Source organism: Vibrio sp. Sgm 5, from assembly GCF_026241575.1.
Taxonomy (GTDB): domain Bacteria; phylum Pseudomonadota; class Gammaproteobacteria; order Enterobacterales; family Vibrionaceae; genus Vibrio; species Vibrio jasicida.
Genome location: NZ_JAPHPY010000010.1, coordinates 57672 through 115342, shown reverse-complemented (window position 1 = coordinate 115342; position 57671 = coordinate 57672). Strand labels below are relative to the sequence as shown.

45 protein-coding genes and 1 pseudogene (2 of these 46 cut by a window edge) are annotated in these 57671 nt (G+C 43.9%); 21 read left to right on the top strand and 25 right to left on the bottom strand.

What is annotated here, in order from left to right:
• The 10 genes from OQJ86_RS08200 to OQJ86_RS08155 form a co-directional block, all read left to right on the top strand.
• On the top strand, positions 1 to 415 hold the 3' end of the coding sequence (locus tag OQJ86_RS08200) for a putative capsular polysaccharide synthesis family protein (protein WP_038867197.1). The gene continues 416 nt to the left of window position 1, outside the view; 415 of the gene's 831 nt are visible here — the last part of the coding sequence; its start codon lies off the left edge, out of view; its stop codon occupies positions 413 to 415.
• Positions 415 to 1446 carry a glycosyltransferase gene (locus OQJ86_RS08195; protein ID WP_038867196.1) on the top strand — a complete coding sequence of 344 codons (1032 nt, stop codon included), beginning with the start codon at positions 415 to 417 and terminating at the stop codon, positions 1444 to 1446. Before OQJ86_RS08200 ends, OQJ86_RS08195 begins: the two co-directional genes overlap by 1 nt.
• Before the next feature lie 8 nt (positions 1447 to 1454).
• Positions 1455 to 2762 carry an oligosaccharide flippase family protein gene (locus OQJ86_RS08190; RefSeq protein WP_038867194.1) on the top strand — a complete coding sequence of 436 codons (1308 nt, stop codon included), beginning with the start codon at positions 1455 to 1457 and terminating at the stop codon, positions 2760 to 2762.
• 2 nt (positions 2763 to 2764) lie between these two features.
• Positions 2765 to 3154: a VanZ family protein gene (locus OQJ86_RS08185; RefSeq protein WP_038867193.1), complete on the top strand. Its 390-nt coding sequence runs from the start codon at positions 2765 to 2767 to the stop codon at positions 3152 to 3154.
• A gap of 98 nt (positions 3155 to 3252) precedes the next feature.
• Complete coding sequence (locus tag OQJ86_RS08180) at positions 3253 to 4653, top strand: serine hydrolase domain-containing protein (protein WP_265987444.1); 1401 nt, start codon at positions 3253 to 3255, stop codon at positions 4651 to 4653.
• Between the two features lie 98 nt (positions 4654 to 4751).
• Positions 4752 to 5072, top strand: coding sequence for a N(4)-acetylcytidine aminohydrolase (yqfB, locus tag OQJ86_RS08175; protein WP_038867188.1), 321 nt, complete (start codon positions 4752 to 4754; stop codon positions 5070 to 5072).
• A 50-nt stretch (positions 5073 to 5122) separates the two neighbouring features.
• Complete coding sequence (locus OQJ86_RS08170; RefSeq protein WP_038867186.1) at positions 5123 to 5710, top strand: TetR/AcrR family transcriptional regulator; 588 nt, start codon at positions 5123 to 5125, stop codon at positions 5708 to 5710.
• Between the two features lie 102 nt (positions 5711 to 5812).
• Entirely contained in the window at positions 5813 to 6844 is a 1032-nt protein-coding gene (locus OQJ86_RS08165; protein ID WP_038867184.1) for an NADP-dependent oxidoreductase, read from the top strand.
• A 14-nt stretch (positions 6845 to 6858) separates the two neighbouring features.
• Positions 6859 to 7476, top strand: coding sequence for a glutathione S-transferase family protein (locus OQJ86_RS08160; protein WP_038867181.1), 618 nt, complete (start codon positions 6859 to 6861; stop codon positions 7474 to 7476).
• A 294-nt stretch (positions 7477 to 7770) separates the two neighbouring features.
• Positions 7771 to 9207, top strand: coding sequence for a catalase (locus OQJ86_RS08155; protein WP_038870422.1), 1437 nt, complete (start codon positions 7771 to 7773; stop codon positions 9205 to 9207).
• 195 nt (positions 9208 to 9402) lie between these two features.
• Here OQJ86_RS08155 and OQJ86_RS08150 read toward each other — a convergent pair whose 3' ends face one another.
• Both OQJ86_RS08150 and OQJ86_RS08145 read right to left on the bottom strand, forming a co-directional pair.
• Entirely contained in the window at positions 9403 to 10281 is an 879-nt protein-coding gene (locus tag OQJ86_RS08150; protein ID WP_038870421.1) for an NAD(P)-dependent oxidoreductase, read from the bottom strand.
• A gap of 117 nt (positions 10282 to 10398) precedes the next feature.
• Positions 10399 to 10767: a DoxX family protein gene (locus OQJ86_RS08145; RefSeq protein WP_038870419.1), complete on the bottom strand. Its 369-nt coding sequence runs from the start codon at positions 10765 to 10767 to the stop codon at positions 10399 to 10401.
• A gap of 101 nt (positions 10768 to 10868) precedes the next feature.
• Here OQJ86_RS08145 and OQJ86_RS08140 point away from each other — a divergent pair, with 101 nt between their 5' ends.
• Positions 10869 to 11756 carry a LysR family transcriptional regulator gene (locus OQJ86_RS08140; protein ID WP_038870417.1) on the top strand — a complete coding sequence of 296 codons (888 nt, stop codon included), beginning with the start codon at positions 10869 to 10871 and terminating at the stop codon, positions 11754 to 11756.
• Between the two features lie 325 nt (positions 11757 to 12081).
• On the opposite strand, the gene OQJ86_RS08135 is transcribed toward OQJ86_RS08140, so the two are convergent.
• Positions 12082 to 13953 carry a fructose-specific PTS transporter subunit EIIC gene (locus OQJ86_RS08135; RefSeq protein WP_265987443.1) on the bottom strand — a complete coding sequence of 624 codons (1872 nt, stop codon included), beginning with the start codon at positions 13951 to 13953 and terminating at the stop codon, positions 12082 to 12084.
• Between the two features lie 233 nt (positions 13954 to 14186).
• Between OQJ86_RS08135 and OQJ86_RS08130 the strand changes: the two genes are divergently transcribed.
• Positions 14187 to 14486 carry a PTS fructose transporter subunit IIB gene (locus OQJ86_RS08130; protein WP_005441202.1) on the top strand — a complete coding sequence of 100 codons (300 nt, stop codon included), beginning with the start codon at positions 14187 to 14189 and terminating at the stop codon, positions 14484 to 14486.
• Positions 14487 to 14498: 12 nt separating this feature from the next.
• The gene (locus OQJ86_RS08125) at positions 14499 to 15275 is read left to right on the top strand and encodes a PTS sugar transporter subunit IIA (RefSeq protein WP_017819357.1); all 777 of its coding nucleotides are present in this window, start codon (positions 14499 to 14501) and stop codon (positions 15273 to 15275) included.
• A gap of 8 nt (positions 15276 to 15283) precedes the next feature.
• Here the strand turns inward: OQJ86_RS08125 and OQJ86_RS08120 are convergent, their stop codons facing one another.
• On the bottom strand, positions 15284 to 16126 hold the full coding sequence (locus OQJ86_RS08120; RefSeq protein ID WP_005451367.1) for a helix-turn-helix transcriptional regulator: 843 nt from the start codon (positions 16124 to 16126) through the stop codon (positions 15284 to 15286).
• A gap of 382 nt (positions 16127 to 16508) precedes the next feature.
• Here OQJ86_RS08120 and OQJ86_RS08115 point away from each other — a divergent pair, with 382 nt between their 5' ends.
• From OQJ86_RS08115 to OQJ86_RS08105, 3 genes are all read left to right on the top strand, one after another.
• The gene (locus OQJ86_RS08115; protein WP_265987441.1) at positions 16509 to 18416 is read left to right on the top strand and encodes a PTS fructose transporter subunit IIABC; all 1908 of its coding nucleotides are present in this window, start codon (positions 16509 to 16511) and stop codon (positions 18414 to 18416) included.
• A 77-nt stretch (positions 18417 to 18493) separates the two neighbouring features.
• The gene (gene manA / locus OQJ86_RS08110; protein WP_265987440.1) at positions 18494 to 19726 is read left to right on the top strand and encodes a mannose-6-phosphate isomerase, class I; all 1233 of its coding nucleotides are present in this window, start codon (positions 18494 to 18496) and stop codon (positions 19724 to 19726) included.
• Positions 19727 to 19912: 186 nt separating this feature from the next.
• The gene (locus tag OQJ86_RS08105) at positions 19913 to 20848 is read left to right on the top strand and encodes an ADP-ribosylglycohydrolase family protein (RefSeq protein WP_265987439.1); all 936 of its coding nucleotides are present in this window, start codon (positions 19913 to 19915) and stop codon (positions 20846 to 20848) included.
• 62 nt (positions 20849 to 20910) lie between these two features.
• Here OQJ86_RS08105 and OQJ86_RS08100 read toward each other — a convergent pair whose 3' ends face one another.
• The gene (locus OQJ86_RS08100) at positions 20911 to 21822 is read right to left on the bottom strand and encodes a DMT family transporter (protein WP_038870406.1); all 912 of its coding nucleotides are present in this window, start codon (positions 21820 to 21822) and stop codon (positions 20911 to 20913) included.
• A gap of 548 nt (positions 21823 to 22370) precedes the next feature.
• Positions 22371 to 23027 carry a hypothetical protein gene (locus OQJ86_RS08095; RefSeq protein ID WP_045404753.1) on the bottom strand — a complete coding sequence of 219 codons (657 nt, stop codon included), beginning with the start codon at positions 23025 to 23027 and terminating at the stop codon, positions 22371 to 22373.
• A 286-nt stretch (positions 23028 to 23313) separates the two neighbouring features.
• On the opposite strand from OQJ86_RS08095, the gene OQJ86_RS08090 reads away from it, so the two are divergent.
• Complete coding sequence (locus tag OQJ86_RS08090; protein ID WP_038870402.1) at positions 23314 to 24219, top strand: LysR family transcriptional regulator; 906 nt, start codon at positions 23314 to 23316, stop codon at positions 24217 to 24219.
• 65 nt (positions 24220 to 24284) lie between these two features.
• On the opposite strand, the gene OQJ86_RS08085 is transcribed toward OQJ86_RS08090, so the two are convergent.
• From OQJ86_RS08085 to norV, 5 genes are all read right to left on the bottom strand, one after another.
• Positions 24285 to 25280 (bottom strand): HlyD family secretion protein, encoded by a 996-nt coding sequence (locus OQJ86_RS08085; protein ID WP_045462251.1) that lies wholly within the window; start codon positions 25278 to 25280, stop codon positions 24285 to 24287.
• On the bottom strand, positions 25280 to 25603 hold the full coding sequence (locus OQJ86_RS08080; RefSeq protein ID WP_005441217.1) for a DUF3302 domain-containing protein: 324 nt from the start codon (positions 25601 to 25603) through the stop codon (positions 25280 to 25282). Before OQJ86_RS08080 ends, OQJ86_RS08085 begins: the two co-directional genes overlap by 1 nt.
• A 662-nt stretch (positions 25604 to 26265) precedes the next feature.
• Entirely contained in the window at positions 26266 to 26604 is a 339-nt protein-coding gene (locus OQJ86_RS08075; RefSeq protein WP_038870398.1) for a DUF1971 domain-containing protein, read from the bottom strand.
• A gap of 42 nt (positions 26605 to 26646) precedes the next feature.
• Positions 26647 to 27795: an NADH:flavorubredoxin reductase NorW gene (norW, locus tag OQJ86_RS08070; RefSeq protein ID WP_045462254.1), complete on the bottom strand. Its 1149-nt coding sequence runs from the start codon at positions 27793 to 27795 to the stop codon at positions 26647 to 26649.
• A gap of 10 nt (positions 27796 to 27805) precedes the next feature.
• A complete protein-coding gene (gene norV, locus OQJ86_RS08065; protein WP_265987437.1) occupies positions 27806 to 29308 on the bottom strand; it encodes an anaerobic nitric oxide reductase flavorubredoxin in 1503 nt (500 codons plus the stop codon).
• A 190-nt stretch (positions 29309 to 29498) separates the two neighbouring features.
• Here norV and norR point away from each other — a divergent pair, with 190 nt between their 5' ends.
• The 3 genes from norR to OQJ86_RS08050 all read left to right on the top strand — a co-directional run bounded on the left by norR (position 29499) and on the right by OQJ86_RS08050 (position 32466).
• A complete protein-coding gene (norR, locus tag OQJ86_RS08060; protein ID WP_265987436.1) occupies positions 29499 to 31031 on the top strand; it encodes a nitric oxide reductase transcriptional regulator NorR in 1533 nt (510 codons plus the stop codon).
• Positions 31032 to 31128: 97 nt separating this feature from the next.
• On the top strand, positions 31129 to 31776 hold the full coding sequence (locus OQJ86_RS08055) for an HAD family hydrolase (RefSeq protein ID WP_265987435.1): 648 nt from the start codon (positions 31129 to 31131) through the stop codon (positions 31774 to 31776).
• A 156-nt stretch (positions 31777 to 31932) separates the two neighbouring features.
• Positions 31933 to 32466, top strand: a complete 534-nt coding sequence (locus OQJ86_RS08050; protein ID WP_038870389.1) for a cytochrome b — start codon at positions 31933 to 31935, stop codon at positions 32464 to 32466.
• A 51-nt stretch (positions 32467 to 32517) separates the two neighbouring features.
• On the opposite strand, the gene OQJ86_RS08045 is transcribed toward OQJ86_RS08050, so the two are convergent.
• The 12 genes from OQJ86_RS08045 to OQJ86_RS07990 form a co-directional block, all read right to left on the bottom strand.
• Positions 32518 to 33825 (bottom strand): dicarboxylate/amino acid:cation symporter, encoded by a 1308-nt coding sequence (locus OQJ86_RS08045; protein WP_265987434.1) that lies wholly within the window; start codon positions 33823 to 33825, stop codon positions 32518 to 32520.
• An 83-nt stretch (positions 33826 to 33908) separates the two neighbouring features.
• Positions 33909 to 35138 carry an NAD(P)/FAD-dependent oxidoreductase gene (locus OQJ86_RS08040; RefSeq protein ID WP_265987433.1) on the bottom strand — a complete coding sequence of 410 codons (1230 nt, stop codon included), beginning with the start codon at positions 35136 to 35138 and terminating at the stop codon, positions 33909 to 33911.
• A 218-nt stretch (positions 35139 to 35356) separates the two neighbouring features.
• Entirely contained in the window at positions 35357 to 37069 is a 1713-nt protein-coding gene (locus OQJ86_RS08035; RefSeq protein WP_265987432.1) for a GMC oxidoreductase, read from the bottom strand.
• A gap of 198 nt (positions 37070 to 37267) precedes the next feature.
• Positions 37268 to 38218 (bottom strand): hypothetical protein, encoded by a 951-nt coding sequence (locus OQJ86_RS08030; RefSeq protein ID WP_265987431.1) that lies wholly within the window; start codon positions 38216 to 38218, stop codon positions 37268 to 37270.
• Positions 38219 to 38463: 245 nt separating this feature from the next.
• Positions 38464 to 39171, bottom strand: a complete 708-nt coding sequence (locus OQJ86_RS08025) for a LysM peptidoglycan-binding domain-containing protein (RefSeq protein ID WP_265987430.1) — start codon at positions 39169 to 39171, stop codon at positions 38464 to 38466.
• A 10-nt stretch (positions 39172 to 39181) separates the two neighbouring features.
• Positions 39182 to 40216 carry a hypothetical protein gene (locus OQJ86_RS08020; protein WP_265987429.1) on the bottom strand — a complete coding sequence of 345 codons (1035 nt, stop codon included), beginning with the start codon at positions 40214 to 40216 and terminating at the stop codon, positions 39182 to 39184.
• Positions 40197 to 40889 carry a pilus assembly protein gene (locus tag OQJ86_RS08015; RefSeq protein WP_265987428.1) on the bottom strand — a complete coding sequence of 231 codons (693 nt, stop codon included), beginning with the start codon at positions 40887 to 40889 and terminating at the stop codon, positions 40197 to 40199. Before OQJ86_RS08015 ends, OQJ86_RS08020 begins: the two co-directional genes overlap by 20 nt.
• 5 nt (positions 40890 to 40894) lie before the next feature.
• Complete coding sequence (locus OQJ86_RS08010) at positions 40895 to 43597, bottom strand: TcfC E-set like domain-containing protein (RefSeq protein ID WP_265987427.1); 2703 nt, start codon at positions 43595 to 43597, stop codon at positions 40895 to 40897.
• A gap of 75 nt (positions 43598 to 43672) precedes the next feature.
• Positions 43673 to 44182, bottom strand: coding sequence for a hypothetical protein (locus OQJ86_RS08005; RefSeq protein WP_042606146.1), 510 nt, complete (start codon positions 44180 to 44182; stop codon positions 43673 to 43675).
• 44 nt (positions 44183 to 44226) lie between these two features.
• Complete coding sequence (locus OQJ86_RS08000) at positions 44227 to 44826, bottom strand: hypothetical protein (RefSeq protein ID WP_265987426.1); 600 nt, start codon at positions 44824 to 44826, stop codon at positions 44227 to 44229.
• Between the two features lie 469 nt (positions 44827 to 45295).
• Positions 45296 to 48637: an Ig-like domain-containing protein gene (locus tag OQJ86_RS07995; protein WP_265987425.1), complete on the bottom strand. Its 3342-nt coding sequence runs from the start codon at positions 48635 to 48637 to the stop codon at positions 45296 to 45298.
• A 345-nt stretch (positions 48638 to 48982) separates the two neighbouring features.
• On the bottom strand, positions 48983 to 52606 hold the full coding sequence (locus tag OQJ86_RS07990; RefSeq protein ID WP_265987424.1) for an Ig-like domain-containing protein: 3624 nt from the start codon (positions 52604 to 52606) through the stop codon (positions 48983 to 48985).
• 612 nt (positions 52607 to 53218) lie between these two features.
• On the opposite strand from OQJ86_RS07990, the gene azu reads away from it, so the two are divergent.
• Entirely contained in the window at positions 53219 to 53671 is a 453-nt protein-coding gene (gene azu, locus OQJ86_RS07985) for an azurin (RefSeq protein WP_005441233.1), read from the top strand.
• Positions 53672 to 53740: 69 nt separating this feature from the next.
• On the opposite strand, the pseudogene OQJ86_RS07980 reads toward azu, so the two are convergent.
• Together OQJ86_RS07980 and OQJ86_RS07975 are read right to left on the bottom strand one after the other, a co-directional pair.
• Positions 53741 to 55806, bottom strand: a pseudogene (locus OQJ86_RS07980) (EAL domain-containing protein).
• A gap of 387 nt (positions 55807 to 56193) precedes the next feature.
• Positions 56194 to 57671 carry the 3' portion of an EAL domain-containing protein gene (locus tag OQJ86_RS07975; RefSeq protein WP_265987423.1) on the bottom strand. Its footprint extends 565 nt past the window's final position, so 1478 of the gene's 2043 nt are visible here — the last part of the coding sequence; its start codon lies beyond the right edge, outside the window — the gene reads right to left on this strand; the stop codon is at positions 56194 to 56196.

Sequence of the window (57671 nt, the reverse complement as noted above, 5' to 3'; positions counted from 1 at the left end):
CATCGAACATTGTTTCGATAACTACATCAATCTTAACTACTTTGCTAACTGGTTTGATAACGAACTGAAGCGCAATTTCAATATTGATGTTTTACGTCAAGATATTGATAACACGAAACCGTTCTATACATTCGACAATGAGAAAGCGAGTGTCATTCTGATCAAATGTGAGCAACTTAGCTCTCTAGACCAAGAAATCGGTGAGTTTCTTCAGCTTGACAAATTCGTGCTTAAAAACAGCAACGAAGCAAAAAACAAATGGTACTCCAATATCCACCAATACTTTAAAGAACGTTACGATTTCTCAAAGCTTTTCTATATGTATGACCTCCCTTTATACCGCCACGTTTACTCTGAGCAAGAGCGCGAAGCATTCAAAAATAAATGGAAGCAAACACCAGGGACAAAGTCATAATGAAAAAAGTACTACATATTACCGAAGCGTTCGGTGGTGGTGTTCAAACAGCGCTATACAGTTATGTACATTCCTCCCGCGCCGAGCCTTACGAACACTCCTTACTTGCTCGTGCACGCTCAAACGACATGACTAATGAATCCAGTAATCACGTATTCAAGCAAACAAAGTGGGTTGAAGGTGGCTTATGGCAGTTTATGAAAGACGCCAATGCGCTTATTGCTGAATTAAAGCCAGACATTGTTCATTTGCATTCAAGCAAAGCCGGCTTCCTCGGGCGATTCTTGAAACTTGGTCGTTCTCGTCTCGTCTACACGCCACATTGCTATGCATTTGAACGTGAAGATATTTCAAATTTTTCCCGCAACCTCTACAAAACGTTAGAAAAAATATCACTCAATAAGATCGATGTTGTAGCAGGTTGCAGTCAAAGAGAATGCGACCTCGCAGTAAGTATCGGAGCTAAACGTGCGGAACTACTGAATAACTACGTCACTTATAACAGTGAAACACGCGCTAGAAGCCCACAAAAAGACAAGCTAAAACTTGTTGTGCTCGGTCGTGTTGCACCTCAAAAAGACCCTCAGTTTTTGATTGAAACTCTCGCCTCCCTAGAACCAAACCACCTAAACCGAGAGTTCGACATCACTTGGATTGGTGGTGGTGATATTGAGCTCGAAGATCAACTACGTGAGATAGGGATAACGGTCACTGGAATGATTCCACGAAATGAAGTGGTCAACTTGCTAAAAAGTTCAGATATGTATCTGCATACCGCTGCTTGGGAAGGCATGCCTTTGACCATTTTGGAAGCGGCAAAATTACACCTACCTATGGTCATTCGATCAATCGGTGCTACTAAAGATCTTAATTATCCATTCTTAGCACAAACCCCTCAAGACATGGCGAAGCAGCTGACACACTGCATTAATCATTACCATGACATTGACTTCAACCAGTACACGGTCGGTTTAAATGAAGCGTTCAGTGAAGAGAAGCAACGCTTAGCGCTAAACAGTATCTACAGCTAAGGTTTTTTATGCTTCAATCGATTAATCAAAAACTTCAAAACTTGCCAAGTGACAAAAAGCAATTTTTCTCACTTGGTGCTGCAACGGCGATAGTGAAAGCCCTCGCCGCTTTCTTCGCTTTCTTGTTGACCCTCGTGGTTTCAAGATATTCAAACACGACCACATCGGGTCAGTTTTTTTATCTGTTTAACCTTGTCTCATTAGTCGCAATCATTGCTCAGCTCGGTTTTAATATTTCGTTAGTAAAATTCAACGCAATCGCATTTAAAAATCAAAACCGTCACGAGCAGAGTAACAATTACCGAATCGCACTTGCCCGCAGCTTGCTCTTTTGTGTCGCCGTTTGTTCTTTGCTATATCTAGCCTTTACAACATTTCCTGAACAACTCAATACGACTCAAGCCTCGAATTTCTCTTTAGCGCTTGCCATTATTGCGATTCCTCTTCTCGTTATTGGCCAAACCAACAGTCGCGTCCTACAAGCATCAAGAAAAGTCATTACTTCTCTGATTGCATTGCAGCTTGGCGTAAGCTTTCTAATGGTGGCTTTGATTATCTTTGCCAAAGACGTTTATCCAATCAGTACCGACGTGCTAATGGTGTTGTTTTTAGTCGCTACCACCGTAGTCGCTATCCATTCAACATTAAAATGGCTTCGCTCAGGTGAATACCAACACGGAAGTACCAAACATAATCCGGAACTTACCTATTCAGCAAATCAAGTTTGGGTTGGCAGTATTTTCACTAACCTCGTTCAGTGGGGAAGCCTCGTCATTGCGGGCTTTTTTATTTCGACGTCAGATCTCGGTTTACTTGCAGCAGCACAAAGAACCTCATTGTTGATTGGCTTTGTTCTTGTCACCATCAACTTTGTTGTTGCGCCTATGTTTGCCTCACTCTACAAAGAGGGCAAAATGGACCGACTACGCAATCTAAGCCGCCTTGCATGTCGAGCAAACATTGGGGCTGCGATTCTCCCCGTCATCATTTGTGTGTTATTCCCTGAATTCATCATGCAACTGTTTGGTAAAGAGTTTATTGCTGCTGCACCTCTATTATTGGCCTTATCTCTGGGGCAATTGATTAATGTCGCGACGGGTTCCGTTGGTTTCTTACTGTTAATGAGCGGCCATGAAAAGACCATGAAATACATCACCATTGTCTCTGGTGTTATTTCCATTGCGCTACTGATTTTACTTTCAAACGGTTACGGCGTTCTGGGGGCTGCATGGGCTATGGCGATAGGGTTAGCCATTCAAAACTTGGCGGCTCTTTATTTTGTTAAACGTCATCTAGGCTTCTTTCCTGTGGGGTAAATATGACCAATACAATTGCTCGACTAAGTTTCGCTGCGGTACTGTTGTTGACGGTGTCTTTATCACTTTGGAAAAGCTCAGATATAGACCACAGCGTTTATCAAGAACTGGAGAGCTATGTGGGCGGCTCCAGTACATTACACTTTACGTTCAGTCTTTTAATCGGATTTCTCGCCGTATTTAATTTCCCTAAATGGGTAAGCGCAACAAAAGCGGACATGTTTGGCATCCGCCTTCTTATATTATTGCTTTGCATTGTATCGTTAGAAGAGCTCAGCCAGTTGTTTATCGCCACTCGTTCATTCGGTTTTGAAGATCTTAGTACTAACTGGATAGGTATTATCTTGGGCTATTTCTGTGCCAAGTTTATAAAGCTCTTTGCTAATCATTAGCTTTTTAGGCCTATTCATCACTCTAAAATGACAAACTTCACGCCTGTCCTCCACAGGCGTTATACTCTCTCTATCCTTTCTCCATTCTGTACAGCGCCTTGATTTTAAAAAGAACACTTTCTCGAATTGCATTCAAATCCGCTATTGCCTTAGTTGCTGCGCTCTTGTGCCTAACACAAGTACAAGCACAGGAAGACAAACTCACCGTCATCAACAGTTATATCGACGATCTCTTCACATACAACAAAGCCATGGGCAGCTTCACTATTTTGGATAAAGGTAACGTGGTGTTGGACAAACAAACTGGTTACTCAAACCGTAAAGTTGGTTTATTAGCCAGCCGTGGTTATGTTCCTGCAGACAGCTCAAGCCCATACAAAGTGGCATCTATCTCCAAAACCATGACGGCTACCATGGTGATGCAGTTAATTGAAGCAAATAAGCTTAGTTTGAACACCAAACTGAACGACTTCTTTCCTGAGATTAGCAACGCTGAGAACATCAGCATCAGAGATTTGCTCCAACACCGCTCTGGGTTGGTGAACTTTATTGATGAACCCGACTTTCTGAGTTACTACACAAAGCCTCAAACGCAAGCACAAATGATTGCGAGATTGGCAGCGCTACCCTCTAACTTTCCACCAGGCAGTCAATATGAATACTCAAACGCAAATTACCTTTTGCTAGGCTATATCATTGAAAAAGTGACGGGAAAGAGCTTTGACGAGGTACTCCGCGCTCAAATCACGCAACCATTGAACTTAACGCACACTCAGTATTGCCTTGATCTCAAGGCGTGCGATATTCACATTACGTCTTTCTATTACTGGAACAACGCATGGGTGGCAATAACACCGCACTGGTCGCCAACCGTAACAGGTGCAGCGGCGAGCGTTACGTCAACAACACTCGATGTTTCTCGGTTTATTCGGGCACTGTTCCAAGGTGAGTTGCTCCCGAAAGAAGCAGTGCAAATGATGTTGAAGGAGTATTTTGGTATTTACAGCCCTGAATACTCGCAACTGGAACGCTATGGGCACAATGGCCTCTTGGAAGGTTATCGCTCGTCAATGCTGTACTTCCCCAAACAAGATGTTGCGATAGTCATCTCAATCAACGGACTTCATGAAACTTATGACGACATTGTGAGAAATATTATCGGTTTATACTTTGACGAGAAGGTTGAACAGCCAGATTATGACCGCCCAAACATGACAATGAATGAAGGGCAACTTAAGGCCTTCACTGGAACATACAAAGCCTTGGATTACAAAAAGGTAGTAGAGGTGTTCATTGATGATGGAGCATTAAAAGCTCAGATGGTAGGTCAACCTTCATTTACTTTTATTCCAATGACGGAAAACGAGTTCGAGAACAAAGCTTTCGGCATCATTTTAACCTTCAGCCCTGTCAAAAATGAACAGGGAAAGACCAATAACGTTAAAGCGAAAATTGGCAATCATACTGAGACCTACTACCGGTTGCGCTCCTCGAAATAGAGACTCATCGCAGGTTTCCTCGGTTAGCACTTTTTTGGATATTTTTCTTAGAGGGCGAGATATACTCTCGCCCTATTACATTAATATGAGCATCGGTTATGCCTTCACATCCAACTAAAATCACCTTCTTTGAATTCCTAACACCACTTATCACTGCGGGTAAAAAGACAATCACGATTCGTGATGAATCAGAAAGCCACTACGTGCCAAACACTGAAGTGGAAGTGTTCACCCTAGAAACAGACCGCAAGGTGTGTGACATCAAAATCCTATCAGTGGCACCACTGAAGTTTGATGACATCAACGAGTTCCACGCAGAACAAGAAGCGATTGAACTGCCAAAACTGAAAGAGCTTATTCGCGAGATCTATCCGAATATCGATGAGCTGTATGTGATTGAATACGAACTGATCAAGTAAGAACCACAATTTACTAGACGACTGGTCTAATCGCTTTTATAGTATTGCTCATGAACGCAAAAACGAACGATACACGCCAACACATTCTCGATGTCGGCTACCAATTGGTAGTGACCAAAGGTTTTACGAGCGTTGGGCTCTCAGAACTTTTAAAGGCAGCGGATGTGCCGAAAGGCTCTTTCTACCATTACTTTAAGTCGAAAGAGCAATTTGGTGAGGCATTGATTGAAGATTACTTCTCTCGCTACCTTAAGATGATCACAGCCCACTTTACTGAAAGTGAAGGCTCTGGTTGCGACCGCCTTTTGAGCTATTTCGAACGCTGGATGGCGATTGAAAATGGCCAATGTAACGCCAACAAATGCTTGGTCGTGAAATTGAGTGCTGAAGTCTCTGATCTTTCAGAAGCAATGCGCGTAAAACTGGCTTCGGGTGCGACTCAAGTGGTGAAAGCCATCGAAGATTGTGTCCAAGCGGGCATTGAAGACGGCTCAATCCAAGTTGAGTCAGCAGAACAAACCGCCCTCTTGATTTACCATCAATGGATTGGCGCAAGCTTACTCAACAAACTGTATCAGGATCGTTCCGGTTTAATGCGTAGCTTTGAGAGCACTCAAAGTATGCTAAAAGGCAAATAACGAACCACACTTAATCCGCCTTATCTTTACCCAAAAAGTACGGCGGATTTTTTAGGAATCAAAACTAGACGACTGGTCTAATAATTAATATAGGAACTTACCATGACCCAAACGCTCAACCGTCAAATCGTATTGGCTAACCGTCCAAAAGGTTCACCTGTCCCAGAGAACTTCCGTTTAGAACAAACTGCCATCCCTAGTCCGAGTGAAGGTGAAGTGCTTTTACGTAGCGTGTACCTGTCTCTTGACCCATATATGCGCGGCCGTATGAATGAAGGCAAATCCTACGCTGATCCTGTAGAGCTAAACGATGTGATGGTTGGCGGAACCGTTTGTCAGGTGGTGGAATCGAAGAACTCTGACTTCCACACTGGCGAATGGGTGGTAGCTTACACAGGCTGGCAAGATTACGCGCTATCTAACGGCGAAGGTCTGTTTAAATTAGGCAGCGAGCCGACACATCCGTCTTATGCCCTCGGTGTGCTTGGTATGCCTGGCTTTACCGCTTATGTGGGTTTATTGGAAATTGGTCAGCCTAAAGCTGGCGATACCCTAGTTGTCGCAGCTGCAACTGGTGCGGTTGGTTCTATGGTTGGTCAAATCGGTAAGCTAAAAGGTTGTCGTGTAATCGGTGTCGCAGGCGGCGCAGAGAAGTGTCAGTACGCAAAAGAGACCCTAGGCTTTGATGAATGCCTTGATCACACCGCAGATGACTTTGCAGAGCAACTAGCAGCAACATGCGACAAAGGTATTGATGTCTACTTTGAAAACGTAGGCGGTAAAGTCTTTGATGCCGTGTTACCTCTGCTAAATGTCGGCGCTCGCGTGCCACTTTGTGGTTTGATTTCTCAATACAACGCGACAGCATTACCAGAAGGTCCAGATCGTATGTCGATGCTGATGGGCAACATTCTGGTTAAACGCATCAAGATGCAAGGCTTCATCATTTTTGACCACTACGAGCAAAGCTACACAAACTTTGTCAAAGATGTAAGCCAATGGCTAGCAGAAGGCAAAATCCACTATCGCGAACATCTAGTAGAAGGTTTAGAAAACGCGCCAGAGGCATTCATCGGTCTACTGGAAGGTAAAAACTTCGGCAAGCTTGTTATTCAAACTAATCAACCTATATAAGAAAGGATTCCTCTATGATTAAACTGCATCACCTAAACCAGTCTCGCTCAAAACGCATCATTTGGTTGTTAGAAGAATTGGGTGTGGATTATGAGATCGTGCCTTACCTTCGTGACAGCGTCACCTTCCTTGCACCACCTGAGCTCAAGAGCATTCACCCACTCGGCAAGTCACCTGTATTGGAAGATGGCGACGAGATCGTTACAGAGTCTGGTGCTATCACTGAATACTTAATTGAAAAGTATGCAGATGGACGTTTTGCACCAGAGCGTGGCAGCAAAGCTTACACACAGTACATTCAATGGCTGCATTTTGCAGAGAGCTCAGCCATGGTTCCCCTGCTGCTCAAGATGTTTGTAGCTAAAGATGGCGCACAGACCAATTTCCTTGCGGACTACGCCGATGCGGAAACCATGAAAGTCATGAGCTACGTTGATCAAAGCCTAGAAGGGAAAACCTACTTTGTAGAAGAGCGGCTAACAGGCGCGGATTTCATGATGTCTTTTGTCGTCGATATCCTAAACAAGTTTGGCGTCATTGAGCGCTTCCCAAACATCCAACGTTATGGCGCACAGCTCGCGACTCACCCTGCGTTTACTAAAGCAGAAGAACTTGAAGTGAAATTCGGTTAATCGAGTTGAGGCCTTCTCAAACCGTTGAGAATTTCTGTCTATTTCAAGGATCTTTGAAATAGACAGAAATCATTCACACTAAACATGCCTGAATACCATTTATAATCCACACGACAAATAATGTTAATTGACACAAAGCCATTAATTAACAACCACTTAAAGCATAGGTGACACCTATCACACTGATTGCTAATAACAGTTTTTTTCTTCTCAATTACAGCGTTATTCTCCTCGCATAACTTTCGGATTCATCCAAAAGACAAGATTTATTATCACTATTGCAAGGAAATTCAAATGAGCAAGAAATTGACTACAGCAGCAGGTTGCCCTGTCGCACATAACCAAAACGTTATGACTGCAGGTCCTCGTGGCCCTCAACTATTACAAGACGTTTGGTTCCTTGAAAAATTGGCACACTTTGACCGCGAAGTGATCCCTGAGCGTCGTATGCACGCAAAAGGTTCTGGTGCTTACGGTACGTTCACAGTAACGCACGACATCACAAAATACACTCGCGCTAAAATCTTCTCTGACATCGGCAAAAAAACAGAACTATTCACTCGCTTCACTACTGTAGCTGGTGAGCGCGGTGCAGCAGACGCAGAACGCGATATCCGTGGTTTCGCACTAAAATTCTACACTGAAGAAGGTAACTGGGACTTGGTTGGTAACAACACACCAGTATTCTTCCTACGTGACCCACTAAAATTCCCAGACCTAAACCACGCAGTAAAACGCGACCCTCGCACTAACATGCGTAGCTCTACAAACAACTGGGATTTCTGGACATCACTACCAGAAGCATTCCACCAAGTGACTATCGTAATGAGTGACCGTGGTATCCCAGCTTCTTACCGTCATATGCATGGTTTTGGTAGCCACACATTCAGCTTCATCAACGCAGAAAACGAGCGTTACTGGGTGAAATTCCACTTCAAAACTCAGCAAGGCATCAAAAACCTAACTGACCAAGAAGCAGAAGTAATCGTAGGTAAAGACCGCGAAAGCCATCACCGTGACCTTTACGAAGCGATTGAGCGTCAAGACTTCCCTAAATGGAAGATGTACGTACAGATCATGCCTGAGCTAGAAGCGGATGAAGTCAACTTCAACCCATTCGACCTAACACGTGTATGGTCTCAAAAAGATTACCCGCTGATCCCAGTTGGTGAGTTCGAACTGAACCGTAACCCAGAAAACTTCTACGCAGAAGTTGAGCAATCAGCGTTCAACCCAGCAGCAGTAGTACCTGGTATCGGCTTCTCTCCAGATAAGATGCTACAAGGTCGTTTATTCGCTTACGGCGATGCTCAACGTTACCGTCTAGGTGTGAACCATCATCAAATCCCAGTGAACGCACCTCGTTGCCCTGTTCACAGCTACCACCGCGATGGCGCAATGCGCGTTGATGGCAACTTTGGTTCAACACTAGGTTACGAGCCAAACTACAAACAAGAATGGGCAGAGCAACCAGATTACTCTGAGCCACCTCTACGCATCAACGGCAACGCTGATCACTACGATCACCGTATAGACGAAGACTACTTCAGCCAAGCGGGTGACCTATTCCGTCTGATGAGTGAAGAGCAACGTCAAACTCTGTTCGACAACACAGCTCGCGCAATGGACGGTGTGCCAGAGTTCATCCAACAGCGCCACGTTCAACACGCATACCAAGCGGACGAAGCGTACGGCAAAGGTCTTGAGATTGCGCTAGGCTTAAACAAGTAAGCGAACGCGGTAATCATCACACTGTGTGATTAAAAGACATAAAAAAGGAGGTGCCCAACAGCACCTCCTGATTTCAAATCACTAATCCTTAATCACTAGCCACAACCAATGCTCAAGGAGATTCATTATGATTAACTTAGATTTCTTTAAGCTCTTTGATACCAAAGAACTGTTTATCTATTACTGATTCATCAACTACTGATTTTTAGCTACCGCTTTGATCAGTACTGATGTATCCATGCGACCTAAACCATCACGTTGAAGGTCTGCATACTGCTCATCCACTTTCTTAGTCAGTGGAAGTTCTAGACCCACTCGCTCTGCTTCTTGTAGACAGAAACCCAAGTCTTTGCGCATCCAATCAATAGCGAAGCCAAAATCGAACTTGTCTTCCGCCATGGTATTTGCGCGGTTTTCCATCTGCCAAGAACCTGCAGCGCCATGCTTCAACGTTTCTACAACTTGAGCGATGTCCAAGCCTGATTTTTGTGCCAGCAGCAAAGCTTCACTCAGACCTTGCAAGACACCACCAATACAGATTTGGTTTACCATCTTACAACGTTGACCCTGACCGTTTTCACCCAGTAGCGTCATCTGCTTCGCGTACACATCCATCGCTGGAGACACACGATCAAAAATGTTTTGTTCACCACCACACATGATGGTTAGAACACCATTTTCTGCGCCCGCTTGACCACCAGAAACTGGCGCATCAATGAAGTGATTGCCGTATTTAACACACGCTTCAGCCAGCTCAACCGCTAGGTCTGCAGAAGTCGTCGTGTGGTCCACTAACACTGCATCCGCTTTCAAGCCAACCAGAATGCCTTCTTCACCGTAAACAACGCTACGAACATCATCATCATTACCCACACAGGTAAAAACGATGTCACAGCCTTCTGCCGCTTCTCGTGGTGTTTCACAAGCCACACCTTGGTATTCTTCAGCCCACTTGTCGGCTTTCGCTTTTGTGCGGTTGTATACTTTGGTTTCATAGCCCGCTTTACTTAGGTAACCAGCCATTGGGTATCCCATCACACCCAGACCAATAAATGCTACTCTTAGTTTTTCCATTGCAAGCCTCCTTGAATTCGAAATAAGTGACGTTTTGAAACTATTTACTATTTAAAACAGTTAATATTTGAAACATGTTACTAAAGATTTCAGAACATTACTTGCAATAATTTCGTCTTAAATAAGCGCAACAAACTCAATCAAAGGCGAAGCCACCAAAAGTGATAATAAAAGCGTCACAATAGACGGAATCGCATCTTTCCAAGTATCAAAACGAAAATGGAAAAACATCGCACTAACTGAGGTGAAAACAATAAAACTTGCACCTATCGCACTTAACAAGTTGTTCGCCGATAACAAGCCAATTAACATCAAAATTGCACCCGTCACCTCAACCAGTCCAACCAAAAACATAGCGGCACGGTTCAATCCATATTTATGGAAGAAAGCGAGCTGAGGCTCAAAAATCGGCTTCACCCAACCAATGATTTTGATAGAACTGGCAAACAAGAAAAACGCGATTAACAACCCTTGAATAAACACCATAATTTTAACTCCCAAACAAATGATGGAAGTATTAAAGCATTCCACTTAAAACTTAAGGAGAGTAGTATTTAGCTACTTATCATTCCAAATAGGAATGCGTCATGGATAAATTTGATTGTTTGAAAGTCTTTTCTCGTGTCGCTCAGTTAGGTTCATTTACTGCCGCGGCTAACGAACTCAATACCACTCAGAGTGCGGTGAGCAAGAAGATCGCTTGGCTTGAGAATGAAGTCGGTATCACCTTGTTTCATCGTCATGCTCGCGCTATCAGCTTAACTTCTGGTGGAAAACAATATCTCGAGCTGGCGCAGACACTCACAGAACAAATGGATTCCTTCGAGTCGCAGCTTAGACGAGAGCAAGCGTCGGTCTCTGGCGAGCTCAAGCTTTCAGTGCCGAGTGCGTTTAGCGTTCGCTTGTTATCTGCGCCACTGAATGAGTTTCTCAACCAACATCCGGAGCTCAGTGTTGATGTGTCGGTTTCAGACAAGTTTGTCGATTTAGTTGAAGGCAATGTTGATATCGCGATTCGTGCCGCCTACCTAAAAGACTCGGGTTTAAAAGCGCGTTGGTTGATGGATAACGAATTGGTTTACTTCGCGTCTCCCAGTTACCTCGACAAGAACAAATCTATTCATACCGCTAACGATTTGAGCAAACATCTTTGTTTAACCTACTCACTCTCTAATCCATCTAACTTGTGGCGTTTCAGCGATGGTGATGAAGCAATTAAAGTCAAAGTGAAAGAACAGGTTCGAAGTGATAGTCCTGAGATGTTGGTGCAAATGGCGAAGCTTGGGCAAGGCATCGCTGCAATGCCAAAATGGATGGTAGAACAAGAGCTTAACAATGGTGAGTTAATTCAAGTATTAACGCAATATCAATCAGTTAAGCTACCAATGTACATGGTTTACAAAGATAGTGAGTACCAACCTCAGCGCATTCGCACTTTTATTGATTTCTTGGTTAAGCACTTTTCTCAGGGCTAAAAAAAGCTCCATCAAAAATGATGGAGCTAACTAGCAGATAGCCTTAGTGGGATTATCCCCAAGTGACTTCAATATGCAGTATTCAGAGCTTGGTCACTGACTCGAGTTCGAGGAAAACATCGCAGCGTAATAGTGATCTATTTCCAAGGTGTTTGACAAAGAAATCGCTTCAGTGACAAGCTCCCGAAGGGCGAGTTGATTTGGTTTGCATACTTTGTTAACGATTTTTGATTTAGCACCACTAGAACTTCAAATCGTTGCCTCGTCTGAAAACCAAATCATTCTCGCTGAACCATGCATATCGAGGTTACTTGGGGATATGTACTTAAGGGATTCTTTTCGCCTGCAACAGTGCTGCGGCATTGAGCATCGCGTCTTTAGTGCTGACATCCAGCACCTTCATTTTTCTAAATCGCTCCGGCTCTTTGATGGCTACATCGTGAGCGAAGATAACAAACCTCGCCTTGTCGATATCTTTGTCAGTGATTCGGTTAATGATGCCGTTCGCCCCTTGTGTTTCAACCTTGATCTTAATGCCTAACGCACAGGCGGCTTTCTCTAATGACTTCGCCGCTAAGAAGGTATGCGCCACACCTGATGGACAAGATGTCACGGCAAGAATGTCTGCCTCACCCTCACCTTGCACAGACGTATAAGCTTGAGATTGACCAACCGGACTGTCGTCTTCTGTTACCGTCTTCTTAAGCGCAATGACAATCAATGCTGTGGTAAACGAGCCTGCGATTGTGCCAACTATGTAGCCAATCTTGCCGTCCACAACTGGCAGCACAATCCAGCCGCCCCACGGTGCATGGTTAATGACATGGAACATAAACCCAATCACGTTACCGACGATACCACCAGCAACAATCGCAGGCAGTACGCGAGCTGGGTCACCGGCAGCAAACGGAATCGCCCCTTCACTGATGCCAATCATGCCCATGATGCCCGCGGCTTTACCCGCCTCACGTTCATCACGTTTAAATTTACTTGGCGATAGGAAAGTCGCTAACGCCATGCCCAGAGGCGGAGTACAGATCGCAATACCGACACCACCCATTAGCCACGGCTGAGTATTCACTTGAGTCTGAGCAAACAAAGTCGCCACTTTGTTGATAGGGCCACCCATGTCAAACGCAGTCATTGCGCCTAGTACGGTGCCCAACATCACTTTGCCAGAGCCCGCCATACCTGTGAGCACATCGTTCATGGTCGTCATTGCGCTGGCGATAGGTGAACCAATCACCCACATCACTGCGCCACAGGTGACAAACGTACCAACTAGGGGGTAGATAAAGATCGAGCCAAGCGAACTCATGCTGTCCGGCAACTGAATCTTCTTTAGTAACCAAACCACAAAGCCGGCGAAAAAACCGACCACAATCGCGCCCAAGAAGCCGGTGTTGTAGTGACTAACCGCAATCCATGAGCCAATCATACCCGGAGCCAGACCCGGCTTATCCGCAATCGAATAGGCAATGTAACCACCCAATACCGCGGTAAACAGCGTCAAGCCTGCTATCCCCATCTCAGCGATATCTGCCAGAATCCCCTCTTCCGGAACACCTCCATGACCTGAAATCATCACAGACAGAGACAGCAATACGCCGCCCGCGACAATAAACGGAATCATATGAGAGGTGCCAAACAGTAAGTGTTCTTTCATTCTGCCGAGCTTTTGCGCCCAAGGGCTGAGTGGCTCAGATGCAAACTCTAAAGGATCGATACCAGAGTCATTCGTGTTCGATTGAATATCAGTAAGTAGCTCGCGCGCTTCCTCCACCGACTCCGCCGCTTTTAACTTGTTAACGAAACCATCTTCAATGATTTTGGTGGAAATTTGTGCCAAGACTTCGATGTGGTGATGGTCATCCCCATCCGGAGAAGCCAGCATAAAAAATACGTCAGACAGTTCGCCGTCATCGGCACCGTAATCAATCCCTTTTCGGCTGATGCCCACTGCGACTGCGGGTTTAGCGACCGCATTACTTTTGGCGTGAGGAATGGCAATACCCTCGTCAAAGCCGGTATTGTCAATCTCTTCTCGTTTCCAAATGTCCGCCAAGAACTGACTTTTGCTAGTGAGCTTGCCCGCCGCGTCCAACAATTCGACGAGCTCTTTGAGCGCTTCATCTTTGGTTTGAGCCTGCAAATCCAAGCAAATGGTTTCCGGCTCAATAAGGTTTAATATGTCCATTGTTTGTACCTTGCAATGTTCACGCTCGAGAGTCATGAGTTATTTGTTCCATCTATGACTGTGTACAGAGTAACCAACACTCGTCCTTTCCAATACAGGACAAAAAGTGCATTAACTGGATTAATGTAACATGAGATTTAAACTGTGATAGAGCTCTTGCGATTATCTGCTTTAAATCCATCCTTCCGACGGTCACTATGCTAAAATCCACAAAAAAATAAAGTGGATAGAACATGAAGATCGTAGCGGTGACAGCGTGCCCTACAGGCATCGCTCATACTTATATGGCGGCAGATGCACTAATGAAAGCTGCGCCTAAGCATAACGTACAAATTAAGGTTGAGACGCAAGGCGCGATGGGTATTGAGAATCAGCTCACTCCCCACGATATTGCACAAGCGGATCGTGTCTTAATTGTGTCCGATATTGAGATTGAACAACCAGCTCGCTTTGAAGGCACCAACAAAGTCCAAATCCCTATTGAAGACGTGTTACTTAATGTCGATAAAGTGTTCCTTGTACACTGTCGATGATACGCTGTGCTGATGAACGAATACCAGATCACCTTTTTTGTCGACGATATCAATGCCAGTGCTCACGTAGCGCAGCCCCTTAATCGCGTCGCCAAAAAGTTCAAAAGCACATTACACATCATCAACATAACCCAAAATCGCGTTGCTGAGCTCACTAAATCAATCGCGGTTTTACAAGTTGGCTTGCAGCAAGGCGACTTGTGTCAAATCACGGCTATTGGTATTGATGCCGAGCTTGCCTGTTTCGTTATCAAAGATATGATTGCTGAGAACTTTACCGTTGTGGGTTCTCACATCAACTACGAGTTCTCAAGCCAACTTGCTGAGCGTCTTCCGCAAATCTGCCCGCCTTGTGAAATTAAATGGCATTACGCCAAAGCGCACACTGAACTCACCAAATTTGAGTGCCTGAAAGGGCTAGCGCAACTTATTCATCCGATTCACCCAGACGAACTCATTCTCGCCTTTATCAAACGCGAAGAACGATCCTCAACCGCAGTAACACCGGGCATTGCTCTACCACATGTCATGTTCGAAGGTGTGGACCACATCTCTGTTGCGGTTATCGCTAACGAGATTCCGATGGATTGGGCATCAAAAATGGGTGAAGTGCATCTTGCTATCGCATTAGTAATGCCAGCGAAACCGACTCGCGAACACATCATTGCGGCAACCAACTTAACCCGTAACCTGCTGACCGACCAAATGGCTGAGCGTTTACTGCTAACAAAAAGCAGCGTCGACTTGCAGGCGCTTCTGATGTATGCCATGTCGAGACTGCTTGCTTAGAGTCTGTTCTAGATTGAACCGCGATATTCCGTCGGCGTTCTGCCCGTGCGGTTCTTAAAGACTCGGCAGAAGTAGTTCACATCTTTGAATCCACAGCGCACCGATACCTCATTCAACTTAAAGTTGTATTTCTTGAGCATAAACTTCGCGCGATCTACTCGAACCCACGTAATGTAATCGGCTAACGTCATGTGACCTTGCTGACGGAACAAACGCGACAAATGGTTAGAAGAGATGCTGAACCTCGACGCAATACTGTCGCGCGTGATTGGGCGGTGAAAGTTCTCTTGGATGTAGATACAAATGCCCTGATACAGATCTTGCACTCGGCTGTGCGCCTGCGTCTCAATAGGCGCATCTAACATCGATTTAGCGTATTGCAACAAGGCTTGTAGCAACAGCTCATCCATTGGCTTTTTATTGCACTCACGAGCCAATGAACTCAGCGCTTCCAAGATATTATCAATGGCAAATCCAGAACGAGTTTGAATACTGTGCTTTTGGATATCGTAAAAGCTCGCTTCCCCTTTACGTTTGGATACGAGACTCAAACCCAATTGACGGCGACCGAAGAGAATACTTAATACCGAGCAATCTGTATCCCAGTCAGGTTTATTCCAACAGTTAGGCGGAATAAATATCGCATCACCGGTTTTCGCCACGATATGCGTCACTTTGCGATCATGACTTTCCATTTCATTAATATATTCACCAGACAAGACCAATTCTAATCGAGGGAAGTTAACCTGATAGCTAAATTCAGGTGGTGTATGAAAATCACCAGCAAACCATATATTATGGAATGGTTCTCGCTCGTTTAATACTGATGAAATCAAATCATGAAAAATCATTTTACGTACTCTTAAACACGCATCCATGATGCTATACCTATAGATATACACCCTACTGGATTTTTGTGCTATTGAGCAAAATCACACTTCCACTTTAACGTTACAAAAATCCAGTTAACGCATCAATTATCCAGTCTATAAAATCATCAACAAAGTCTTCAAACCCATATACATGGGAGTAATAACACATTTCACTTATGGTTCATCGACTTCCACATAATGTCACAGATATGCAGTAAGTTTATCCAGTAGACGATCTACATCACACTCTAGTCGGGCGGTTACAATCGTCCAGTAAATGCATTTTTTCTTCACTACTGTCTCCGCTTGGTTAATTTCAAAATACCCCTGAAATAAAAATTATATTTATAGGGGTTCGACAATGATCACCAAACTAATAAATGAAGACTTGATTAAGCTTGATCTTCAAGCGACTTCAAAAGAAGACGTATTTAAAGAACTGGTTGCAGTTCTACACGCCCAAGGTCGTATTTCAGACCAAGAGCAATTTCTTGCAGATATAAAAGCACGTGAAGAATTAGGTAACACCGGATTTGAGGATGGCGTAGCTATTCCACACGCAAAAAGTGCAGCGGTTCTTGAACCAGCGGTTGTGATCGGCGTAAGCAAATCGGGTATCGAGTACGGCGCGGAAGACGGTTTGCCTTCAAAACTGTTCTTCATGATCGCTTCTCCAGACGGTGGCGATAACCACCATATCGAAGTACTGGCAGAGCTATCTTCAAAACTGATTGAAGATGGTTTCATTGATGCATTCTTAGGTGCAGCAAACAGCCAAGATGCACTGGCTCTCCTACTTGCTAAAGAAGAGCCGCAAGCAGTGGCAGACGCACCAGCAAACCAAGGTTTCATCATTGGTGTTACTGGTTGTCCTGCGGGCGTTGCGCACACTTACCTAGCGGCAGAAGCGCTAGAGAAAGGTGCAGCGGCGATGGGTTACGAAATCAAGGTTGAAACGAACGGTTCAATCGGTGTGAAAAACAGCCCAACCGCAGAAGAAATCGAACGTGCAGACGCAATCATCGTGGCATGTGACAAACAAGTCGATATGAACCGCTTTGCGGGTAAACGCGTGGTTAAAACTAACGTAAAAGCCCCTATCCGCGATGCTCAAGGTCTGATTAACGAAGCGTTAAGCGCTCCAGAATACCAAGCAGAAGCAAGCAGCAATGCGCAAACTTCTGTTGCAAACAAAGCCTCTCAGGCTCGCTCGGACCTTTACCGCTACTTGATGAACGGCGTATCACACATGATCCCATTCGTTGTAACGGGTGGTCTGTTGATTGCACTTGCTCTTGCAGTCGGTGGTCAACCAAGTGAAGCGGGCATGGCAATTCCTGAAGGCAGCATGTGGAACCAAATCCTCAACGTAGGTGTGGTTGCCTTTACGCTAATGATCCCAATCCTAGCGGGTTACATTGCTTACGCGATTGCTGACCGTCCTGCTCTGGCTCCTGGCTTGATCGGTGGTTGGATTGCAAACAACGGTTCTTTCTACGGCGCAGACGCTGGTACAGGCTTTATCGGTGCCATCATCGCTGGTCTGCTTGTGGGTTACTTCGTGAAGTGGATTACGTCGATTAACTACCACAAATTCATTCAACCTTTAGTGCCAATCATGATTGCGCCAATCACAGGTTCGTTGTTCATCGCTGGTCTTTTCATCTTCGTTATCGGTGCACCAATCGCAAGCCTAATGGACGGCCTGACTGCGCTACTAACGAGCATGAGTACAGGTAACGTCGTTCTACTGGGTATCGTACTTGGTGGTATGGCTGGCTTCGATATGGGTGGTCCATTCAACAAGGTCGCGTTCCTATTCTCTGTGGGCATGATTGCAAGTGGTCAAACTCAATTTATGGGTGCGATGGCATGTGCAATCCCAGTTGCACCTCTCGGCATGGCACTGGCAACGGCACTTGGTCGTAAGTTCGACCTGTTCGAAGAATCAGAAACCGAAGCGGGTAAAGCGGCAGGTGCAATGGGTCTGGTTGGTATCTCTGAAGGTGCGATTCCGTTCGCAGCGCAAGATCCAATGTCAGTGATTCCAGCAAACGTACTTGGATCAATGGTAGCGGCAGTAATGGCTTTCTCATTCGGCATTACCAACAGTGTTGCTCACGGCGGTCCAGTTGTCGCTCTACTTGGCGCGATGAACCACCCAGTACTTGCTCTGATTTGTATGGCAGCTGGCGCAGTGGTTACCGCAGTAACGTGTGTAACTCTGAAGAAAGTTCGCAAAGCAAAAATGATGCAAGCAGCCGCTTAATCACCCCTACCCCCAAATGGCTCCTATGGCTTGGGCAATGTCGCCCAAGCCATGATTTTCTCTCATGGTGACACTCTATGTCTGATTTAACGATGTCCGATACACAAACGATTCAAACTCAAGCTAAGCATCCGATGTTTTTCCTGATGAACAACGTGATTCAAAACTACGCTTGGGGCAGTACTACTTCTGTTAACCAACTGTTTGGCATTGAAAACCCAACGGGCGAACCACAAGCAGAAGTATGGATGGGCGCGCATCCAAACGGTTGCTCATTGGTGATGGTAAACGGTGAGGAGACCAAGCTCTCTTCACTGATTGCTCAAGACATGAATGCCTTTCTGAGTGAAGAAGTCACAAACCGTTTTGGTGAACTTCCATACCTGTTTAAAGTGCTTGCCGCTGAGAAAGCGCTGTCGATTCAGGTCCACCCAAACAAACAACAAGCAGAGCTAGGTTTTGCACTGGAAGAAAAACAAGGCATCCCCTTAACCGCTGCAAACCGCAACTACAAAGATCCAAACCACAAACCTGAATTGGTTTACGCGCTAACCCAATACCAAGCGATGAATGGCTTCCGCCCAACAAGTGAAATCATCAGCTTCTTCTCTGAACTGGCGATTCCTGAGCTGCAAGGCTTGGTGGATGACCTTATCGCAAACCAGACGCCAACAGGCTTGGCGACCTTCTTCTCGGGTCTACTGTCATTAGAGGGTGAACAGAAAGAGATGGCGTTGACGGTGCTATTGGCTCAAGCTCGCATCACCGACTTACCTCTGTTCAACCTTATTCTTGAGCTAGAGAAGCAATACCCTGGCGATATTGGTTTGTTTGCACCACTGATGCTTAATGTCATTACCCTACAACCGGGCGATGCCATGTTCTTAGATGCAGAAACGCCACACGCTTACTTGAAAGGTACAGGTCTTGAGATCATGGCGAACTCAGACAACGTACTGCGCGCGGGTCTGACACCAAAATACATGGACGTGAAAGAGCTTGTTGCGTGTACACGCTTCAACGAGAAGCCATTCGACAGCCTACTGCTCGCACCAAACGAAATCGACGATATGTTGGAATACCCAATCCCAGTCGACGATTTCAAATTCGCCATCGTTAAACAAGCTCACCAGCGCACTCTTGAAGTACAAACCGCTGAGATCCTTATGCCTCTGGATACCAAACTTGTGCTAACTCACGCAAACGGCGAAACATGCGTAGTTGAAAAAGGACAATCAGTTTTCATTCCGGCTTACGCAAAACAGGTCACATTGGATTGTGAAGGTCGCGTCGCACGCGCTTACAGTTAATCGTTATTGTTAATAGTACGCCACTAAAACCAACGCCTCGCCACTCGCGGGGCGTTTTGCTTTTAACCCCAATAAATCAATGGTTAATTAAGCACTATAGTCTTGATCCAAAACAGAAAAATTCCCCTACAAAACCAAGAAACTGTGTAAGACTTATTGAGTAGCCCTGTTGATAAAGGTGGCAAGATGACTCACAGAAACGCTCACTCTCTTCATGCCATTATCGGCGCACTCGTCGGTGATGCAGCATCTCTCGGATTTCATTGGCTTTACGATCAAGAACTCATCAGGCAGTTTGGTTCTCCGCATCCGGAATTTCACCAACCTAACCGAACTGAATACCATGACAAAGGTTATTTTGCCCACGGTAGCAAGCAAGTCGGTGACCTCACCCACTATGGCGCGCAGCTTGTTGCCATGCTAGACGCTCTGGTTCAAACCGGACACTACGACGAGGCGCGTTACATTCGCTCCTTTCGAGAATGGTTTGATTTTGGTGGTAAATGGCAGGGCTATACAGACAAACCGACAAAGCAAACACTGCTCAACATTCATGAGTTGGCAGCCAAAGAACTGCGTGTGACCTTATGTGGGGCTGACGACACGCAAAACCCTGCACTATCTAAGCTTCCGCCGTTGGTGGCTTTTCATTCCGATGATGACAAACTCGCTAAACTGGTCGATTCCGCCGTGCGGGTTACCAATAACAACGACACCGCAGTTATGTATGCCCAAGCTATCGCAGTGATGATTCAGATGGCGTTGCAAGGCGCTGCGCCCAAAGCGTGTGTGATGGCAGCTCAGACGGTTTCTCCAAAGATTGCTAACGATATTCAACGTGCAGAAGCGATGAGCGGCAGAACCGCCACCAGCGTTGCGGAGTCCGTTGGGATGCATTGCGGTTTAGACGCTTCGTTTGTGGTGATTTGTCATTTGTTGATGAACTCAGAAAGCTACGAAACCACCATGCGTGAGAACATTTACTGTGGCGGCGATTCAAGTGGACGAGCTATTCCGCTTGGTGCCATTCTTGGGGCAAGTTACTACGACACACCAATGTCGATTCCAAATCACTGGATGGATAAAACCGCACTACCTCGCCGTTTACTGCAGTGTTTATAAAAGAAGGGGATGTTGCGGATTCAGGGCAAAAAAAGAGGCCCATGAGAGCCTCTTGCTATGCGTTACTCGGCGGGTACTGCCACTGAGCGGAACTTGAAAAGCTTCTTAGGAGCTTTGGTTAACAAAATGCCAAACATAAGAGGTAGCATTAAAATAATCGACTGCTCTGAAAGCATTTCTCCATTAATAAACGCGGATAGGAATAACGCGACCAAAGGGAAAATCAGAAAACAAATCGAAGCTTGAAACGGTGTCGAAACCTGACCCAGTTTAAAGTAAGCCACAATACCGCCAACACTTGCCACAAAGCCAAGATAAACCACCGCTAGAACTGAGTCGTAAGTAAACGCCAATACATCAATTTGCTCAAAGACTGCTGATAAAGCAAATAGTAGAAGAGAAGCAATAAAACAAGGCAGTGCATTATAAGTCAGCACCTGGATGTCCTTACAGTATTTTTGAACTAGCACATACATCACTGCATGCATTGCCACCGCGAGAGCTAATGACATCGTACCCAGTAAGTAATCTTCCCCACCCAGTTGCATCTCGTTGCCCAAAATCAGACAAAGACTTACCACTGCCGTCAACAAGCCAAACACTTGGTGACGCGCTAAACGCAGCCCTAAAAACAGGCCAGACATTAGCATCACCGCAACCGGCATGTTGGCAAAAATAATCGATGCAAGACCCGATGAGATGTATTGCTCTCCGTAAATCATCAGAGTAAACGGCATCGCAAAGTAGAAAACAGCCACGATAAAAATCCAGTGACGTTTACCCTTTGGGAACATCAAAGGTTGTTTGAATGCTTTTGCCATCACAAACAGCAAAGGCGCAGCAAGGAAAAAACGCATACCTGTGGCAAGAACAGGGGGAATAGAGTGCAATGCGACTTCCATTGCGAACCAAGTGGTTCCCCAGATCAAACACACGGATAGAAAGAGTACAGCAGTAAAAGATTTTGAATTCATGACGACGACTTACTTAAAACATTTAATATTCACTGGCTTGTTTCACCAGATTGACGTGCCACATTTTAAAAACTTCCATCTAGAAATGTTTTACCATTTACAAACACTATTTAAATAGATATGGAAATTTATTCTACAAAAGCCTTAATTAGAGAAAATTTACTCCACAAAAAAGACACATGGCAATGTCATTGTTTTATTTGTGGTTTTAGAAAGCTATAAAGTGTGCGATCCAAGTTGAGCGCAGTAAATCGTTCTAAATGGAGTTTATCCTTCATAAATCACATGTACTAACCACTCCATCACCTTAACGGCGTAGTAGTGTGATGGCTGGCAACATATATAAAACAAATGGCATATATAATTCTTTAGCAATCCTTAACGCTCTGACTGAGCTTCGCCCTAGCCTGAGCCAATGCAGGCTAGGATATTTTTTTAGGGTTCGCACAGACAAGTAAAGCTGTCAGAGCGTCTCAGCAAAGTTAAAAATGCACCAGTCATTAACTGGTGCATAAAGCGAAAGGTTGAATACTGACTAATCTAAAAGACTATAGAGATTCAAAGCCAACACTAGCTTCCGTATAGCCTTTTCTTTCTGAGTTGTAGTCGATAGCAACATTCAAGTGACCTGATAGTTCACCTTCTGCGGCATAAACTGGGCAAGTTGCAACATGCGAAAGGTACGTTGCCTCTGTCGGCTTCATAAAGTAGTAAATTTGCTGCAACTCACACTCACCTACGCTCTTACCAGATGACTGAAGACTTCCTCTTTGCTGATGAAAGTTAGGAGCAGCATCTAAAAGGTAGCTTGGTGTTAGCGTGTAGATATGAGTCTGATAGATATCGGTAAACTCGTGGCCCGCTTTGTACATTTGGCTGCCCATATCGTAAACGACGTTTAAGTGCCAATAAGCAATTTCGGATTCATCCGTAACTTGCGCACCAGGTTTTGAGTACATACAAGTAATCTGGCTATGTGGGGTTTCCATATCTTGATCAGCCATGTGGCCTCTCTTGATAGACTGGATACCACAACGATGCAGCGTAAAACCAGAAGACGCCATACGATCATGGACTTGATGAGCAGATTCAAACTTTGTATGTACTCCCTCAGGCGTGCTACTGGTGATATCAACTGAGTTGTTGGCATGAGCTTGTAGGCTAATACCAGCGATGAAGACGACTGCAACTTTTATATTTTTCATAGTAATGTTCTATTCTCCTCATTAGATTCGAGAGGGAAACTAACTTACCAAACAAATATGAAACAACTTTAATATAAAAATTTGTGATATTAGATCCATATATCAGGACTAAAATTACCACAAAATCATATAAAACCCTTTTTATTCATATAATTAACAGCAAATCAACTCAGTAAAAGCCTGTTTTATTCTCCCTTCTAGAACGAACGCTTGCCAAATGTGCTTAAACTTTATTTTACTTTCATAGTCTGCTTACAATGAAAGATAACCAACTGAGAGAGCATGTATGGACCTTAACTTGTTAAAAACGTTTGATGCAGTCATGAAGTCAAAAAGCGTCAACGATGCCGCTACCGCGTTAAATATCACTGCGCCCGCCGTGAGTCACGCACTCAACAAGTTAAGAGATCAATACCAAGATCCCCTCTTTGTTCGTCAAGGCAGAGGTATCGTGCCGACGAATTTCGCGATTGAGTTACACGCAGAAATTAAAGAGCCTTTAAGCCTATTGATCAACGGTTCGAAATCTCGTCAAGAATTCACGCCAGAAACCAGCCAACGCACGTTTCGAATCTCTAGCCATAAAGATATCGATTTAATGCTCGTGCCAGCCTTGGCGAAATACAAATCTCAGCATGCGCCATTGGTATCTATTGAAGCGGATGTGGAACACTTAAACGAACAAGACCGTCAAGACGACTTAAGACGTCGACGCGTGGATGTGATCCTTGCTACCGTGCCTTTGACGGATCATGGTTATCACAATGAATTGCTGTTTGAACAGGAACTTATGGTGACTGTAAGCCAAGATCATCCTCGTATTCAAAACACGCTAACGTACGACGACTTCATGCGTGAGTCTCATGTAACTTGGCGAACGCAGCGGCTCAACACCAACGCTTTAGACTCTTTGATCATCGAAGATACGCTTCCCCCGAGACAAGTGGCTTATTCCACCGGCTCGACCATGACAGCGCTACAGTTAGTGTCTCAAACCGATTGGATATGCGTTACCTCGCGTTGGTTCTCTGACAACTTGGCAAGCAAGCTCGGATTGAACGCTTTCCCTTTGCCCTTTGAAGCCAATAAGGTACCTATTTACATGACGTGGCACCAATCACAAAAGAACGACAAAGGGCATGAATGGCTAAGGAATGCTATTAAACAAGCGGTCACTCAATCCATCGAGTAACAGACGAGCAATAGCAGTACACCCATAGAAAAAGGGCAAAACCTGCAGCTTTGCCTTTGATATCATTAGCCTTCGAATAACCAGTTTTGCCAACTCTGCATTCTCAGAATCACTTTACGTACGATGCTGAACATTTCCCATTTAGGTGAGTACACCGCGACGTGTGCATCAGTGCCAGATGGCAATGGCATGTCTTTGACTAAGTCTGGATTATCCAATTCCACTTTCACTAAGATTCGGCCACCAGCAGGAATTTGCTCTGGGTACTTCATGTTACCTGATGGTGATATCGCGCCCTGAGCAAAAATGTCATTTACTTGTGTCACATGCGCCTTGTAAGCATGACCAGGAATAGTATTGAAGGTCACTTCCGCCGGATAACCGACTTTCACATATCGTGCTGGCGCTTGTTTAAATGCAGCAAACAACTGTTTTTCTTCTTTGTGGACGAAGGTCAGGTTGCCTTGAAACGGCACAATACGACTCTTCATACCCGGACGCAGCGCCACTTGCGTGACATACCCATCCGTTGGTGCGGTAACGGTGGTTTTGCTCAGATTAAACTGTGCAACTTCGAGCTCGGATTGGTATTTGCTTTGATTGGCTTTTTGCTCCAGTAATTGGTTCTCAATGTTGTCGATTTTCTCTTGAGAAGAGTAACCTTTGCTGCCCAGCTTTTTGTATCTCGCTAATTCAGATTGGTAAAAATCAATCGCTGATTCCGTGCGTTTGATGTCACTTTGAATACGGTTCACTTTGTCTTTAAATGGCGTGTCGTCAATTTGGTAAAGTGGGTCACCCGCTTTCACTTGCTGGTTTCCTTGCACATACACTTGGGTAACCATGCCTTCTACCTGAGAAGTGATTGGCGTCGTCACGCTATACAAACGCGCCATACGAGAAACCGGTTGATACATCGCCATGTAGAGAAAAATCCAACCAACGATGAACATGCCAATGACCGACGCCGTGGTGAGTGTCCACTTGGTTTTAGGCACACGAAATACTCGAAACACGATAACGCACAGCGCTACGTAACTTAGGATGATGAGTGTTTCCATTATTCTTCCCCTTTCGCTTGCTCAAGTTGATTGATGCGGGCTAACAGCTGCTCGTAATCTTGTTGAGATATCGAAGGCTTAGCACCTAACCAGTTTTTCTTCTCTCCGTCGTACATGGTTGCCCAGATCCAAAGGAACGGCCAAATCACATGAAGGAAGAACAAGCTCACCCATCCCGCAACATGAATCGCATCGGCATGAGGGTGGTTACGTTTTTTCGCAATTTCGTAGGGAATATCGTGTAGGGCAATCAATCCAAAAATCAGAATCAACAGCACCACAAATAAGATCGCCAGAGAGGCGTAGTCCAGGGTTAAATTCATTGTGGAAGCTCCTAGTTTAAGACGTTCTAGACGTTTAAGACGCACTAAACACTGCTAAAACGTAACTGAGTGATGACTTTCCTTAAGCTTGTCGCTCCGTCGCAATGAAGAAATAGTAGGATGAGGCTTACATCAGGACTATTGATTCCTGTTTAAATGACAGTTTAGTGATATTTAATTGTCCATAAAATCATCAAGTTAGACCTCTATACCCATTCAAGTTCTGAATGGTTTCAGAATAAGCAGAACAGGATCGAATCTCGCTTTCTACAAGCAGAAAAAAAGCGATACCAATATTGATATCGCTTTGGATAAGGTTGCAAGGCCAGTAAATATTCCGAAAAAATCGATTGGACCCCTCCATCTCTCTAAACGGGTATTAATAACCCGGCACAAGCAACAAACCTAAAATCACTTTTATTCTTTGACTGTTCAAAATGGAATTGAAATTATGTTATAACATAACACTTATTCAATTGGCTGACAGTTATTGCTTAGTGATAAGAGTCACAGAACAAACCCGTGAAGAATTTAAAGTGCCCCAAAGCATACATAAAAAAGAGCAGAGACGAATCTCTGCCCTTTTACCTACGCTTAATGATTAAGCTTGATAGAAAACGCTTCTTCCCGACAAATTAGCGCTGTATTAACTTCTGTATGCGTTATTTCTTCGCGTGGAACATCGCTTGCCCACTCTTGTCTTTATTCGACCAGAAATTGATGTTGAACTGAGCATCATCGCTCATCTCAATACGGTGCCAGTACTGCGGTGGGCTGGTAGCAAACTGGCCTGCATTAATCACCACCACTACTTCTGCTTCTGTTGCGTGTTCATCAGCAAAGCCGTAGTAGGTCACTTGCCCTTCCATGACGCACAGCTGTCCAAACACTCCCTCAGCGGTATTGTGATGAGTCAGTAGCGCTGGTGGCACATTGTCTTTAGTGAAGAAAGGCGTTGAACGTTGAACTGTCCAGTCTTTAGGAATTCGTAGATGCGACATAATGATACCCTCTCTAATTACAATTCTTTTCGTTTAAATCGGTTAAGCCTGAGCGGCTTGAGACAACTCTCGAAGTAGTGGAAATGCTTGCGTAGCTTGTTCTCCCGTCACGACGAAGCCCATGAGTCGGCTATTTTCATCTTCTGCCTTCGCGGCAATGCCAGTTTGAGAAATCTGCACGCTCCAACTCGTCACCGAACTAAAATCGCCTGCCAATTGAATTGGGTAGCTCGGCGTTTTCACCTTTACCATCATAGGCGGTAGTTTCAGCTCTGCTTCTTGCCCCAGTAGTTGTTTGCCCAAAGCATTGGCACTTAGCACGATCGGTTGGAGATACGGCATCAGTCGACCTTGGATCTCGGCACAATCGCCTAATGCGAACACATTGGCTGCTGATGTCTGTAATCGAGCATCCACCTCGATGCCTTTATTCACGCTCAACCCACAAGCCTTCGCTAACCAAGTGTTAGCACGTAAACCCGCAGCTGAAATCACTACATCGGCTTCGATTGCTTTACCTTTGCTCAAGCTTGCCACCAGCGAATCATCTGAACGATTGATCGCAACTACACCAGTCTCCAAGGCAAGTTGAATACCTTGCTGCTTAAGTTGGTTCTCCAGCGACAATGCAACAAATTCAGGAATCAGGTTAGCGAGCAAACGGGGATTTGGCTCAACCACCGTAACGGCTTTACCACTGGCTGCAAGATCCATAGCGATCTCGACCCCGATCAGACCACCACCCATTACTAGAATTCGTTTCGCACGACTGATTTGCTCTTCAGCTATTTGATATTCTTGTAGCGAGTTCAGCGTTATCACCTCAGGTGCTGCATCACCAGATATTGGCGGCACAAAGGCTTTCGCGCCTGTCGCAAACACCAGTTTGGAGTAAGGGTAGGCTTGACCATTGACTACCACTTGCTGAGCTTGCACGTCGACATGCTCAATCATGGTATGGACGAACAGTTCGATGTTGTGTTCCTGTGCAAACGCCTCACCACTTTTAACTACCAAGTCTTGGGCAGTTTGCTTGTTACTGAATACATGACTCAAATCGGGCTTGTTGTATTCCGCACCATCATCAGCAGTAAACACTTGCAGCGGAATATGTGCGTCCATTCGGCGCACTGTTTTCACCAATTGGTAAGCCGCAAAGCCGCTACCAATAATCACAATAGGTGCTTGCATATTCGCCCCCTTACCCGTTGTATTCGACAAAGACGTCTTTACCCAAGTGACATTCTGGGCACAAGAAGTAATCTGGCACTTCAGACCATGCTGTACCCGGTTCAACGCCTTGATTAGGCTCACCTTTAGCTGGGTCGTACACCCAATTGCAAACCGTACAAACCATGCATTGACAATCTGCAGGGTGCGCCTCGGTACTAGGGTTACTAGGAGCGGTATCTAACACAGCTTGTGTTGCTACTTGTGCAGCGGGTTGTGATTGAACTTGTGGTGCAGACGCAGCAATCGCCGGAGATATAACAGAACTTTTCAGATCATGCTTTGCCCACAATTTCGCGATGTTCTGACCATGTTCGCGACATTCACGCATCGCTTTACCATCTGGTCGCCATTTGGTTTTCAAGCTCACTGCGGTTTCAAAACCTGCGTCGGTCAATCGAGCATGGATACGATCCACCGCGCCACTATTCCACCCGTAGCTACCGAATGCAGCGGCCTTTTTCGCTTTAAAGCGCAGACCGGTAATTTCTTCTAGCATGCCTGCGATCTTCGGCATCATGACGTTATTCATGGTAGACGAACCAACCAAGATGCCTTTTGAGCGGAATACATTGGCGAGAATTTCATTCTTATCATGCTTAGAGACATTAAAGACTTTGACCGCCACGCCAGGGTCAACATCATGAATGCCTTGCGCGATTGCATCGGCCATCATTCGGGTGTTGTTTGACATAGAATCGTAGAAAATCGTAATGCGATCTTCTTGATAATTGTCTGCCCATGCTAAGTATTGCTCGATGATTTGAACTGGATTATCGCGCCATACAATACCGTGTGACGTAGCGATCATGTCAACAGGCAAATTGAAGCTCAGCACTTCTTTGATTTTGGCGGTTACCAAACTGCTGAACGGCGTTAGGATGTTTGAGTAGTAACGCAAACACTGTTCCATCAACTCATTTTGATCCACTTCATCATTGAATAAGCGTTCATCGCAGTAGTGCTGACCAAATGCGTCGTTACTGAATAACACTGCATCGCCAGTTAGATAAGTCATCATGCTGTCTGGCCAATGCAGCATCGGCGCTTCCACGAACACCAATTGCTTACCGTTACCAATATCAATGCTATCGCCCGTTTTTACGGTTTTGAAGTTCCACTCAGGATGGTGGTGATGACCCACAATCGAATCAATCGCCGCTTCTGTACAGTAAATTGGCGTGTTCGGAATCTTCTCCATTAATGCCGACAATGCGCCTGAGTGATCTTCTTCTGCATGGTTTACCACGATAAAGTCGATAGACTTAAGGTCGATTTCCATCTCTAAATTTTGGATGAATTGTTGACTGAATCGATGATCGACCGTATCAATCAATACGGTTTTCTCTTCACGAATTAGATAACTGTTGTAGCTGGTACCTTTTGTCATTTTGTATTCTGTACCATGGAAGTCCTGAACTTCCCAATCGCGTTGACCTACCCAGTGGATGTTGTTTTTTACGTGAATTGTCATAATTACTACCTTGAATGACGGGATAAACAAAAATAATTTCTTCTTGTATTGCACTGGGCGTGCCAACTTTTAATTTCTATATCTTTCAATGATTTAATTAAAATCCAACTTTAATATATGTCATTTAGACACAGTTGAAAATTGTCATTAAGACACTACAATAGTCATATTGACACAATTGGTATTGGCTATGACTTCTTTAATCGCGCAATGGCTACACATCACGCAAGACCTTAACTCGGCGCTCACTCAACAGGCTCGCTTCGATACGTTATTAACCACGATTCGAGATGTATTGAAGTGTGACTCTTCTGCCCTTCTTTTGTATGAAGACCAGCACTTTAAACCTTTAGCGATCAATGGATTGGCGAAAGAAGTGCTTGGACGCCGTTTCTCCATTGAGCAGCACCCAAGATTAGAAGCCATTGCCCGAGCAGGCGATATCGTGCGCTTTCCCTCCGACAGCGATTTACCGGATCCATACGATGGCTTGATTCCAAACCACGATGACAAACTGCATGTCCATTCCTGCATTGGTTTACCTTTGCTGATCGACGATCAACTGATTGGTGCCATTACGATTGACGCCTTCGACCCCAACCAGTTTGATGGGCTACGCAACCAAGAATTACGTTTTGTCAGCGCATTGGCAGCAGGTGGCCTACACACTGCACTCCTACTAGAACAACTAGAGACACAAGCGAGCCTGCCACGTGACTCTTACGCTGAGAAACGCACCTTAAGTAACGAAATCATTGGCAACTCTCAGGGCATGAAGAATCTTCAAGAGCAGATTGATGCAGTCGCCGATACTGAATTGTCTGTGCTGGTGATGGGAGAAACGGGCGTAGGTAAAGAGTTAGTTGCCAGCGCTATTCACCATAGCTCTAGCCGCTCTAGCAATACCTTGGTTTACCTAAACTGTGCGGCGCTGCCGGAATCAGTGGCGGAAAGCGAGTTGTTCGGTCATATCAAAGGTGCTTTTACAGGCGCGATCAGCAATCGCAAGGGTAAGTTCGAACAAGCCGACGGCGGCACACTGTTTTTGGATGAAGTTGGCGAACTGTCGTTAGAACTGCAAGCTAAGTTACTTCGAGCTCTACAATACGGCGACATTCAACGTGTGGGTGATGATCGCCATATTCGAGTCAACACACGCATTGTCGCCGCCACCAACCGTATATTGCATGAAGAAGTAACCGCTGGGCGCTTCCGAGCCGATTTGTATCACCGTCTAAGCGTCTTCCCCCTTCATGTTCCGCCTCTTCGTGAACGTGAAGACGATGTGTTGTTATTAGCGGGCTTTTTTGCCGAACGCTTGAGAAGCAAATTGGGATTAAACAGCATTCGTTTGTCTCCCACTTTGGTGCAAGCACTCAAAGACTATTCATGGCCAGGCAATGTGCGGGAACTTGAACATGTCATTAAACGTGCTGGTGTTTTGGCAAAAGCGCGTACCCACGCTATGGACATCGAGTTAGTTGAACAAGATTTTGATATCCGAACGCCGAATCAGAACATTAATAACGTTGAAGAAACGGAACAAAACTCTCGGCTTGAGCTACCAGAAGGCGGATTAAAGCCTGCTACAGATGCCTTCCAAAAAGCGATGATTGTTCGAGCTCTGGAAGAGAATCAAGGCAACTGGGCAGCAACGGCACGCCAGCTTGAAATAGATAACGGCAATTTACACCGATTAGCGAAACGCCTAGGGATAAAATAGGGATTGGGTAAAAAGCGTGTGAGATGGTGGAATTACGCAGGAAAATCGATCTTGCTTGTGTCAAAATGCGCCATCTCAATCGACAAGTCATAAAGTAATGAATTATCAAGCTGCTATTTTTGACATGGATGGTTTGCTCCTCGATACGGAACGTGTCTGCATGCGCATTTTCCAAGAAGCGTGTGAAGCACAAAACCTCCCATTCTATAAAGACGTTTACCTTTCAATCATTGGTCGCAATGCAGCAGGCATTGAAGTGATTTTCCGCAAAGCTTATGGGGATGATCTTGACCGATTGCACAAAGAGTGGCGTGACCGATACGATGCAGTGGTAAAACATCAAGCGATACCAGTGAAAGATGGCGTAGTTGAATTGCTAGAGTGGTTGAAGGAAAAAGGCATTCCTACCGCAGTGGCAACATCAACAGCGAAAGAAGTAGCACAGAAGAAGTTGGAACTGGCGGGCCTAAGCAAGTATTTCGACAACTTAACGACAGGCTGTGAAGTGTCACACGGCAAACCAGATCCAGAGATCTACCTGCTTGCAGCAAATCGTCTAAACGTAGATCCAACCAAATGTATCGCGTTTGAAGATTCCAACAATGGCGTACGTTCTGCAGTAGCGGCGCACATGGTTACTTTCCAAATCCCAGATCTTGTTGAACCTTGCGAAGAAGTTCGTGCCTTTGGCCATGCAATTGTTCCTTCCTTGAATCACGCATTAGCTGAGTTAAAACAGGCATAACCCGTTTCCTCTCATCTAACTGACTAAAAACGCTCCATCTTTTGGGGCGTTTTTTGTGGATAATATTTACCCAACTTTACACATAACTGTGTAGTTATATTCACAACATTAATAGATAATCACTCGCATAACCACACATAAAACAAGGATTATATTATGCTCAACAAAAAGCCATTAACTTGGCAAACTATCGCTTTGCACTGGGTAACTGGACTTGCTTTTATCGGGGTGTTCGCTCTAGGGCTTTACATGGTCGATTTGCCACGCAGCCCAGAAAAGTTTGAGTGGTATGGCATCCACAAATCACTAGGCGCTATCATTTTAGTTGTCGCTCTTATCCGTCTAGTGTGGCGCTTAAAAGAAGGTGCTCTACCACCCGCTTCAGAAATGCCTGCATGGCAAGATAAAGCGGCCAAAGCAGTACACGGTATCCTTCTGCTCGCTACTTTGGCAATGCCTATCTCTGGCATCGCAATGAGCGCTGGTGGTGGCCGAGCGGTCGATATCTTCGGTTGGGTTATTATCGCTGAAGGTCCAGAAACCCCTTGGCTTCAAGAACTCGGCTCAACCATTCATCACTCTGCAGTGGAAATTCTGATTGCTGTGTTTGTTCTTCACGTTGCTGGCGCTATCAAACACCAAGTGGTCGACAAAGATGGCACCATTTCTCGAATGCTTGGTCGCTCGTAGAATCGATATAGATACAAAAAACGCACTCTCAATTGGGAGTGCGTTTTATTTTTAGCTCATCAACATCTCTGAAGAATCGAGCGATTGAGGTTCTATCGTCTGCTTCTTCTGCCAGCGGTCGATCACAAGCGTCGCAATCAAATCCCCTTCAACATTAACAGCGGTGCGGAACGTATCCAACGGTCTTTCTATCACCAATAAAATCGCAATCGCTTCCAGCGGAATACCCGCAGCTAACAGCACTAACTGCATCCCCGACATGGAGCCCGAAGGCATGCCCGGTGCACCTACGGAAGAAACCATCGCCATGATGAAGATCATCACCAATCCAGTGGTACTCAAATCCACACCAAACAACTGTGCTAGGAAAATCGCAGCGACACCTTCAAATAACGCGGTGCCATCCATGTTCATTACAGAGCCGAGTGGCAACACCATGCTACTGACTTCTGGCGCGACATCTAAATTGTCTTCCGCACTTTGCTTTGCTAAAGGCAGCGCTGCCGCACTTGATGACGTCGCAAACGCCATGGCTAATGGTGCTGAAATCGCTTTAAATAACGCAACTGGAGAGATGCCCGTCATTACCTTGGCAATCGTTGGTAACACGACTAACCCGTGCACCATCGTGAGCACAAACACCAGTAACGCAAACAACGCGAGTTGCTGAATCAGATTCCCACTTGAAGTCAGCGTGATATCAAACACGATCGCAAAAATAGCAATCGGAGACAGCTTAACGATGCCTCGAATCATGGTGTTGACGCTTTTGTTCAGCCCCGAAATCACCGCTAGCAACGGATGACCTGACGGAACAGAAAGCAAAATCGCAACGCCTGCCATAAAGGAGAAAACCACGATCGCCAGTAAGTTACCATTCGCCAGTGCAGCAAACGGATTCACCATCGCCATCTTAACGAGATTAGTGAGTATGGCGGCACCACCAGCGCCTTGCTCGTCAATCAAATGGACATCACTACCCACAGAAATGCTTTGGCTAAGTGGCTCCCATGCAGGCAATGCTAACGACGCACCAAGTCCTAAACTAATGGCAATTAAGGTGGTGAAACTGTAGAAGAGCAGTGTTCGTCCACCCAGCGCTTTAAGGCGAACGGTTGAACCAATATTGGTGATGCCTTCGACAAGAGAAAACAGCACCATCAAACCCACTACCATTTTCAGTAAGCCGAGATAGACCGTTTTGCCCAACATTAAAATTTGGTAGTAATCACTCGACAGTAAAAGCGATTTGTCTGCCAACCCATGGTCGACTAAAAGAAGGATGGCTTGAGCCCCACCCCACGCAAGTAGGGCAGAAATAAGAAGTTGAACGGGCAAAGAGAGTTGCAAATGACGCATAAAAAACACCTAGCGCCACAAATCCTGATGATTTGGGCGCTCGATAAAAATGAAAAAATGGAAGTGAAGAGTCACGGCTTGGATTAAGACCAAGAGCCTTTGTAATATAGGTTCAATAAACCTTTTACGCGTTTGAGCACTACCAAAGCCGACACGCGGAACCAACCGAAAATAACGCGCTGATGCAGCCTAAAGATCGTGTCGTACAAGCGGCGAACGTAGCGTCCACGCAATACGAGTTTGTCATTCATCAATGCGCCAACCGCGTAGTCATGCCCGAGTGCGACAACCATCCCGCCGTCTTTGAATACAAACGGTTTTAACTCTTTGCCTTTCACCAAGCGTTTAAATTGCTTCGCCAAATGTGCAGCGGCTTGGTTGGCGGCTTGCGCTCGTGGTGGTACAACACGTCCATCCTCTTGTGGACATTCTGCACTATCACCGATGACAAAAACGCTCTCATCAAGAGTGGTTTGCAACGTTGGCAACACTTTAAGCTGGTTAATGCGGTTGCTTTCTAGACCATCAAGATTCGCTAACCAATCCGGGCATCGAATCCCCGCCGCCCAAATTTGTAGATCAGCAGGAATGACTTCATTTTCCGTCACGATGCGGTCTGCTTCTGCACGCTGAACTTTAGTGTTTAAGCGAACGTTAACACCCTGCTTTTGTAGCTTCTTCAACACTTTTGTAGACATGCACTCAGCACTTGCAGGTAACACACGATCCGCCGCTTCGATAAGCGTAATCGAAAGCTGAGTATCATCTTGATAACGGTTTAATTGCTTGCTGACTTTCGCCCATTCGGCCGCCAGCTCAACACCAGTCGCACCTGCACCCACGATAGAAACACGATGTGAGCCACCGTTCGCCAGCATTTGCTTCATCTGTTCCCACGCTTTTTCTGCTTGAGAAGCCGAATCTAAGAACAAACAATGATCGCTTACACCCGGAATTTTGAAATCGTTACTGATCGCGCCAACGGCAATCACGAGGTAATCGTATTTCAATGTTTGCTCTGGAGAGAACTCAGCGCTCACAGTAATCGTTTTATTTGCTCGGTCTAAGCCTGACATACGAGCTTGAACATATTGGTAACCATGACAAGCAGCATGAAGACGAAACGCAACCGAATCTAGCTCATTATCAAACGTGCCCGCCGCAATCTCATGAAGTCTTGGTTTCCATAAGTGATGAGAAGATGGCTCAACCAAAGTAACGGTATGGTCAGATTTGCCTGCAAAACTGCTCGCTAAACGCGTGACCATTTCTAGACCCGCAGCACCACCACCGACAACAACAAAGTTCGACATACTCCCCTCCCGGAAACCATCCATCGAAAGATAAAAATCAAAAACGCAGCAAATACGTTTGGAATGGCGGGCATTATATTGAGTTGCAAATAAATGATAATAAGCTGAAAAAGAAAATGACTATTACGGATTTGTAAAAATAAGAAATAATCGTCTGAGCCAAATACTAAAAACAAAAAAGCCACCACTTTTCAGTGATGGCTCTGATACATAATTGGTTATGAAAAATCTTTTGAGATAATGTTTTCAATATTTCTTTCTGCTAATGCAGCAATGGTCAACGCAGGGTTTGCACATCCATTGTTTCCAGGAATAAGCGCCCCATCAATAACATAAAGACCATTGTATCCATCTACACGCCCAAATAGGTCTGTCGCTTTCCCCATTTCCATTCCTCCAACTGGGTGCGCACCAGTAAAAATAACGTCGGAGAAACCCTGAGCTCCTATTCGTTGCCAGTTAGCTCGTGCAACTTTGTTGTTTACTGCTCTTAAGGCATCCGTTGCATCTTTCTCGTTCTCTTTCGGATAATGAAGAACCGCATCATCGATAGAGGCATCATAATAAAAATGACCTCGATTCTTTAAGTCCGCAGTCACGGATAGCATCATAGAAATCCCTACGTCGGCAATACCAGCATTTGCCCAATTTTCTGCTGCGACCGGGCTTCTTCCGGCTTCATCAACATAAATTGCTGTAGGAGAAGGAGAAGCTTGAGCAACACCAGCAGGTAATCCAAATAACGACTGTCTAAATGCCATTCGGTTGCCATTATCGCCCCAGTTCTTGCCGACATATTCATTTAACTCCGGCAAGTCTCCTCTCTCTTTTGCTCTAACAAGCATACGTGTTGTGTGGTAAGAACCAGCCGATAGAATAAGCTTGTCGCACGTAATCGTTTTTTGTTGAACAACATTGCCGTGAGCATCGAGCTCTTGAATGTCTAATTCATAAATATCACCATTCATTCGAATGTTGATCAGTTCATGCTTGTGGTGGAAAGTAACATTCCCTGTTGCCTCTGCTAACGGAATATAGTTTTGCCCAAGGTCATTCTTACAACCGTTGCTATTACCGAAATTAGTTAGGCCAATAGTTGCTGAAGGTAAGCTTTTTCCTTTGAGTTCTTGCCTGATAACATCCCAATTCCAGTTACCTTCGATAAGATAAGGAGAGTAGCCTGCTTTTGAAACTTCTCTATTCCAATCTCGACAATGCTTAAACGGCGCACTGGCAAAAACATCTTTAGGCATATTGCTGTAGTTTAAGATGGATTTCACTCTTGGATAATAAACGTCCACCATTTCTTTGTAAGAAAGCTCGTTAGGGTAAAGCTTCTTGAAATGCTCTTCCTTTGGAACAACCATAACACCGGTATAAATCACCGAGCCGCCACCTACCGCAGTTCCTAATAATAGGTCGGAACCATCTTGGTTGTTTTCTCCCGGCTTATCGACAATATCAAGAACACCACCGAATTTTTCGATACTGCGTGGCGTAATCGTTTGAAGGAACGGAAGATCAAATGTGAGTGCAGGAAACGTGGTCTTTGTTCTTTGCCAAAACATCCGCTTGTCAGCCAACATATCATGTGCAAATACCGCTCGCTTTGGGTCATTAGGCCAGCGGTTTCCTCTTTCAATTACCGCCGTTTTGATGCCAGCAAGACCAAGTCGATAAGCGCTAATTGCACCACCAAAGCCGCTCCCAATGATAACGACCGGCAAATGGCCATTTATTTGAGGAGGACGTTCAAAAAGCTCTGGTAGATAACTTTCTAAAACAGGTAAACCTTTAAACTTATCAATCGGTTTTTCATTCTCTGGGCGAAAGAAGAAAGCCTGAGCCTTTGGAGAAGTGACACTCATACCAGCAGCAACCGAGGTAGCAACACAAGATTTTAAAAATACTCTTCGATTTGTACCATCCATTAGTAACTCTCCTTTGTTATTAAACAAGATGAATACTATCGAAGCCTATTGCTTGTAGTTGGCATATACGCATAAATGTTAATAAGCATGCTAATTTTCAGCATGAACATCTATACTGTTCTAAGTCGTATAATACCGCGATAAAACACTGACATGAATGCATACGTTTGAAAACGTATGCATTCATGTGAATTCAAATCAAACAGCAATCGCATCATAGGTATCATTAAAAAATACATTAGCATCCACACCATGGCTTCGCATTTGCTCATACTCTTTTTCGTAAATAGGGTGATATTTAATTATCAATCCTAGGAAGATGGGATGACTAAGAATTTTCTGTAAATCAATATGATAAAGATAAACATTGCCGTAATCCTTCGAACAATCAATCAGTTTTATCTGCTCAGCCCCCAACGTTTCATATAAAGACATATCCTCCCTTCCTCTCGCGGTAAAAAAAGCATTTTTTACATTGAAGTGATGGCGGATAATATAGTTTAGAACCAGACCAAATAGAAGCTCATAATCATCCGAATTCTTAAAGAAAGACAACCCAAAAAATAAAGTATCTTTATTTGAATTACTTGTGTAACGGTCAATGGACAAACCCAAAATATCAAACAAAGCGCCAACTTCTTGATGGAAGTACATATATGATTCTGGAATTTTACTTTCTACATTTCCTTTATAAAAAACGTCAACACTATATTTTTTATTATAGTCATCAAAACTATTTGCTTTAGCAGATATTAAATTAATTTTAGAAGTATAATCACCATATATTTCTTGAGCCTCGTAGTTAGTCCCTTTAAAGTGACAAATTTTAGCATTTCGCTCAGGCTTTAAAATAATAGCATGATAATAACTATCAAATTGGTTTAGAAATTTTCGATATTGCGACTCTAAAGAAACCGGAACTTTTGGTGCTGAACATTGATGTAAAAAAATGTTCAAGCAATTCGCCGCGTGAGCGATAAGCAACTGTCGACAAGATGATGGCTTTGTCACGCCATTAGTCCAGCGACTCATTGTAATATTATCCAGTCCTTTGAACTCGTCATACTCCAGATGAAGTTTGATCATCAATTCCTTTCTAGGAATCTTTTTAAATACCACTTCTTTCAAGAATTCATGAAACTTTAACATTAAAATCCCCTTCGGAGATCATGACCAATCGCAAAACGCGATTATCAATAAGCAAACAAGTTAATACCAGAAAAGGCGGTAAAAAATAACAAAGAGAACATTCCTACAATTAACGTAAGAAAATAAAACATCAACTACAGGAATGAACCTACTATCTTGTCTAACGTTATATATTAAAGAGCCACTTTTGTTTGATTTTCCCCGAGCTAACTGTTTACAAATAAAAATTAGTTACGAAACATTAATCATTTGAATGTAACGACTTGATTAGGATAAATAAGATCTGGGTTACTCTGAAACTTAGGATTCCAAAATAGTAGCTCTTTCAAATACACCTGACACTCACGAGCAATTTTAGATAGTGTATCCCCAGAAACAATCACATAAGGCTCAACGCATACTCTCTGAGGCGAAACGTCCGTCATGTCATCTTCCAATAATGAATCAATATCATTAAGCACAACGCTTTGAGGCATAACTTTTTCAACTTCAGTGTTGTTTGGCGTCACACGAGATTCATCAAAAACAGATAAATTAAACGTCAAACCCGCTTCAACAAAGTAGTCTCCATAAGGGTTAGAGCGACTGAACTTGTTTTCAATAAAAATATCGAAGTAATCTGATACTGATACTGAAAATCCCAGTCCCAGCTTGCTGTCCACTCCACTATCAATAAAGTCTAAGCCAAGTATTGGATAAACAGAGTAGATATCATTAAATTCGTATTGATAGCCAGCTTCTAAGCCAAAGTAACGTTGAAAATCACTATGGGAAGAGTGATGCATTTGCCCCTTAAGTAGATAATCATCTAACTTATACTCTAAAAAGTAGCTGTAATAGTTATGGTTTTCGTCAGCGCTTTGATTGTCCTTTACATCGTAGAAACCAGTTGAAACACCAACACTCGCAGACTTTTCATACCCAAATACCGGTTGGATAGAAAGAAAAGCCAATAGAAATAAACTATAAGTCCAATTCAAACCGAACGGTAACCGCATCCCTGTAATCTCCCTCATCCACATCATCAAAATAAAGCTCTTCAAAAGAGAAAACCAAATCAAAATCTAATGTTTTTCCGACAAAAGGAATCTTTGACGTTGTCTGCTTTAGCTCACCAGCTTCGACAATGTTGCTGTTGACGCATCGTGAACAAGCTAAACTGTACGGAATAACATCACTTGAGATCGTATGTTCCAATTCAAATTTATCTGCCGTTCCAGAAGAAAAGAACTGCATCTTTATTCCTGGCTCTATGTGACCAGAAATACTGACTTCATAAATTGTCGTCCCAGCGACACTGTGGTTCCCAGTATCATAAGAAAGCGAAAAGATACCATCGCCTGTTACATCGACAGCCGAAATAAAAGATGGCTTATAATCAATCGTAAATACCGTCGTATCATTATAAGTTTGATAAGTTGTTGTCGTGCCATACTTCATGTAATAAGTAACTGGTAGACTCACCGTTGCATAGTAAATACCAGTTGGCGCGTTAGCCGCTTTAAAAGCATCAACAAGGTTGTCTAACTTGTAAGAGCTCCTATAAAAGTCGAACGGTTTGTATTTTCTCGTCGCATTTAGATCATAACTGGCTCGGCATGTACTATTGTCTCTTAAAATGAACTGGCCTCCAGCTGAGCTTTCATAACCGCAAGTATTTGACTTGTTCTCTACACTAATAAAAGGACTTGCTGTACTAAATTGAATCCCAGTATGCTGGAACGCCGCGGTTACCTGAACTCCGGTGGTTGAGCTAAAAGTGAGCGTTGACGTCGGACTCTTTTGAAAGCTCGGGTTCCAACTATGAACAGGCAACAAGTTGAAAGAACTGCTTGGTTGCCAGATCTGTTGTACGACTTCGCCATCAATGACGTTAGCATTCATCCAAGTGACTTCACTACCCACCACCTTCGCAGTAATGTTGTTAGAGGCATAAGCTAACTCTGTATTCAAGCTAGCTATCGCAATGAGTGACAGACTATATAGATATTTGTTCATTGATACTCTCATTTGCATTTATCACCGTGATAGCAATGTTCTTCTTCCCGACGTAATTTGCAGGTAACTTAAATACTTTTTCTGAACCCGCTAATAGCTTGTACTGGTAAATACAGTTACTCGAGAACCCTTTTTCGCATGTGTTAATAACCGCGTTGAGCATGGTATTGCTCTTATTAGAGAATTTAAACTCTGTATCATTTACACGCTTAATTTCGTAATCTAACTTCACTTCAGAAGCAGGATCCATAAAGTAAATTCGATACCCAAAAGCAACAGATACCGCAGAATCCTCCCCTTCACCGACATAAGGATATGGATTAACATCTACCGCGTAGACTTGGTCTTCATCGAACTTACATGATTGCTTCGCGCAATCATTTTTCATTCTAACGGTTCTTGTTTCTCCATCCTTAAGAATGATCTGACTCGGTGAAACTGAAAACGTCCAAGTCGACAAGTTATCCTTGTTTACCTTGGTAACGATTTTCTCTCCATTCACATACGCGACATGTGCAATTTCTAGGTTTATGAACATGTCTTTGCCATCATTGTTCGTGATTGAGAAATCAGCAAAGTGGTCTTCATTTGCAACTTCAAACAAACTGCTTACCGCTACCGCGTGAGTGAAAAAGCTGATTAATGAAGTGAGTAAAAAAAATAATGTTCTCATGGCTACTACCTATTTTTAGTAAATTTGTCGGAATCAGAAACTGATAACGCGTAGTTTTGTAATTCAAGAATAACTTGTTTGTTTTTTGCAATGGATAATATAGGTTTAGAAAATAGCTTCGCAAAATAATGGTTATTGCCGTTAAAGGATATTTGGATTACTTCCATATCTGTCATTAATTTCTTATATCTTTCGACAATGCTGTTATCCTTAAAAGCACCTAGATAATAAATATGGTCTTTCTCATTCCCTAAACCATTAACCACAATTTGTAATCCCAATTCATCTTCTTCGATTTGAGGAAAACAGTTACTTTTACCGTATGAATTATCAAGATACCCATCACGAAGCGCACAAATTTGCTCATTCGCAGTAAGTAAGAACTTTTCGCCCCGCTCGACAGAAATGTTGTAGACACCATCTCCAACTTTCGCTATCGAAGAACATCCTTTACATTCAACATTATTAATTGGACGGTTATTGAAATCTTCAAAGTAAGTTAGAACAGAGACCACTTCTTCAAATTCGGTAACGATCTCTTTCAGTGTGCCGGGGTAACTGAACATTTCGCTACTTTCTATTTGCTTGTGTTTGTAACCGCTCAATTCTGTGTCTAGATTGAAGGCATACTCGTTGTACTCATCGAGTTCAATCAAGGTATATTGACCTTTAATGGTCTCTCGCATGTTGCTTTGGCCATTTCTGCGGATCTTAACTAACCCCAAATCATCTTGATCTTGTGTATTAGCCTTTGAATTTTTCACAACTAGATATGATGGGGCTCGTTCTCTAGAGGCATAGATATCATCAGAAGTAACAATCGTCGTCGACTCAATATTGGCAGTAAAATTCTGATAGTCTTCTGTTGTACCATTGGCATATAAGTTTGCATTGAACTTATCGTTGTGAATATTGGCATTAATCCCATAAACAGACTGTGAGTCATTCCCATCAACATATTGAGATAGATCAGCGCTTCCAGATAGCAGCATATTTCCAGCTTCTACTTGAGGAGCATAATATTGCAGTGTATTACTAAAGCGCGTATTACTACGAGTCGAATAATCAATACCAGAAATGTATGAGAAACTGTCATTAAGATCGACATTAACGCTGATCGAGAAGATATGTTCATTCAACCTAGAGTTGTTAAAGTCTTTCTGATAGCTATAACCTAGATCAACATAGACATTGTTAACAACATTTTTGTTGTAATTAGTCGATAGATTTAAGTTACTTACCTCTAAGTTAGAGTCTTGATAGGTCTCCATATAGCGGTTTGCATAAAAGCTAAATGTTCCCTCGTAAATGCGAGATGAATAAGATGCCGTTGCTTGGACATAATCGTTAATTCCGTATCGAATGCTTCCTAACTGTTCTGAGTCCGACAGTTTTTTATTCGCATCTAGCATTTCATAATCAAAGTTAATATCGGCAATTTGGAAATTGGTGTTGAATAAGTATCCACCTTGAAACTTATTGATATAACTGCCCACACCAAAGTTTGAATCGGTATAGGTAGCACCAAAACCCAATGCACCTTCTTGACTCGCTAACTGAGTATTGCCACCAATGAGTAAACGGTCACTTAATAATGAGTATGTTGCCGCTAAATCAAGGTACGTTTTTTCATAACTCCGCTGACTAAAACTGTTGCTCGATTTCATGACCGATACAGCATAATCGTAACCTCTTAAAGAGGTTTCAGAGTTATTGTTGTGAATGATTTTTTTGGAGACTTCTTCTGGGAAACCTACGGGTTTGAGTACCACTGATACCTCATAGTTTCCACGCGGAAGATTTCGATAGCTGACACTATGCTGCCCTTTTGCAACCGAATCAGTGTAAATAATTCGATCACCAGTTAGGACTTCTATCGTCCCTCTCGCTTTCATGTCAAAAAACACTTTCTTGGTGTTCCCAATATCTTTAACCAATAGGTTGTCATTAGAGAAGTAGCTAACGCCAAGTGTTTCTTCTTCACGATTGAAGTTGAAAATAGAGGTCGAGTTTTCTGCGGTATTCCCTCGATGAGTTTCATACGCTTTCAGCGAACTTCCCTCAAGGTCATAAGTGTAGGCCAACTCATCAACATCAAACTGGCTAGACCCACTGTCAACCGCATATAAAGATGCTTCTAGATCGATATGAGAACGCCCGAATCCAAGAGTCGAGTCGTTGGTTAACGTCGCATTAGTTGAATCTTGATAATGTGTAGCAAAGAGACGATTGGTCGAAATCAATGCGCGGCGGTCTTCAGTCAATTGAGTAAAGCCTAAATCAGTGACTCCTTCGGAAAGGTAATTGGCAGGGACTTCAATAATGGCTTGCTTCTGAGCGTAGTCGTAAACATAAAGAATGTTTTCATCACTTTGCTCCTCTGCAACCACAGTGTGCATAACAGCATCAATATATTCACTGGAGACCCCTGATCTTATTAACGCTTGTTGCAGTTTTTCAGGCTCTTCGACGGATTGCACACCATCAAAGTTAGAAGTGACTAAAACTGACACACTCGTATCATTAGGAAGAACAAATAAGACTTGATTTGACTGATATTCATAAAAGTGTTCAAAACCTGGTGGAACAAACTTCGTGTTTGCATATGCAGAGAAAACAGGAATAACACTAAGCAGCAAAACCGAACTCTTAATAGAAAGAGCCTTTACTCCCTGTATTTCTTTTTTATTATTGATTTTGGAATCCATGCAAAAAAACAACAAACTAAATACCTCCAAACCTCACACGACGATTTCTCAAGTGCTAAGTACACGGGTCATTAATTAAAAATCTAATCCGATAGAAAGCGTTACTTTTCCGCTACAACGCTCATCCTCAACATCAACTTGAAGATCATTGTCAAAATCGATTTGGAAGTTCTTTTCTACCCATAATGTGTCTCTGTTAGTAAAGAAATCATTCAACCTAATTTCTTTACCTACGCTTAATACTTCGCCATCTAGTGTATGTTCAGCAAAGTCAGCCTTAGTTGAGTTTCCTTTGTTATCAAAGCATTCACTTACCAAGACATTAGTGGATATTTTATAGCCAGCAGAAAAGCTGCTTGGAACATCCGTAGTTACAATCAACTTGGTTTCAATACTTTTAAGCTCACCCGTGGCTCGATCCACTTCAACTTGTAACCTTGGCTGCTTAAATTTGAATTCTTTTATTCTGTATGAGAAAAACTTTTCATTTTGGATCTCTGCCGATAACGGCAACACTTTAGTCACTGAATTAGAGGACAGAGCAATAGAAGGATAAAGCAGAAATAAGATGATAATTTTCTTCATAGATTTAATTTGCGCGGCCTAAATTATAGGCCGCGCCTTCCACTTTATGGCGTGTAAGTTGCGAATTCCACGTCTGCACGTAGAACGGTTGTTGCAGTGATAACATCACCCGCAATAACGTTCGACATACCAGTACCTGGTGCATTTGCAATTTTCCACTGGGTCTTCCAAGCGTCAGCTGCTGTTGACTTCAATGCTGAATTTGTCGCCACAACGACATCATCTTTAAACATGCTTACATCAACATCTGATAGATCCACACCTTTCTCTGATACAAACGCAGGCACATCAACACGGTAGGTAATACTTTCTGGTGCAACACCAGAACCTTCTGCGCTTTCTGTCCCTACAACAACCGGCAGACCTACTACATTCGTCTCTGAATCGTAGTAACGAACTTCAACAAGAACGTTTTCAGAAGTGAAGCTACCGTCTGGGTTGATCGTTAGACCTGCATCAATAAGTGCACCACCGTTTTGACCAGTAATTGTGATCCACTCACCGTTTACTACTGTTGGTACTTTTGCTTCCCAAGTTAGCGTTGCACTTGTTGTATCGATATCGCCTGCAGCTGGGTTAGCAGCAGATGCGCCAAAAGCAAATAGTCCGGTTAGAACTGCTACAGATAACATTGTCTTTTTCATATTATTACTCTTACTATCCTGTTAAAAATATTAATCGTGGCAACGTTGAAAAATTGATTTCCTCCCTCACCCCACAGTCATATATTAGTGTTTTCATTCATTTCAGAATTAGCATCACATTTAATTATTCGCCTTTCATGCCAACATACATAAAAACTCGATTAACAAAAACACGCCCACATCTATAAATGAAACTCAAAGAAACAATAAATACCTTATTATCAATGAGTTAAATTAAAAACAAAAAGAAGAAGAATAGAAAATTGTGATATTCCTACTTGTTGCGACAATTAATCCTACATTATATTTTAACTAGTACTACTTTGCTTAAAACTTCGTAGAAGTTAGTTTAACTACAGATTTAAAATCATAATAATTGACAGTATCGAAGTTAATTTCAAATGAATAACACAGAAAAAAGTAAAGCCTGAATTTTCATTCAGGCTTTACTTTTTTTCTAGTTCAATGGTTATTGCTTGCAGTCTATATCTACTAGTGTGCCGACTACATTACCCGTCTGACCATCTTTAATATCAATTGTTCCAGATCCAGCTCTAGAACATAGCGCAGAATAGCGAGGGTCTGCGATTTCGCCAGGTCTATTCCCCAGTATCAATACACCTTGTGGGTTTGCAAACTCGTATGGGATGTTATTCTTATTGACTGCATAAATGTGTATAAGGTGGTTTCTGATAAACCCTTTACTCAAACATGCTGAATCGACTCGGCCTTGGCTACCTCGTACTTCGTAAGCCCTGTCGTTTAGCTCTACTGTGGTGCTGCTGCCATGTTCGGTAGTTGAAACAAACTCCCACAGACGCCAATCGGCTTCGTCACTGGTTGGACCTTCAGGTCCTTTGTAACAGGTTCTTGATTCTGAAATTTTTAATACGCGTATACGGAGGGCTCCCCAAGTCGTCAAAGAGCCACCGCCTTTAAACGTCACATTTGCAGTTTTAAAACTTGTGCCAAATTTGGCTGTGACCATAACGGTTTGTGCTGAATCATTAGTGATCCATGCATTTGCATACCCGTTGCCGTCTGTTTTTGTTGTTTGAGATACTGTTGCATTTCTTTCAACAGTAAAGTCTATCGTCTTATTACTTAAAGGGTTATTGTAAGCATCAGTTAATTGTGCTTTTACTTTGTTTTCTTCAGTACCACCTGCTGACGCATTGTCTTTAACGACAGACAATGACTTTACCTTTGCTGAGTTGACGTTTGCCACGAAGGTAACGTTCGTTGATTTCGTGCTTGTACCATATTTAGCCGTTACTGATGTCTTTCCAGCCGTGGTATTTTTCACATAAACCGAAGCAACACCACTGGCATTGGTTTTTGTTGAGCTCGCGATACTACCACTCGACACTGTGAAATTGATGTTTTGGTTAGAGACTAAGTTACCGTTAGAATCTGCAAGTACGACATTGACCTGGTTCGTAGCGGAGTTATTCGCCACAGCACTATTTTTTGCGATTTCAATTTTGGTAATCGTCGCAGAACTTGCATCGGCATTGAAGGACAGCCTCGCAGTTCGAGAAAATGAACCAACGGATAGCGTCACATTGACACTTTCCGCTTTGGTACTCGTTAACTCAAATTTTGCCTTACCATCATTACCTGTCTTAACCGTACTGCTTACAAACTCAGCACGACCTGTCGTCACACCTTTAATATCAACGCCGACTGCTGGGCTGCCATGTTGCTTGAACTCAGCCTCTACAGAGACTTTCGAGGCACCATTAGCGGCTGCAGAAGCAGTCAATGTTTTGATCGTCAAGGCACCATAACTGTAATCGTTCACAAATTCGGCCTGGGAAAAAACTGTATTCGAACCATAAGTTGCTATGATCTCTACCTTTTCGGCAACTGTGTTTGTAAAATTGACGACCGCGTTACCACTTGCATTCGTCACACCAGTTGTATTCTTTAGTTTAACTGTTGAGCTCTTCTTAGCAGCAAAGTTAACAGTTACCCCAGGAATGGAATTAAAGTATCTATCCACAACCAGAGCAGTTATCTGGTTTTGATCGATGCCATCCGCTAAAGCACGATCTTCAGAAGTCGATGCCTGTAATAAGGAGGCAGTACTTACATCAGCAATAAAAGTAACTGTTTGAGAAACTGAAAATGTTCCGCCAACATCTACGGATACACTGACTGATTCCGCTTTAGTGCTGGTTACTTCAAATCTTACTTTGCCACTGTTGTCTGTAACTTGTGAGTCTTTAACTAGGTTCGCTCGTCCAGATACTGAGGATACTGAGGCATCAACGGTAATCCCTGAGGCCGCTTTCCCATTAATAAGGAAAGTTGCTTCTACAATCGCCTTGTCGCTGCCATTCGCTACTGCAGTGCCATCGATTGCTCTTATAGAAAGAGCACCGTTACTCACACAGGTAACATAGTAGCCTTGGCCATCATCAGTAAGCTGCTGTCCGCTAGATAGACTAACGACCTTATAAGTCGAAGAGTCCAGTGTGATATATCCTCGAGATAAAGGCCAACTTTTGCTATTTCCTTTATCACTAGCCCACACACTCTGAAGTTCCGCTTTTGTAGGCAAGCGACCAAAAGTTCCGCAATATTGCGCTGCATTGTCTTGCTTAAATACGGCTACCGCTGGCGTTGCTGTATGCGTTAAATCAAAGTAAGTTCCATCATTTCGGATACCGCTACTGTCGGCTTCACTCTTAGTGAGAGGGGCACTGTAGACTTGGTTGTTGTGGTAGTAATCGTCCCACAATCCTGTTTGAGTTGAGTCAATCGCAACAATCTTCATCAATGCGGCATCAAAACCACCACGATGGTCGGTAACAACGGCATTTACATAATACAGCCCTGCGTGCTCAACTTTGAAAGTGAATGTTTTGTTTGGATCTGTGTCATTCGACAAAGCAACTGCTGAATCAAACGCAACAACTTGGATTAATTGGAAATTGTCGTCCTGCTTATCAACAACGTATCGTGAAATATCGATAACTTCCGTTTTGCCAACTTCTACTGTGTCGAGGATTTCAATTTTGTCAGGAATATCTATACCAACAGAACTGCGTTCAGAAACCGTCACCACAGCAGAACCAACCAAAACATTACCACTACTATTTTCTAGCGTGTATAAAATACGCTCATTCCCTTTAAACGTTGCCGCGGGTGTATATGAAATCTTGTTATTTGTTTTATCTAAAGACACGGTTGAGGAACTGCCTGTTGGCATTAAAATGACATCATCCGTTAAAGAAAAGTCAGATAGAGAGGTGTTATCACCAACCTTGGTGAGTTCGCTCTCGATGTTGATTTCTAATGTTTCGCCTTGATAACCAGCAACACCAAACGGAACCAACTCCGCTTGTTCTGCGTTGTTTGCTACCACGACACGACTTACTCCGCTGCGTTTACCTATCATTTGGTAACCACTTGAATATCCATCAAGTCCAACCGTGTATTGGTAGTCACAAACCATTGCGTGGTCAGAGATGATTTGGAAGCTTTCATTATCACTATCAACAAGTTGACAGCTTGGATCTGATGATAAAACTTCAACTTCAGCAAGGGAGATGCGCTCTCCTCCTGAACGCGCAACTTTATCAATAACATTAACTCGAACTTCTTCCGAGTCAGTACTTTGGACGACACTATAAAAGTCTTCCGCATGAACAGAAACATATTGATCTACTTCGTTTTCTGGCCATAGTTCACTTGAACTTCCCGAATCAGATTCGCCACCGCACGCAACTAAGATAGGAAGTAAACCTAGAGGTAGAAGTGTACGTACCCATTTCTTTAAACTATTTACTTTTTGTATCGGCATAGAACTCACACTTAAGTAATCGCCTCTTAAATCTGCGCGAGTGGGCTCATTAGACGGAAGGTAAGCTGTATTTGGGAAAGAAACAGAGCTAGATAAAAGTGCTTTCCCAATACTCGTAGAATTTAAATTTGAGCTAAACCGCACACCACCAATAAAACCACCAACACACGCCAAGGCTTTGGATGCATATCTACTGATTATCATTTTTTATGCGATTCATTGTTTAGCACTAAAAGCACATTACTCATTAGCTTGCTAACAAACACGGGAAAGCCCTGATAAAAAAACAAAAAAACCACCACTTTTCAGTGATGGCTTTGCTTCATCGATGTTGCTTTGTCTTAATTAGCGAGGATCAAGACCTAGCTTTTGTAGTACCAGTTTGAAGTTCTCGCGGCGCTCTTTCACGTTGTGAACATCACCTGTCGAACACGTCAGATCCGGACAGCCACGGTTAACGATGCCTGAAACGTCATCAATAAATTGAGAACCTTGCAGGCCACTATCTACGTACTTCTTCAGCTCGTTGTGGTAGTTCCAATCAGCGTACTGACCGCCTTCATCGTTGTATGCCTGAACTGACGTTACCCAGTAGAACAGACCTGCGATCCACTTGATCTCTTTGTTCTCTTCCGAGCTACAAATCAGACCTGGGTTAGAACAGAAGTCCAGCTCAGCATAAAGTGGGTTCGCCGGTGGCGCTTCTACCGTTACGCCGTCAATTGTCTTACCAATGTTTGATGGGTCAACGTGCGAACGACCTAGGTAGTGGTTAAGCGTACCGAAGTTCTGACGACCAGTGGTTTGGATAACACCACGCCCCCACCAGCCACAGCCTTCAACGCTTTCTTGGCTGCTGCCGTCCCAAATGAACTTACCTGCTTTCTGACCCACGTAAGTCTTACACTCGTCGCGTTCCCACACTTGCTTAGATGTATCTACGCTTTCTGGAACATCGTTACAGTGACCGTTGTTTGTCCAACGACCTACCGCACCGTTCACCAATAGACCACGCTCTTCAAGTACTGCATCAGGTGCGGCAAAGACTGGAGCTGGAGCGCCATACCATTTCGCATGAGTAAGAGCACTGACTTCCATTTTGTCATCACGAGGACAAGAGTACGCATGGTCCAAACCAGAGACTGGGTTTACACCGTAATCTGCGTATTTCTGACCTAGTTGACCGCAGCTTGCTGTCATTGGGTAATCCGCAGGCGCGCCATATTTCACTTCAGACCAGTTGTTCTCATCACACGCGTTGTAGCGAATGGTCTCTTGCATACTTTGCGCAAGGAACGCAGCAATCGCGACTTTCGCGTATTTGATGTTGGTTGCGTCATCAACTTCATCGTTCATTAGCCAGAACTTGTTGCCCGCTACACCAATGTTGTGCATTGCGTTCAAGCCATCTAGGAAATCGTTCCACTTGTAAACCGTTGACGGAACCCACTGAGATTGTGGCGTTTCGTATAGGAAGGCTTCGTTATCCATCACGCTTTCAGCATTTGCTAACTCTTGGTTTAGCGCTTCAATGCGAGTCAATGAACCTTTCTCTAACTCTTCACCTACGTAGTACAGTGGCACTTTCGCCGTTTGGTAAAGCTCAATTTTGCTGGTTAGAGCTTGAGAGTCTTGATCAAACATCAATGCAAACACGTTGCTGTACGCGGCTTTACGGATTTGCTGATCGGTTTGCGTGTTGCCCATGAAGTAGTTTGCGGTTTGCTCTGTCGGCATGTTCGCTAACATTGCAGGCGCATCAACGTAATCTGTCACCTGTTTTACGTATTCAAGTGCGTGGTGCCACTGTTCGCTGGTTAGTGCAGTTGTTGCATTCGATTTAGTAAACGCCACAAAGTCAGCTTTGTTCGCAGATTCTGCTTTGTAAAGCTCGAAGCTATCAAGTAGATCAGCCGTGAAAACGGACGCTTCATCCCATACAGACTGACGACCAGAGTGGGTATCGTACGCAAACTCACCAATGCTTAGTGACCAACCAAATGTCGCTTGTGGCGCAAGGGTTGTGAAGATCAAGTTGTAAGCATGTGCCCAGCCTTTCACGTCATCGCTCAGTGCGTTGATCGCATCAATATCAATACGGCTACCCGTGATATCAATGGCATTCGTCAGTGCTTGTTTAACCGCAACGGCACCAAACGATGCACCTTTGTCTTGCGTAGCGAGATCCAAAACATCCGATCGAATCACGATAGATGCTGTACCCGCGCCCTCTGCTTGTTCGACAGCCGACACAAACGAACGTGTCAACTGCTCTAGGTCTGTTAGCACATCACTGCTGCTTGCTGCGATAGTTAGCGTGCTTGGCGCTTGAGTTGATGGGCTCGCCACTACGAATGTATTTGGCCAACCTGCCACTTCCAGGCGCACTGGGTCCATTGGGTTACGCAGTGATAGTGCTGGCGCTGTACCCGGCTCAGTACCATCACAGTTTAGATGTAATGACCATGAGCTATCGCTGCCAGGAACAGATTGCGTCCAGTACACCGCTGAGTAAGCAATGTTCTTGTGAACCATAATGTCACCGCCTGTCGCGTGATCACCACGGGTCCAGTCTGGGTACACATTAAAGTCAGCACACAGTCCACCTGTTGGCGGAGGTGTCGGTGTTTCTACTTTTTCAACTGTAATGTTTACACGTGCTGTCGCCGTTAGGTTCTCAGCATCTGTCGCAATCGCTTCTAGCTTAACTGCACCAACTTCTGACGCTGTCCAGTTACAAGAGAACTGGTTTATGGTTGCTGCGTTGAAGTCACAGATTTGCTTGTTGTTTGCTTTCACGACAACGCGAGACAAATCGTCATCAGCATCCGTTGCACGAACAGAAATCGATACCGCTTCACCTTTTTCAAACTTAGAACCGTTCGAAGGCGAAGAGAAGCTAACTTCTGGCTTAACAAAGCTTGGAGCTGCTTCAATAGCAACAGTGATACTGCGTTGTTCAACCATTTGGTTATTCTTATCAAGAACCACCACTTTCAGTGTCGCATTGCCCACTTCATTTGGCGTCCAAGATTGAGAATACGTCGTTTGACCTGCAGAGATGTTACGTTGACCTAACTTGCGGTCATTCGCCCAGAACTCCAGCTTAGAGATCAATTCACCATCAACACGGGCTTTGATCGTCGTTGCCTGACCCACCATCAATGTTTGACCTTGTGTAGGCGCGACGAACGTCAGCTCATGCACTTCTGGTGTCACAGGTGGTTCAACTGGCTTCTCTTTTACTGAAATGCTGATCGCTTGTTGCTGTGTAAGACCTGAGGTGTCTTCCACTACAGCTTTGATCGTGTGAGCGCCTGCGCCAACAGAAGTCCAATTTGCTTGGAATGGGGCTTGCGTTACACGAGCCACTTGTTTGTTGTCGACAAAGAAAGTCACGGCTTTAACGCTGGTATTAGTCGCCGTCACGTTTGCTAGCATGGACACCGCTTGACCTTCTTCAAACTCAGCTCCATTCACTGGCGATGCCAATTGAAGAGAAATTTCTGGTTCGCCAACTTCGCCCTCATCGTCAGCGATCAGACGAATGGTATTCTGAAGAAGGGTCAGATCCAATACGCCGCTCACACCCAACGTTAGCTCAATACGCTCACCAGCCGGAAGTTGTGATTTCACCCAGCTACCGCTATCAAAAGCCAGCGCAAGCGTGTTCTTGAACAGGTTACCCTGTGCGTCGCTGGTGAACTTCATACCTGGGTAGCTGATGCCCGTCGCAGACCAAGATGGTGTCGACATAGATAGGTTTGAATCAAACGTCACTTTTGCATCACGCAGTTCAACTGGCTTTGAACTGTCGTTCGTTAGGATCACTTTGTAAGTGTTCCACCACTGGCTTTCTGAGCCGACGATAGTTGCGTCTGTGATCACTCCTGCGTGTACAGCAGGCAATCCCATACCGATCGCCAGTGCTAAAACACTTGGCATGATCGCTAGCGTATTCTTTCTCATAATTAAGGACTTATACAAACAACAATAAAAAGGAACAGCATTATAGAGGGGGACTTTTTTCGCGCCGCAGCGGACAGATGTAACCAAATGTAACTCAACTTACAGGTGTAAAAGTGCCAAAAATAAAGCGTCTTTTTACGTCAATTTGACGACATTTCGCGCGCAATCGATAAGCAAACATAAATCTGGGACTCTAGTTCAATTTTCTGAAAGTGTGCGCGAGATAAAACAAATCAATTTATCCGTTTCTACAAATAGTGTGATTTGTGTTTTTTACGCCTTTATGCAACTGAAAATCAATAAGTTACAAAATAAATACAGTTGAAATGTTTAGTTACATGTTAGCGAAAAAAACGCCAAAGCTAGAGCGATATGAGAGCACAAAAGAAGCGCCTGAAGCGGTTATAAAGATCGTCTTCACACTTCTTAACTGAAGCGCTAAAAATAAGGTATATGAATGATCATCCAGTGAAAACGATAAGTATAACTTTGCAACAAAACGTCAATATCCGGATTGAAGCACGGTTTCAGATTGAATATTCGATGATAATGAGATGCATTGGATCGGTTTGAATCCAAGTCAGCCCAAAAATAAAATATGGAGAGTGTTATATGTCTTTACGTTTAGTAGCAGCAACCTTTGCACTAGTTGGAATGAGCTTTGGCGCACAAGCAAGCGCAGAGTGTGAAGTGTCTATCGATGCTAACGATATGATGCAGTTTTCGACCAAAACGTTGAGTGTTCCAGCAACGTGTAAAGAAGTAAAACTGACGCTGAACCACACAGGTAAGATGCCAGCGCAGTCAATGGGTCACAACGTGGTCATTGCAGACACGGCGAACCTACAAGCAGTAGGTACAGAAGGCATGTCAGCAGGTCTTGAAAACAACTACGTGAAACCTAACGACGACCGTGTTTACGCATTTACTAAAGTGATCGGCGGCGGTGAAAGCACCTCTATCACGTTCAGCACAGAGAAAATGACTCCGGGAGGTGATTACTCGTTCTTCTGTTCTTTCCCTGGTCACTGGGCAATTATGCAGGGTAAGTTTGAGTTCAAATAAGCGTTCACGCTCGAACTCAAGCCTCTGAAAAAGAAAAGGGAAGCCAAGATAAGTGGCTTCCCTTCTTAATTAGGAAGAATAATGGTCGTAATCGCTGTGCTCTTCTAAAGTTGAAAAATTCAGGGTAAGCACGTCTTCAAAAGGCATCGGCTTATAAAAGTAGAAACCTTGAATCAAATGAATGTTTTGTTCCGCCATAAACTCCAACTCTGCTTCGGTTTCTATCCCTTCAGCAACGGTTTCTGCCCCCGTAATTTTGACCAACTTAGCCGTTAGCCTAAACAGTTCGCGACCATTTTTATTGTTGAGATTCAAAACTAAAGAGCGGTCAATTTTAACTTTATCGAAATCGTACTTAGACAAGTACCCAATTGAAGAGTACCCAGAACCAAAATCATCTAACGCAATCTTCACTCCAGCCTCACGGAGCGAAGTCAAGACTCGGTGGGTACTGTGTTCATCTTGAATCAGCATGTCTTCCGTGATTTCGAATTCCACTTGAGAGTAAGACAAAGCACTTTGGTTAATCATACTCAGCACTTTTTCCGTAAAATCGGGGACAAGACAGGTCTCTGGTGACATATTGATTGAAACCTTAAAGTTAGGCGAGTCTGCTAAAGGAGCGCTCTCTTTTAAAGCTGTTTCAACCACCCACAAATCCAACTCACTCATTAACCCCACTTTGGCAAAGTCATCTAAGAAAGTAGGAGGCGAGATCTCACCCGATTCAGAACGGTGCCTAATCAACACTTTAAGAGAACGAATCTCACCTGTCCGCGTGTTTACTTGAGGTTGGTAATACAAGATAAACTCACCGTTATTTTTTAGGTCAGTAATTCGCTTTTGTGCCGCAAATTTACTCGTAATCTCGGGGAAAAACGCCCCTGCCGATTTACCACTTTCAACACCTTCATAATTAAAGAAATCATCAGAAAGTGACTTAGCAAACGATGCATTAGCATTCCCGATATTATCCATCTGTTTAAAGAAAGGGTAATAGATTATGACACCGACTAAGATGATGATCAGCTGTAGCACCGCGCCTGTCCACGTAGAGCCCGTGCCAACATATCCACTCATCAAAGGTGGCGTCATCCAGCTCATGATTTCCGTCATTGGTGCCACCAAGCCAAGCGCCGTTGCCACATAAGCAATGACAAGACCAACAACAGGTGCAATCAAGAACGGTACGATCAACAAAGGGTTAAACATAATTGGCAGCCCAAAGATAATCGGCTCATTAATGTTGAAAAAACTTAAAATTAAAGCTGCGGTTGCCAACGCTTTGTAGCTGCGGTTTTTAGTGAGAAATAACATACAAAGCACCAAAGAAATGGTGTTTCCTGCACCACCCAAGCCCGCATAAAAATCGAAGAAGTTGGTCGTCAGTATCGGCAATGGCGTTCCGAGCAACTCATGATTTTCTATCGCTACACGTGTCGCTTCATACAACTCCGCTTTATATGGCGCAAAAATAATGTGCCCATTAATACCAATGGACCAAAATAGATTACGTACCAGCTCGTAAATAACACCATCGAAAAGAGAGTATGGGTCCAGATTTGGCAATAAAAAGCCAGCAATATCAGCGGCACAGAAAACGCGTCCTAGCACATAACCTAATAAGGTATAACCAACAACCAACACCGTCGTTGCCATGATCAAGTTGTAAGACTGGTCGACAATATTAGGCAGCTCCGACCGCATAAACCATTTGCGGTTTTGCATTACACGGACAGACCATCCCACCAAAATAGGAATGATGATTGCCAGTGGGTAATTGCTCGGTACGACCGTTCCTTCTTGCAGCAGCCCCCACTCATTACACACGATGAAATAGATCATCAACGAAGGCGTAATAACATTAACCCGTGAGACTTTTAACAGAGAAGAAAGAAACTGCGAGAAGTAAACCAATAACAAGATTGGGAACAGTTTCCAGATGATAGAACTCGCGGCTCCAACCGTGGTACCCACTTGCTCGTAACCCGCCATCATAAAAAATTGCTCAACAAAGTGCTGAATGCGGAAATCAATGACACTGGGAGCAACATGACCAGTACATTACATAAGCCATTTATGTACGAGTTGGAGGAAATTAAAGTAAAAAGCCGATTTACGTATCGATTGTTCATTTGGCTAATTTTATCCATTAGTAAACGACTCGATGAGCCGCTCAGGAAGTTCGCCGCAATTAAGGTCCGTTTAATTTGTATCGCAATGAGGGAGAGTTTCGACAGACAGTCGATGACGGTATCATTCGAGTAACAAAGCGTTGATCGTTCAACGTTGCGAATAGTCACTCAACAAAGGTAGCCATGGCCAACTTGTTGTTATCTACCAAACCAAAAGAGCGCGGACTAGGACGACCGACACTCTCTTCGTTTAGATACAACCCGCTGTTTCTTAGGTCAGCGTGGTTTGTATTTTTGCATGCTAATTAAGCAAGGAGGCGCACATTATCGCCAACAAGCCCCTCTTTTCACTCGACTTTTTAATTGTGACGATAAAAAACAGTACTGTTATTGCTCGCGTAAAATATCCGTAAGAGGAAGTGGACGAGTAAAGAAGTAACCTTGCGCTTTATCAACACCACAACCTTTCACAAAATCGTACTCTTGTTGGGTTTCCACACCTTCTGCCACAACTTCACAATGCGTGATATGGCCCAGTTTCGCTACCAATTCATATAGGTCTCTGCCTTTTTGATCATTGGCATCCAGCAGTAGCGAACGATCCAGCTTGATCTTATCAAACGGGTACTTCAGCAAGTGCGGGAACGACGCATAGCCGGTGCCAAAGTCATCCATAGCGATACGAATGCCCTGAGCTTGCAGCGCTTCCATAGTTTTAATTAAGAACACCTTATTACTAAGAATCGCTTCTTCTGTGATTTCAATTTCCAACCACTGCGGCGAGATACCATAATGAGTTAATCGCGATAGTAAGTGCGGGACAAATTCTTCTTGCTCGATCGTAGCGACTGCAATGTTGATGGCAATTCGACGATCTTTTGATAACGTCATTTTCTGCATGTCTGCCAGAACTTTCTCAATCACGAGCTTGTCCAGTAATGGCATTGAGTTAAGCATTTGGAAGTCACTCACAAATGTCGGAGGATGCAGTTTCCCTTCTTTATCAATGTATCTAAGCAAGGCTTCATAAGAGAAGATATTGACGTCACTGGTTGACTGGAGCTTTTGATAAAACATCACCAACTCCCCTTCCCTCAAAATCGAAGTCAGTCGCTTTTGTGCTGTCGATTTACTAATGCTTGAGTTATTCGAATCACGAACGTTGTTAAGCAAGGTTTTGAACAGCGAACTCTCAATGCCTGTGTAAGCCGTATTCGCACGAAACTGCGCAGAATACTTGCCGGCGTAAGCCAAATAAAATGGCCGATAGATAAAGACACCAAGGACAATGATCAATAATTGCAATAATGAGCCTTCAATCTGATTCCCCATCGCGACATAACCACTGAACAAAGGCGGCGTCATCCAGTTAACAATATTTTCAACCGGAGGAACAAGCCCTGATGCAATTGACCCGTAAGTGATGAGAAAGCTCAATAGCGGCACCAACACAAAAGGCACAATCAACAATGGGTTGAAAATGATCGGCAACCCAAACAGCAAGACTTCATTGATGTTGAAGATCACTAGTGGGGTTGCTGCTAACGCAAGCATCTGGTGGTTACGTTCTTTGGCAAACAGCAACACGCACAACAATAGGCTGATGCAATTACCAGACCCCCCCATCGACATAAACGCGTCGTAAAAACCTTGGCTAATTACATTTAGAGGAGCTTCACCGGCTTGCCACGCGAAAACATTTTCTTCTGTAGCGGCGTAGATTTGCTGCTTAATGGCAAACAACAAGTTATGCCCATTGATGCCGATTGAGCCTAAGAGGCCTAGTACCGTTTGGTAAATAATCCCGCCTTTTAGCGTGAGAGGGTCCACACCCAGTCCGCGAATCATCCCACCAAATAGAGCCA

What these genes read in the sequence shown, in the direction of transcription:
- OQJ86_RS08195 (WP_038867196.1), top strand. Translation starts at nt 415, where the DNA reads ATGAAAAAAGTACTACATATTACCGAAGCGTTCGGTGGTGGTGTTCAA.
- OQJ86_RS08190 (WP_038867194.1), top strand. Translation starts at nt 1,455, where the DNA reads ATGCTTCAATCGATTAATCAAAAACTTCAAAACTTGCCAAGTGACAAA.
- OQJ86_RS08185 (WP_038867193.1), top strand. Translation starts at nt 2,765, where the DNA reads ATGACCAATACAATTGCTCGACTAAGTTTCGCTGCGGTACTGTTGTTG.
- yqfB (WP_038867188.1), top strand. Translation starts at nt 4,752, where the DNA reads ATGCCTTCACATCCAACTAAAATCACCTTCTTTGAATTCCTAACACCA.
- OQJ86_RS08170 (WP_038867186.1), top strand. Translation starts at nt 5,123, where the DNA reads ATGAACGCAAAAACGAACGATACACGCCAACACATTCTCGATGTCGGC.
- OQJ86_RS08165 (WP_038867184.1), top strand. Translation starts at nt 5,813, where the DNA reads ATGACCCAAACGCTCAACCGTCAAATCGTATTGGCTAACCGTCCAAAA.
- OQJ86_RS08160 (WP_038867181.1), top strand. Translation starts at nt 6,859, where the DNA reads ATGATTAAACTGCATCACCTAAACCAGTCTCGCTCAAAACGCATCATT.
- OQJ86_RS08155 (WP_038870422.1), top strand. Translation starts at nt 7,771, where the DNA reads ATGAGCAAGAAATTGACTACAGCAGCAGGTTGCCCTGTCGCACATAAC.
- OQJ86_RS08150 (WP_038870421.1), bottom strand. Translation starts at nt 10,281, where the DNA reads ATGGAAAAACTAAGAGTAGCATTTATTGGTCTGGGTGTGATGGGATAC.
- OQJ86_RS08145 (WP_038870419.1), bottom strand. Translation starts at nt 10,767, where the DNA reads ATGGTGTTTATTCAAGGGTTGTTAATCGCGTTTTTCTTGTTTGCCAGT.
- OQJ86_RS08140 (WP_038870417.1), top strand. Translation starts at nt 10,869, where the DNA reads ATGGATAAATTTGATTGTTTGAAAGTCTTTTCTCGTGTCGCTCAGTTA.
- OQJ86_RS08135 (WP_265987443.1), bottom strand. Translation starts at nt 13,953, where the DNA reads ATGGACATATTAAACCTTATTGAGCCGGAAACCATTTGCTTGGATTTG.
- OQJ86_RS08130 (WP_005441202.1), top strand. Translation starts at nt 14,187, where the DNA reads ATGAAGATCGTAGCGGTGACAGCGTGCCCTACAGGCATCGCTCATACT.
- OQJ86_RS08125 (WP_017819357.1), top strand. Translation starts at nt 14,499, where the DNA reads ATGAACGAATACCAGATCACCTTTTTTGTCGACGATATCAATGCCAGT.
- OQJ86_RS08120 (WP_005451367.1), bottom strand. Translation starts at nt 16,126, where the DNA reads ATGATTTTTCATGATTTGATTTCATCAGTATTAAACGAGCGAGAACCA.
- OQJ86_RS08115 (WP_265987441.1), top strand. Translation starts at nt 16,509, where the DNA reads ATGATCACCAAACTAATAAATGAAGACTTGATTAAGCTTGATCTTCAA.
- manA (WP_265987440.1), top strand. Translation starts at nt 18,494, where the DNA reads ATGTCTGATTTAACGATGTCCGATACACAAACGATTCAAACTCAAGCT.
- OQJ86_RS08105 (WP_265987439.1), top strand. Translation starts at nt 19,913, where the DNA reads ATGACTCACAGAAACGCTCACTCTCTTCATGCCATTATCGGCGCACTC.
- OQJ86_RS08100 (WP_038870406.1), bottom strand. Translation starts at nt 21,822, where the DNA reads ATGAATTCAAAATCTTTTACTGCTGTACTCTTTCTATCCGTGTGTTTG.
- OQJ86_RS08095 (WP_045404753.1), bottom strand. Translation starts at nt 23,027, where the DNA reads ATGAAAAATATAAAAGTTGCAGTCGTCTTCATCGCTGGTATTAGCCTA.
- OQJ86_RS08090 (WP_038870402.1), top strand. Translation starts at nt 23,314, where the DNA reads ATGGACCTTAACTTGTTAAAAACGTTTGATGCAGTCATGAAGTCAAAA.
- OQJ86_RS08085 (WP_045462251.1), bottom strand. Translation starts at nt 25,280, where the DNA reads ATGGAAACACTCATCATCCTAAGTTACGTAGCGCTGTGCGTTATCGTG.
- OQJ86_RS08080 (WP_005441217.1), bottom strand. Translation starts at nt 25,603, where the DNA reads ATGAATTTAACCCTGGACTACGCCTCTCTGGCGATCTTATTTGTGGTG.
- OQJ86_RS08075 (WP_038870398.1), bottom strand. Translation starts at nt 26,604, where the DNA reads ATGTCGCATCTACGAATTCCTAAAGACTGGACAGTTCAACGTTCAACG.
- norW (WP_045462254.1), bottom strand. Translation starts at nt 27,795, where the DNA reads ATGCAAGCACCTATTGTGATTATTGGTAGCGGCTTTGCGGCTTACCAA.
- norV (WP_265987437.1), bottom strand. Translation starts at nt 29,308, where the DNA reads ATGACAATTCACGTAAAAAACAACATCCACTGGGTAGGTCAACGCGAT.
- norR (WP_265987436.1), top strand. Translation starts at nt 29,499, where the DNA reads ATGACTTCTTTAATCGCGCAATGGCTACACATCACGCAAGACCTTAAC.
- OQJ86_RS08055 (WP_265987435.1), top strand. Translation starts at nt 31,129, where the DNA reads ATGAATTATCAAGCTGCTATTTTTGACATGGATGGTTTGCTCCTCGAT.
- OQJ86_RS08050 (WP_038870389.1), top strand. Translation starts at nt 31,933, where the DNA reads ATGCTCAACAAAAAGCCATTAACTTGGCAAACTATCGCTTTGCACTGG.
- OQJ86_RS08045 (WP_265987434.1), bottom strand. Translation starts at nt 33,825, where the DNA reads ATGCGTCATTTGCAACTCTCTTTGCCCGTTCAACTTCTTATTTCTGCC.
- OQJ86_RS08040 (WP_265987433.1), bottom strand. Translation starts at nt 35,138, where the DNA reads ATGTCGAACTTTGTTGTTGTCGGTGGTGGTGCTGCGGGTCTAGAAATG.
- OQJ86_RS08035 (WP_265987432.1), bottom strand. Translation starts at nt 37,069, where the DNA reads ATGGATGGTACAAATCGAAGAGTATTTTTAAAATCTTGTGTTGCTACC.
- OQJ86_RS08030 (WP_265987431.1), bottom strand. Translation starts at nt 38,218, where the DNA reads ATGTTAAAGTTTCATGAATTCTTGAAAGAAGTGGTATTTAAAAAGATT.
- OQJ86_RS08020 (WP_265987429.1), bottom strand. Translation starts at nt 40,216, where the DNA reads ATGAACAAATATCTATATAGTCTGTCACTCATTGCGATAGCTAGCTTG.
- OQJ86_RS08015 (WP_265987428.1), bottom strand. Translation starts at nt 40,889, where the DNA reads ATGAGAACATTATTTTTTTTACTCACTTCATTAATCAGCTTTTTCACT.
- OQJ86_RS08010 (WP_265987427.1), bottom strand. Translation starts at nt 43,597, where the DNA reads ATGGATTCCAAAATCAATAATAAAAAAGAAATACAGGGAGTAAAGGCT.
- OQJ86_RS08005 (WP_042606146.1), bottom strand. Translation starts at nt 44,182, where the DNA reads ATGAAGAAAATTATCATCTTATTTCTGCTTTATCCTTCTATTGCTCTG.
- OQJ86_RS08000 (WP_265987426.1), bottom strand. Translation starts at nt 44,826, where the DNA reads ATGAAAAAGACAATGTTATCTGTAGCAGTTCTAACCGGACTATTTGCT.
- OQJ86_RS07995 (WP_265987425.1), bottom strand. Translation starts at nt 48,637, where the DNA reads ATGCCGATACAAAAAGTAAATAGTTTAAAGAAATGGGTACGTACACTT.
- OQJ86_RS07990 (WP_265987424.1), bottom strand. Translation starts at nt 52,606, where the DNA reads ATGAGAAAGAATACGCTAGCGATCATGCCAAGTGTTTTAGCACTGGCG.
- azu (WP_005441233.1), top strand. Translation starts at nt 53,219, where the DNA reads ATGTCTTTACGTTTAGTAGCAGCAACCTTTGCACTAGTTGGAATGAGC.